Below are 57,671 nucleotides of genomic sequence, written 5' to 3'. Positions count from 1 at the left end.
GCTGGGGCGCGGAGCATGTAAGCGCCTGGATATCAGAGAACAGCGGGTACAGCCTGACATTTGATGTCATGGATCACCGCTTCTCCGCACCGTCCCACGTTTTGCTTGAGAACGTTACGTTTGGCCGGGATGGCCAGCCCGCCACGTTAGTCGCGAAAACGGTGGATATCGGCCTGAGCAGTCGCCAGATAACCGATCCCCTGCACGTCGACGCCATCCTGTTGCAGGACGGCACGCTCAATATCTCCCCGCAGACCGCACCGCTTCCTGTTCAGGCTGACCGCCTGCAATTACAGAACATGGCGCTTAACAGCCCGGGCGGTGAGTGGAACCTGAGCGCTCAGCGCGTTAACGGCGGCGTGGTTCCCTGGCGTCCCGAAGCGGGCAAGGTATTGGGGAATAAGGCACAGATCCAGCTCAGCGCTGGTTCACTCACGCTGAATGATGTTCCCGCGACCAACGTGCTGGTTGAAGGCAGCATTGATAAGGAACAGATAATCTTAAGCAACATTGGCGCAGACATTGCGCGCGGTGCCTTAACCGGCGTGGCGCGACGCAACGCGGACGGCAGTTGGGTGGTGGAAAATCTGCGTCTGAACGACATCCGGCTACAAAGCGATAAATCGCTGACCGACTTTTTTGCCCCGCTCACCGCTATCCCGTCTCTGCAAATTGGCCGTCTTGAAGTGACCGATGCCCGCCTGCAAGGCCCGGACTGGGCAGTAACCGACCTCGATCTCAGTTTGCGCAACCTGACGTTCAGCAAAGATGACTGGCAGACGCAAGAGGGCAAACTGTCGATGAATGCCAGCGAGTTCATCTACGGTTCTCTGCATTTCTTCGATCCCATTCTGAATGCCGAATTCTCACCGCAGGGCATTGCGCTACGCCAGTTCACGACCCGCTGGGAAGGCGGTATGGTCAGAACATCCGGCAACTGGCTGCGTAATGGCAAAGCGCTAATCCTCGACGATGCCGCCATTGCCGGGCTGGAATACACGCTGCCGGAAAACTGGAAGCAACAGTGGATGAAACCTCTGCCAGGCTGGTTAAACAGCCTGACGCTGAAAAAATTCAGCGCCAGTCGCAACCTGGTGATTGATATCGACCCGGCTTTCCCGTGGCAGCTCACCGCGCTGGATGGTTATGGCGCGAATCTGGGACTGGTGCAGAACCATCAATGGGGTATATGGAGCGGGAACGCAACGCTTAACGCGGCAGCCGCGACGTTTAACCGAGTGGACGTGCGTCGCCCCTCCCTGGCGCTGGCGGCAAACAGCAGCACAGTTAACATCAACGAGCTGAGCGCATTTACGGAGAAAGGGCTGTTAGAAGCCACGGCCAGCGTTTCACAACTCCCCCAGCGCCAGACAAAAGTCAGCCTGAACGGACGCGGCGTGCCAATGAACGTATTGCAGCAATGGGGATGGCCTGCGCTGCCCATTTCCGGCGACGGCAACATCCAGCTTACCGCCAGCGGTAATATCCAGGCGGACGCCCCACTGAAGCCAACGGTAAACGGTCAGTTGCACGCGGTAAACGCCGATAAACAGCAGGTGACGCAAATAATGCGGGCAGGCGTTGTGTCAGGAGCGGAAGTCACGCAACCACAGCCTGCGCAATAGTGTGTTTTGCCCGGTGGCGCTACGCGTACCGGGCCTGTGACAGGTTTTCTCACGAAACGTCGCATGGACGTTATGTGTACTCATAATTCCCAAAAGATATGAAAACAGGTAACTCATGGATTTTGTGAAGATTTATATGAAACCGATCATGGTAAGGCGAAAGGCTGATGAAAAAAGTGAGTGGGGGGATGTGGAAACCTTGAGAAAGTAGCTATAATGCGCCCCGCCTCCATGTAGCAATGTGGGCGCGGAAGATCGTCGTCTCCGGTGAGGCGGCTGGACTTCAAATCCAGTTGGGGCCGCCAGCGGTCCCGGGCAGGTTCGACTCCTGTGATCTTCCGCCAAAGTTCCTCACTCTTCCCCTGGGTCTTAAGCCAATTCCCCAAACTCATTCCTTCATTGCGACCTGATCTTTAAACGCCCTCACCCATTATTAAGAAATCGATTATGGCTGTATCGTCCTGACGGCCTGGAGCGAACGGGAGAAAACATTACCTGGTGAACTAAAAGAAGCACAACCGCAGTTAAAAAGGATTAAGGGCGCGCTGATTCCCCTCGTCATATTGTGCGCCGGATGGCGCTTACGCTTATCCGGCCTACAAAATACAAACGGCAACGCATATCGCCTTCACATCGGGGGGAGTTCCAGCCTTTCGCAGCGCGCTTTTACCGCTTCGTGCAGCAGGCGGACTGCCGTCGAAAGCTGTTTGCGGTGCGGGCAGATCATGCTCAGCGGGACTTTCTCTCCCTGATAATCTGGCATCAGGCGCTGCAATCGCCCGTCACGCACATCTTCAGAGACATCAAGCCAGGATTTATACGCCATCCCCTCTCCGGCGATAGCCAGCCGCCGGATAACTTCAGCATCATCGCTCATCATGGTGCCGTTGACCTGTACGCTGCTGACGTCACCGTTGCGGATGAACGTCCAGCGGTCATGCAGGCGTCCGCGCAAGACGAACGTTAACGCATTCAGATTCGCTAAATCATCGGGATGACGTGGATCGCCGTGTTGCGCGACCCAGTCCGGCGAAGCCACCAGCACACGCCGGTTATCGGGGGAGACGGGCAGCGCGATGTAAGAAGCATCTTCCGTATTGCCGTAACGGAACGCGACATCAACCGGATCTTTAAATACATCGGCGACCTGATCGGAGAAAAACACCCGCAGGCGCAACGCAGGGTGGCGATGGCGAAACGACTGGAATACCGGGAGCAGTAAATTGCGCCCAAGATCGGAGGGCACGGCGATTTGCAGCGTACCGGAGATCTCATCTTCCGGCGTCTGAATTTTTTGCAGCCCGGCGTGCATCACCTCAAGCATCTGCCTGGCGTAAGGCAACCAGACCTCGCCTTCCGGCGTCAGCCGTAAGCTGCGGGTCGAGCGTGCGAACAGGCGAATGTTTAACGTAGACTCCAGCCGTTTGATGGCGGAACTGACCTGGGCAGGCTGTACCCCGGCTTCCCGCGCCGCATCGCTAAAACTGTTTAGCGCCGCCGCGCGAACAAACAACGTGAGATCTTCAAGCCGGAACATTTTCACTCCCCGAATATAAGTCCTGTCATCGTGAGGCTATTTTTCCCGTTCTGCTGGCGGTTTACCATCGAATTATACAAACGATAAACCTGTTCCCACACCGGAGACGTTATGAAAGCCATCGCAATTACCCGCGCCGCGCCAGAAGGCAGCAATATTGAGTTTTTACAGGACATTGACCTCCCTGTTCCGGTCGCCGCCGGACATGACCTGCTGGTTGAGGTGAAAGCCATCTCCGTTAACCCGGTCGATACCAAAGTACGCGCGGGTTTTAACGCAGGGACCCCGCGCGTGCTGGGCTGGGATGCCACAGGCGTAGTGAAATCAGTCGGCGAGGCGGTGACATTGTTCGCACCGGGGGATGAAGTCTGGTATGCCGGCGCGTTGGGCCGTCCGGGAAGCAACAGCGAGTTCCAGCTTGTTGATGAGCGCATCGTCGCGTTGAAACCCAAAACGCTGGATAATGCCGCCGCAGCAGCGCTGCCGCTAACCTCGATCACCGCATGGGAAATGTTGTTTGACCGCCTCGGCATTGAAGAAGGCGGCAACGAAGGGGATACGTTGCTGATTGTCGGCGCCGCAGGCGGCGTGGGCTCCATCCTGACGCAGCTGGCCCGCAAACTCACCCGACTGACGGTAATCGGCACCGCGTCGCGCCCGGAAAGCCAGAAATGGGTACGCGAAGCCGGTGCGCATCATGTCATCGACCATAGCAAACCGCTAACGGAAGAGCTGGCGCGGATCGGCATCAACACGGTGACGCACGTCGCCAGCCTGACCCACACTGATAAGCATTACCCGCAGCTCATCGAAGCCCTGGCGCCGCAGGGTAAGCTGGCGCTGATAGACGATCCGGCAACGCTCGATGCACGACCGCTGAAAACAAAGAGTATTTCGCTGCACTGGGAGTTTATGTTTACCCGCTCAATGTTTGAAACCGACGATATGCTCGCCCAGCATCAGCTACTGACCCGCGTGGCGCAGCTTATTGATGCTAAGGTGATTCACACCACGCTGGGCGAACATTACGGAGCCATCAACGCGGCGAATATTCAGAAAGCGCACGCACAGCTTGAAACGGGCCGCTCCGTCGGCAAGATTGTGCTGGAAGGCTTCTGATAAGCCCCCCAGGGACGAGAAAGTCGCCCCTGCTTTTTTATACGCCTCGTAAAACTATATGAACGGGTTGTCTCTTCCGGGACGAAATCGCTATGCTTGCCGCATCGCCCCTCTACCGCTAACGCCCATGATCAAAACGCTGCACATCGAAAACTACCGCTCGATTCGCCATCAGTCTCTGGAACTGGAACAGCTCAATATCGTCTTCGGCCCTAACGGCACCGGAAAGTCGAATATCTATAAGGCGATTCACCTGATGCACAGTGCGGCACAGGGGCAGTTCTCACAGGCGCTGGCGAACGAAGGCGGCATTCTGAAGGTATTCTGGGCCGGGAAAACGCGCAGCGACCAGTTGCGGCGCATGACTCTGGCGGTAGAAACAGAAACCTATGAATACGAGTTACAGGTAGGGTTTGTCGAGAAGCTCCCCTACCCGTCGCAGTTCGATCTCGACCCGGTCATCAAAGAGGAGTCTGTCTGGTTGAGCGGACACGCTCGCCGCCCCTCCTCACAGTTGATGAAACGTAAAAACCAGGTCGTATTCCTCAATAATATCCATCACGAGAAAGTCACCCACAGCGGCACGCTGTATGAGAACGAGTCGGTATTCGGCCAGTTGGGAGAGCCACACCTCTACCCGGAGGTGTCGCAGATGCGAGAAATGCTGCGCAACTGGCGCTTTTATCATGAGTTTTCAGTCTCGTCTGGTTCTGCGATTCGTGTTCCGCAGGTGGGATTCCGCTCACCGGTTCTGGCCAGCGACGGAGCAAACCTGGCGGCAGCGTTCCAGACAATCGTCGAGATTGGCGATGAACTGCTGCTGATGCGGATTCTCGATCGGGCATTTCCCGGTTGCGTGTTCTACAGCGATAACAGCGGCGGCCGCTTTCGCCTGATGATGAAACGCGAAGGGTTGACCCGTCCGCTGGAACCTGCGGAGTTCTCGGATGGCACGCTACGTTTCCTGTGCCTGGCCGTAGCGCTGTTAAGCCCGCGACCGCCAGCTTTTATCGCGCTCAACGAACCGGAAAACAGCCTGCATCCGCAGATGTTGCCCGCCCTCGCCCAACTGATCGCCGAAGCCAGCCGCCATTCGCAAATCTGGCTCACCAGTCATTCGCCTGAACTGGCCAATCTGATCGAGAAACATGCCGCGTTTTCGCTGTATCAACTGGCGATGGAGGACGGTGAAACACAGCTTACCCGACTGTCGTAAAAGTGGGCGATGCTAACGCCCGTCTCGTTTGTGCCGCCATCTCTGCTATGATGCCTGCACATAAAAAAGACAAAACACCATGTTGAGGAAAAAATGGGGTCCACCAGAAGAGGGATGCTGAACGTCCTGATTGCCGCCGTATTATGGGGAAGTTCAGGGGTTTGCGCGCAGTACATTATGGAACAAAGCCAGATGTCGTCGCAGTTTCTGACCATGACGCGTCTGATATTCGCCGGGTTAATTCTGCTGATGCTCTCGTTTGTTCACGGCGACAAAGTATTTTCCATTTTCAAAAACCGCCAGGACGCCCTAAGCCTGCTGTTCTTTTCCATCATGGGGGCGCTTACCGTACAGCTCACCTTCCTGCTCACCATTGAGAAATCCAATGCCGCCACCGCAACGGTGCTGCAATTTTTATCGCCGACGATTATCGTGGCGTGGTTCTCGCTGGTACGGAAAGCGCGCCCCGGCATTCTGGTGCTGACGGCCATTCTCACCTCTCTTATTGGCACCTTTTTGCTGGTAACACACGGTAATCCGACATCGCTGTCTATCTCGCCTGCCGCGCTATTCTGGGGGATTGCCTCCGCGTTTGCCGCAGCGTTTTATACGACCTGGCCCTCTACGCTGATCGCGCGTTACGGCACGCTTCCTGTCGTTGGCTGGAGCATGTTGATCGGCGGCGTGATATTGCTGCCCTTCTATGCCGGGCAGGGAACGGATTTTGTGGTCAGCGGCAGCCTGATTCTGGCGTTTTTCTATCTGGTGGTCATCGGCACATCGCTGACTTTCAGCCTGTATCTGAAAGGGGCGCAAATGATTGGCGGGCCGAAAGCGAGCATTCTGAGCTGCGCGGAACCGCTAAGCAGCGCGTTGTTATCGCTGCTGTTGCTGGGCATCAGCTTCACCCTGCCGGACTGGCTTGGTACATTGCTGATCCTCTCGTCGGTGGTGCTGATTTCAATGGATTCCCGCCGTCGCGCCCGGGCGGCATAAGGCAAAAGAGTGGACTCCAATAATCTGGTCCACTCTTTTATCGCTTATAATGTCGCGTTAATGTTTATTAGCCTTTTGTATAATCTGCAATTTTTCTGGTCGATAAGCTTACGCGTCAGCGCCCAGCGCTCCCGATAAACCAGTTTATCGCTCACATTTAATTCCAGTGCGATTTCTTTAACCGACATGCCTTGTAAGAGATGAAACACAATTTGCTGCTCACGCAGCGTGAACAAGAAACTACTTGAACGGCATTTTCTATTGCCATTAATTACCGCATTACAATGCACCATGAAAGCATCCATGCGCTCCCTGACCACCGTAAGGCCATGCAGTCCGGCGACCGAAAGAAAAGAGGTATGGTCAGGGTTATACATATCGACAAAAAAGAGTATATGATTAAAACGCATTCGCTTTATCTCTTCCCCTTTTGCCGAGAGGGTAATATCGTGTTCGAGCGTGCGACTGCGTTGTTTATACGTCGCATCAAACCGCAATGAAAACGGAATAAAATTACTGTACTTATCGATCAGGTGAAAGGGTATATCTTCATTAAGCCCCATTTTCAATCCTGATTCATGCAGGGCATCTTCAAAAAGTGTATGAATGGCAATACCATCATAAATATTTTTTGTCAGGTAAATAAATTTAAAACGTAAGGATGAAGGGTTAAAATTAAGCATAACGTTATCCTTCGCATTAGTAGTTATAGGTATTGACCACGCCATAATCATCAATCCATGAGAGTGTTTTGACTGTGCCCTCCCCTTTTGTGTTTTTGGGTAAAACAACCGTTTTAGTTGACAATGGTGCCCAAAGACCATCATCAGGTAATTGCTTTATTTCTGTACCGTCATTCAACGTAAGATCCATTAATGTTACGTACAAAGGTGAGTTATTATTTACTAACAGGCAGCGTTTTCCTCCACAATCAGATAAAGAGATGTGTAATTCTTTTATACTTTCCTCAAGGGTGATTGCTGCCAGTGCAGTGGGCCGCCAGAATAACTTCACCCGAGTACGAAAAGCGACCTGTAGCGCGCTCTTCTCCGCTTTACTATCAGCCACAGGAGGGACTTCCAGCGTGTTCAGCCAGAATAAAGATTCTCTGTCAGCAGGTAATGTATGCTGGTCGCCAGTAAACTGTATCCGCACCGCCCGGGATGTTTTTCCTTCAAGCCGAAAAATCGGAGGTAAAATGATAAACGGTGTTTTAATCTCCTCGGGACGATCAAAAATATTGTCTTTTTCAGTCCACAACTGCAATAAAACGGGTTTCAGCCCTTCATTGTAAATAGTAAATGATGTTTCGCGCGCCTTTTCATTAATTATCACTCGCGTGTAATTAATATACGTTGCCGACATAGCCGATGACGGCAATAAAAGTAAAATCAGGAAGTGGTTCAGAACATATTTTAGCCGTTTCGCCATGCCCCCTCCTCTATTTATAGACAAGGGTGAATGTCACTGCACCTCTGACATCGCCAGAAGAGACATTTGCCGCAGTCTGATATAAACCGGCACGCAGTGGCACGGTATAATTCGCATTGTCCTGAGCCGGATCATAATCCGTCAGGAGATATGCCGTATTAAACGACAGAGGGATATTCTGATCGTCCAACAACTGGATACCCACGCCGCTCGCCGTTGAGGTGCTCGCCAGCGCAAAAACACCGTTGGCGTTATCAATAATGGCCGTGGTCGGCGTAAACAAATAGCTGATGCTCGATAACCCTGCCGGGCATTTTGTAAAGTTCAGATTAAAATCAGTACGCGCAGCGGTATAACCTATGCCACTAAAATCAGTTCGGCTAACAGCCGGTAAATTAACCGTGACATCCGACGTCGTACAGGTTCCCCCGGTGGTGGATATGATCAGCCCTCCCGCCAGAAAATCAGCGATCATATAGGTGCCGCTGCCAACAGACGTACTGCCCCCGTATGTCTGGTAGTGTCGCATATACATCGGGTCAAAGACGGAAGTGCTGCCTGCGGTTAACGATGTCGAGGTTTTTACAAAACGGATTTGGACATCCACGCCGAGATTCCATGAACTTCCATCGCCTGTCACCGTAAATAACTGCGAAGGCGTCTGCTGCCCTCCGCTCGCAATAGTAAGAGGATACCAGTCGCTGGTTTGCCCTTTTACCGTATAGCGCCAGCGAGCGATATACCCCAGCCCGGTTTTTACCGTCGTGTTATAGACAGTATACGTTTGCCCATCGACCTGGGTAGTTCCCCAAACGGTGTAGGGGGGATACCCCTGTACCGCCATCGGGATGGCGTAGCTTTGATAATTGGTACGATGAGAGCAGGTCCATGCCGTCGGGTTGTAAGAGGTCGCCCAGGTCCCCAGCAAATCACCGACGGCAGCATCTTTACCCACCTGTACGGTCGTAGAGTCAAAGTACTGGTAGTAGCCATTGGTACGCTCACAGTTCACCCACGTCCCGTCCGCTCGCGCCACGCCGCACATCGCCGCCAGTGCCAGAAAAGAGAGGGCAACGCCCGTTACGATAGTTTTCATCTTTCACTCCTTAATTACTGGCATACCGCATCAGCCCGACGTAAGTCGGCGACATCTGCGCTTTTCTGCTCTGATAAGCGGTAACTGAACTGGCACTCCTGACCCGATCCACTTCCCCATTTCACGCGCAATTTGCCCGCCAGATTCTTAACGCGCGCAAAACTTTGCCCGCCCTGGGCGATGTAACCGACAGTATTGCCGCGCTCATCGACCACATCGGCGCCAAAAGGCAGCACATCACCGGCATGGCGGAGAGTGAAAAGCACGGAATACCCTGTATCCGTGGCGTATTTCATCAACACCACGGCGCCTGCGGTAGGGACGCTGTTCTGGCTGGTGACGTCCAGGGAGATATCATTCGATAACCCCCGGGGATCGAGCTCAATCGTGTTCTGGCGATAGGGTGAGAGGTAAGGCACTGCGGCATTACCATTGCGGTTAAGGCTAAGGCTGCTGTTGTTTGCCACCTTTGCGCCGCCCGCATGTTCCGCTTCAATGACCGCCATGGTGTCCCCCATGATCGGCGTCAGCACAACGCCATTTTGCCAGGCGACAACACCGCCAGAGAGGTTCATGCCGTATTGCTGGTAGCCCTGGCCTGCTGAGAAACTGCCGCCCATGCTGGTCCACGGCGAAGTCCAGTTACCACTGACGCCGCCCGTGGTTTTATTGCTGCTATGGTCGTAGTCATCCTGATTGACGAACGCGCCCCAGTTATACTGACGGTTCTCCCCGGAGGTGCCGGCGATTGAGTTTTGCAGCCCCCGATGCCCGCTTTCCTGAACATAGGTGGTACTGAGATAAGCCGAGCGCGCGCTGTTCCCTAACGGCAGGGAAATCCCTATCGCGATTTTGTTATCCCATTTGTCTTTCACTAAATCGCGGGTACGGCTGGCGTTGAGGTTAAAATTGAACCACTTGAACGCATTGGTGTAACCCAACTGATACTCGGTATCACGCCCGCTTTTGTTCCAGTAATCCTGAGTGCTGGCACTGAGATTAATGCTCCCAAGCGTCTCGGAAATAGTTTGCGTTGCGCTGAGTTGCAGACGATTCTTGCGGTTAATGCTGCTGGAATAAGCCCCTTTATTTGTCCGCTCTAAATCACGCATCAACATCGCATCGTCAATATCGTAATAACCGGAGCTGGAATAGCGATAGCTCGCCAGGGTGATATTGGTATCAACGACGGGCAGAATCCTGGCAAATGAAAAGCGGATGCTCTGGCCTTCACGCTTACTGTTATCCACAAGCGTCGTTCGCGCATGTGTTATGTCAGCAGAAAGCGCGCCAATGAGCGTATTGAGCGCGACGCCACCTGCGACCGATTGATAATCCTCCCCGCCCATCGCACCGGTGTAAGTGGTCAGTAAGTTAGTAAAACCATGACGGAATGTCCCCATCGCAATCTGTGGTTTCTCATTCACGGAGGTATTCCGATAGCGCCCCGCCATCAGCGAATAGCGACTGGTTCCCGGGCGGAGCAGTTCAGCGATGGAAGCATAGGTCACGGTAAAACTGTGCTCACTCCCATCTGCCTCTTTAATCGTTACCAGCAGATCGCCGCCGGTGCCATTGGGGTACAGGTCATCAATACGGAACGCGCCAGGCGGAACCGTCGTTTGATAGATACGCGCGCCGCGCTGACTCACGCTGACGAGTGCGTTGGTGTTTGCAACTCCGGTAATAACTGGCGCATAGCCTCGCTGGGAATCCTCATACATACGATCGTCAGAAGTCAGCATTACGCCCCGAAAACCAACGCTGTCGAAGACCTGGCCATCCGTGGTGGAATCACCCATCACCAGTTTGCTGCGCAGCGGAATAATGCCGCGCTCAAGATAAGTGCTGGTTGAGTCATAATGCCAACCCTGATCGTTGTTCCAGTTGAAAACACCGCGATAGCGTAAGCGCCAGGCATCCCAATTGAGCCCTCCCATCAGGCTCAGATACTGAGATGACATAGAGTCCGTTCCAGACATCTCTGCATGCCATGCGTTGTAATCATATTGCAACGTCGCAGCAGGAATACCGTTATCCCATAATTCAGGATTAACATAGCCGCGAACCTGGCGAAGCAGCCATATCTGAGGCGCCTGCACATTGATGCGCTGTGTCGTCACATCGTAATAAGCTGTTAAATCAGAAGATATATCACCAATACGCACACAACTTTCATTATTCTTTAACGACTGGCGCAGCATTGGATCAATTTTATCAATATCGATTCCCAGCGTTGATATCAGCTTCAGCGTAAAACACGGTTTGGCTACCACGGCATTGCTTTTATCATTTTCGAACTTAACTTCACCACGCCCTCGCCATTTGTCGTTCACATACAGATCGACATTATATTGTCCCTGCGGAACCGGGTTTCCCTGAGAATAGTTGCTAACATCAATCGCTGAGCGTAAAAAATCACTATTAAATTGCACTTCATCATTTTCAGCGAAGGCAACCTGAACAGAAATAAAAGATAAAACAACGAATTGAGCAATGCGGGTTAATCTCAGAGGACAAGAAATAACGTTATGGGCTACTTTGTAATTTTTGCTCATTTGTTGTTTCTCCACCATAATCATTTATTACACTGTAAAAAACTGAAGCACCGCTCAATTGCGTCGATTTTTTATTAGCGAGCGGAAATACTATTTCGCTTTTTGGCTTCACCATACGCTGGGGGAAGTTTTCTACAGCAGCTAATACAGCTGACCCTGTTGTTCGACGAATCTCAACCTTGCTGAAAGTGATGTAATAGGGAGAGTCGTTTACTACTTTTATGTTGTTCCCTTGTTGGTATATTTTTAATTCTTTATAAGACTGTAATGGTGTTGGTTGCAGATTATCCGGGCGATAGAATAATTTTATTCGGGTACGAAATGCCAATTGCATATGCGTTTTGCCCGACGTTGAATCCTGTGCTTTTGGCGGAATTTCCAGCATGTTGAACCAAAACAAGGACTCCCTGTCCTGCGGCAATGACGGGTTCGTCGCCATGATTCGCACAGCTTGCCCTTTCGCCGGATCAATACGAACAACGGGAGGAGCAATGAGGAACGGAACCGTGATCTCCCCAGGCTTTGCATTTGGGTTACCATCATCCATCCATATTTGTAAAAGATAAGGATTATTCCCCCGGTTTTTTAACTGTACCGTTGATTCCTTGTCTTTTGCATTAAATACAATGCGTGTTCCGTTAATCACAACGTCAGCCATAGCATTCAGTGAGAACGCCGAAAATAACAATACCAGCCCGGAAGATAATATCTTTAACATCTCATCACCTCATAATCAGGAGTAAAGGACGCCGCCTTTACTCCTGTCTTTATTACTCGTAAACCATGGTGTAATCGACCTGAGTCGTTACAGAACCCGCAGTAGATGCGCCAGTAGCATAATATTGCGCAAAGTAATTCAGCGTACCGTTTCCAGAAGAGATATCGACAGGGATATCATTCTGGCCATTCGCTACTGAAGCCCCTGCAACAATGGCGTCACGATCGGCGTTTAATAATTGAACCTGCACGTTAGTCGCTGCATCTGCCGCTGCTGAATCAATGTTCAGACGACCGGTTGTGCTATCAACATAAGCGCCAGGTTCGAAGTAGGTGCTGGCGGTATTTAAAGATGTTCCTGAGCAGTTACTCAGCGAGATAGTGAACGGCGTAGCACCTGCCGTTGCGCCTGCTGCGCCGAGCGTAGTAGACGAAACGGTTGGCAGCGTTACCGTTGCATCATTACTGCCACCGTCGACAGAAATAGTACAAGTTGTATCAGTAATTTGTCCGTTAATTGTAATAGTTCCATCCACCGCAAATGCTGAAGCAGTAAATGCTGAAGTGATAACCATTGCTAACGCGGATAACGCATAATTATATTTACGCATAATAAATTCCCCTGGTGTTGTTGATATAAATGAACGACGTATTGAATGTGTTATTAAGGCAAAACAAACCTCACCCCATTATCAAAAATGAGTACTGAATAACACCTTCCGGTTCCATTGACATAATATACGCAAAACTTTCATCCGCAATATTAGGATTTTTCAACCAAAAGAAATCAAATCCAAATGCTTACAGGAAAATAAAGTACCGCATAATATCTGCGCTATTCACCATGCAAAATATATCGATAACCAGGTTTTTATAAGACAGTATCAGTTAAAAAAAGATAAAATTTTATAAATCCAATAAATTGATCCAGATCACTGCGCAACTCAAAACAGTCGAAATTTAAACATATAAAAAACACAATAAAAACCAAATATCAAACAAACAAAAACAAAACGATCACATTTATTGCTGCATTATTAGCCAGAAAACACCACTTTTAGAATTACGAGAATAATCCTGACAATACGACTAAAGTATTTTATATAATTTATTAATAATTAATGAGTTATTACAAACAAATCATTTTTTTAATTTTTTGCAAGAATAATCCTATTTAGATTCTAAACGTAACTATTGTTAAGCTAAGGTTACAATACATACCATTTCCAGGAATTTTACCGGAACGATCTTTTCTTTTAATCACCTACTATTTCTCAGTATAAAAATCTAAAGATTGCTTACCACAACCTTACAAAAAAGGACAATCCACTATTAGAATCGGCTTTTTTGAGCACAAAAAAGAATGGAAGGGGAAAGTTTGTTGAAAACTCCGAACGGGGAAAAAAGAAGAGAAATTTCGCTATTGTCGTTAAGCGGGAAATACCATGCTGCATGTTATCGCCAGAAAAGAGTCTCTGGCGATAAAGTTCATTTAACTTAAAGCGTTACCGATCACCACCCCGGCACCGCGCCACCGTTAAAGATAGTCTCTGCGGCTTTCGCAACTTCCGGCGACTGATAAGACTGTAAAAACGCTTTCACATTTTCAGCATCTTTGTTGTCTTCCCGCGCCACCAGTATGTTCACATACGGCGAGTTTTTATCTTCGATAAAGACGCTGTCATGTACCGGCGAAAGTCCGGTTTGCTGGATGTAGGTGGTGCTAATGATCGCCACATCCACTTTCGCATCGTCCAGTACGCGCGGCAGCTGCGCGCCTTCCAGCTCCATAATATTCAGATGACGTGGGTTGTCGGTGATATCCAGCGCCGTTGGTAACAGACCTTTCCCCTCTTTCAGGGTAATCAACTTCTCTTTTTGCAGCAGCAGGAGCGCACGCCCGAGGTTAGTCGGATCGTTAGGAATGGCGATCGTCGCCCCGTCTTTCAGTTGATCAACCGTTTTAATTTTTTTCGAGTAGCCCGCCATCGGGAAAACAAAGGTGTTGCCTACCGCTACCAGCGTGTAGTTATGGGCTTTGTTATCTTGTTCGAGGAACGGTCGATGCTGGAACACGTTGGCGTCCAGTTCGCCGTGATTGGTCGCATCGTTAGGCAGCAATGAACCGCTGAATCCTACCAGTTCCACATCAAGACCGTACTTCTCTTTGGCGACTTTCTTCGCGACTTCCGCCACATCCTGCTCGGCGCCGTTAATCACGCCGACTTTGATGTGTTTCGCATCGCTGCTTTGCTGATCGCACCCCGCCAGCAATATGCCCGCCAACAGTACCGCCGCCCCTGCCCGTAAATGAGGTATCGTCAATTTCACGTTTTTATCCTTATTAAATAACCATCTGATGGGTAATGAAATGACTATAGCGGGAAGGCCGCTGCGGTTTAAAAAACGAAAAGGCATCAGCAAGAAGAAAAAGGCATATACAAAAGCCCGGTGGCGCGAACGCTTGCCGGGCCTACGTAAACTACGCCATCAAACCAGCGCTTTCACGATCTCCATTAACCTGACGATATCGTCAGGCCGGGTGTTTCCGGTTTGCGGATCGATAATCGAGCTGTAAACATGCGGCATCACGCGCGGCACGCCCGCCTCCAGACAGGTTTGCAAAATAACGCCGAAATTTTCCAGGGAAATGCCGCCGGTCGGTTCGATCAGCGTCATCCCGTTGCGGGCTGCGCTGGTTGCCAGCACATACAGCTCCGGTAACGACGTCTCGCCGCCCATCGGGAAAAACTTCGCCGCGTGCGCCCCCATATCCTGCATCATGCGTACCGCTGCATCGCAGGAAACGCGGGCCGGCGTCCCCTGGCTGCTGCAAACGCCAGTGGAGATAAGCACCTCGCCCGGCGTGCCTGTCGGGCTGACCAGCGCGTTGATATGCGTTTTCTCGCCGCCCGTTGCCGCCAGCGCGCCAGCGGCAAAACCACATCCGGTAAAGGTCTGGTTGACGTGCGCCGGGTGTACCTTTGCAGCAATCATCGCCGCCTTATAGTATTGCGCCGGATCGCCCGCTCCCAGCCCTACGGAGATGCACGGCACCTCTGCCATCCAGCGTTTTACCTCCTGAACACCGTCCTCCACTGAGGCAAACTGTGCGGAGAGGACGCCGATCGCCGCATGGCCTTCGGCAGCATCATAGATTTCCCTGGCATTGGCGATATCTTTCGCCAGTACGTTAATCGCCACACGATTACGATAAAAATTAATCTGCTGCATGGTCGGCAATCTCCTTCAGTCGCGCCACGATTAACGCCATTTCCCCTTCTGCGACCGTTCGCGGGTCGAGGCTGAAAACGCCCTGGTGGAGGTTATAGCGACGGGCATAAATGGCGATATCGCCGCCGCGCAGCTGAGCTTCGACTTCGCGGGCATCCAGCCCCAGTTCACGGGCATTCACCCGAATACGAATACGCCAGATCGCGCGCCCGGCCTCATCCTGCTCGATATCCGCACTCAACCCACGAATCGCTGAAATGGCGTCGGCTACCGGCTGAAGCTGTTCGGCGGTGACTATCGTCTGCCCCTGGTGATAATTCTCCAGCGCATATACCAGCCCGACCATATTCTCCTTACCGATCTTCATCGCTCTGGCGATGCCGTGATGCTGCGCTTTGCAGGCGGCGATCCACGTTCTCTTGCCGGTGATAAATCCAGAGGTTGGCGCATTGAAGGCTTTCGCGCCGCTGTAGACAACCATATCCGCGCCGCTCGCCACCCAGACGTGCAAATCCTCCTCGGCAGCGGCATCAACAATTAACGGCAGGTTGTGAATCTGCGCCACCTGGACGAAGTCCTCAATGCCCAACATCCCCTTCTGCACGCAGTGATGTGATTTCACATACAGCAGGGCAGCGGTGTCATCGGTAATCGCACTCTCCAGTTGCCAGCGCGCGGCCAGGTTGCTCGACCCTACTTCCACTACGCGTCCGCCTCCCAGACGGATCGCGCTGGTGATCGGCGCGCCGTAATCCACATTATGCCCACGCAGCATCACCACTTCATTGGCCATACCGGTACTGTCCGGCATTAGTGTCACCCTGAACGGGTCGCCACGGGTAATGGCGGCGGCAACGGCAATCGCAATTCCCGCCGAGGCGCATGAGGTGACATAACTGTCTTCCGCGCCGGTATAGCGGGAGACCCGCTCACCGGTTTTTTCCACCAGCTTGTCGATCTCGACAAAAGCGGAGGCCGCACGCGCCGTGGCGTGCATCACCTCCGGCGCGACGCTGGAGACGCCAAGAATCGTCATCTTGCCGCAGGCGTTAATCACCTGCTTTAGCCCCAGCTGTTGATAGATATTCTGTGTCATGGCTTACAACACTCCCAGCAGCGAGCAGACCACGCTAAGCGCCACAATCGACAGCAGAATGGTGGTATAACGCGGCCCCTTCTTCACCAGAAAGATATAGATGGCAAACACTGCCGCCAGCGGCAGCAGGCCAGGCGCAATCGAATCGAGGATCTGCTGAACCACCACTTCAGAACCTTTCAGGGCGCTGATTTTCAGCGGGGTGGTGATCTTGACGTAGCTCGCCGACAGCGCCCCCATCATGATCAGCCCCAGCACGTTAGCGCCGTAGATCAGTTCCTTGATTCGCCCCCCTTGCAACAGCCCGACGATGGAATCACGCCCCAGCGTATAGCCTTTGTGAATCAGGCCGTAGCTGATCGCCAGCGTAATGGCCGGATAGAGAATCAGCGGCGCAATACCCCCGAATGCGCTGCCATTGGCGGCGAACGGAATAAAAATCGCAATCAACAGCGGCATCACCGCCGCCCAGACGATGGAATCGCCCATCCCGGCCAGCGGCCCCATCAGGCCGGTTTTAATCCCGGTGATGGAGGCGTCGCTGATCGGTTCGCCACGCGTTTTCTGCTCTTCCATAGCGATGGAGATGCCCTGGATCACCGCGCCAAAGGTCTGTTCTGAGTTAAAGAAGTTCAGATGGCGCTTCAGCGCTTCCACCTGTTCCTCTTTTTGCGGGTAGAGTTTTTTGATGATCGGCGTCATCGAGGCGCAGAAAATCAGGCTCTGTAAACGTTCATAGGAGTTAGAAACCTCCGCGCCCAGCCAGTAGATAAACCACGCCCTGGTGATGTCCGCTTTGGTCAGCGCTCCGGTTTCCCGCGCACGCTCAACCAGTTCATGTTGCATTACGTCGCTGCTCATCATGCTGCTCCTTCATTTTTCGCCAGACCTTTAATCAGGAAGGCCACACAGGTGCCGAAGATTGCCATCGCCATGATGTCGACCTTGAGGTACAGCACCGCGAAGAATCCACCGATAAACCACGGCAGCAGACTCTTTTTGCCGATCACCATAATGGTGATGGCGAAGCCCAGCGCCGGGAGAATCCCGCCCATAATTTCAAAGGAGTGGGTCAGCCAGTGCGGCATCAGCTTGAGGAAGCTTTCTACTACGTTCTGGCCGAAATAGTTGGCGGCGAACACCACCGGGAAACGCAGCGCCAGACCGAGTAACGCCGGGTAAAGGAAAGCGCAGCGCATAATGCCCGCCATGTTTGCCGTTTCCGCGTGTTTGTCGGCCATATGTACCCAGGCGGCGTTCAGCGTACGGCGTAGCTGGTCGAGGAATACGCCGATCACGCCAAACGGAATCGCCAGCGCAATCGCCAGGTTGGGGTCCATTCCGGCTTTAACCGCAATGGGGATCGAGATACAGGCCGCCAGCGCCGGATCTGACGGCACGTTGCCGCCCGGCGTCGAGGTCACGCCCAGATAGACGAGCTGCATACCCGCCCCGATGATCATCGCCGTCTGCATATTCCCGAGCAGCAGCCCCACAAAGACCGCGACAACCACCGGCTGAAGCAGCATGGCGGAGAAGGTGTAGCCAAGGCGTAATCGGGCAAACCAGTAATACAACCCCATCAGGCTTGCAAAGACTAAAGTATCCATAGTGTTATCCCATTATCAGAGGGTTAGAATTTTTTCAGGATATCGTCCAGCGACTGTGGTTTATCTTCCGGGATAGTCTGGAAGAACACCTGAATCCCACGACTTTTCAGGTCGTTAAGAATGCCAACGTCTTTTTCATCGAGCGTAATGTTCTGGAAAACCGCTTTGCGGTTTGGCCCGCCGCCTAAGCCCCCAACCTGAATGGTGGTGACATCAAATCCCTGCTGCACGGCCTGTTGAATGGCCGCCAGAGACGGGAACAACACCAGCACATTGCCGTCACCGAGTTGGTTTTCTTTCCACGATGCCGCAAAGCTCTGGTTGCTGTAGCAATCCACTTTGATGTTTGGCGGCGCGGCCATCAGGTAGATATTTTTCATAAACGGATCGGCGTCCAGTTCGTCACTGACCACGGCAATCCGGTTCGCCTGGGATTGTCCGACCCACTTCGTCACGACCTGCCCATGAATCAGACGGCTGTCGATGCGACATAACACGATGTTTGCCATAATGATTTTCCTTATTGTGATTGTTGTAATTGACGAACATGGGCGACGACATCCAGACAACTGCTGCGCCCGGCTTCCACCAGACCGCTCACGCAGGCGGTAAGCGGGCCGTGTTCGCGCCGATCCAGCGCCTCCAGCAGCAGCGAGGCGTTCAGCCCGGAAACCACCGCCACCGGATAATCCGCACTCAGTCGTGCCGCCACATTGGAGGTCGTGCCGCCAACAAAATCGGTCAGAATAAGTGAGCCTTCCGGCATGGTTTTCACCACGGCTTCGACACGTTGATAAAACTCGCCCAGCGTATCCACGGGCATGAGCGCAATTTCTGTTACGCCTTTAATTTCCCCCATCACCATGCGAAGGCTGTTGCAGAGCTGTTGTCCCCAGCCGCCATGCGTCAGCAGCAGGATCTGGGGCAAGGATTCAGTGGTAGTCAAAATGGCCTCCTGGCTCGATTACATGAGACTGACAATGCCCGATAGCGCCATCCGGCACACATTGCCCGGTGGCGCTATGCTTACCGGGCCTACGAACCGGGCCTACGAATAGCAAACGCCATCCGGCAAAACTCATCAGAGTAAGAGCAAAGGCTGTGCCAGGATTTGTGTCACACGGGGGAGAAGAGAGGTCTGGCGAGGCGCAGCGCCACGCCAGATAAGGGATCAGCTATAGAGTAATTCGTAGATATAAAAATATTCCGCGTCCGATAAACGGATGGCATAAGCCTCTTCAATCGGCAGGAAAGCCGATTTGATGACACTAAACGCGCGGGCATCCAGATCCGGTTTGTTTTCCAGCGCCATCTGTAACGGTTTTCGGTTAATCACGATACGCTCGACCATACAGCAGCAGTGGATCAGGAAGCGCAGTGTCACCTGGCGGCTTGGTTTCAGCGAAAGCGCGGTGGTCAGATGGTTAAGCACCCCTTCCATTTCTTTCAGAATGCGCTGCGGGTTAAGCACTGAAATATGGTTGATGATGCTCTCCATCGTCAGCGCGCTGATAAAGCGCATTGCGCTGCGTTCCATTTCCAGGCGACGTTCAGCGCTGGTGAGATCCGGCGTTAACAGGCTCAACACCAGTTCCGGCCCCTGCTCAGAGAACAATTCCTCCAGCGAAATGAATGGAATATCCGGCAGCCCCGGCTGGAAGGTGCCAACAATACCCGCCAGTCGTTCGCTGGCATGCAGCGACTGCTGGACGCGCTCCAGGCTGCGAACATCGTTGTAATCGAGGATCACCATCCGCGTGTCTTGCGACATCAGCTCGCCAAAACTCTCCTCCAGCACCTTTTTGATTTTTTCCGCCGTGCCCATGCCGGTAATACAGGAGATAACCAGCACTTTGCCGCCGTTTTCCTGCTGTGGCGTACAAAGCTGGCAGGGGATGCTTTTACCCTGCATTAACGCCGCCAGCTGCGGCAGGTCGCTGGTTTCATAGCTTAAATCCAGCCCCACCTCCAGCAGGCTGGTCAGGGTTATATTTGGCATCAGCAGAACGTCAATCTGGAATAATTTGCTGATCGTACTGCCAAAATGTACCAGCGAGCCGATGTCCACCATCAGGATCAGCCGCTGATAACGTCGGGTCTGAATCATCTGGGTCAGTGTTTCCAGCGTGTCATGCACCGACTGCTCAAACGGCATATCGATAGCACTGAACAACTCGCGCTCCAGAACCCGATTCACATACTGCGCCATGCTTGTGGCCGTTGTTGCGCCGTGAGCAATCAGGATCACCCCGCAGTCCGGGCTGGCGTCAATACGCTGACGATAATGACGACACTCTTTGAGGAACAGACACAGCCAGACCACTTCCGTCGCCGGACACTGAATATGCAGCAATTCATTGATTTTTCGGCACAACAATGTGGCGTTGTCGTACTCATCTTTGCAACGATCGAGGATCAGGCTGGAAGAATAAAGCTGCGGAATCAGGCCGCGCTGAACGTAGCCAATCAGCGCCAGAAAATGTTTACGCAGCGGATTTACCAGGTTCTCCGGCAGCGTAAACGTAAGCACCTGCTCCACGCAGCCAATAAGCAGCGTCACGCGTTCCTCAATCTGGTCGCCATAACGCGGCGGATGCGCAATATTGTCGCGACTGTAGAGGCCATATTCAAAAATCGAGCTGAGCTTATTTTTCAGGATCGCCAGCGTTTCCGCCGGAGGCACGTTACTGTTGCGCAGATTGACGTATTCGCGGGTCAGGAAGCTGTAAAAAAGATCGCTCTCTTCAATCTCGGCGCCCGTCGCCAGCGACGTTTTCAAGGCGGGCAACGTGCGCGCGTCAACGTTCAAGCGCTCTTTGCCATCAAACAGCGTGTCCACCAGCAGACGTTGCTCCGGCGTGGCGTTAAACGGCATTTCCGCCAGCCGTTTATCCAGTTGCAGCGTATCGTTATGCTCCGTCATCCCCGACGCCCACGCCTGAGCGCAGAGGAACTGGATATCACTCTTGAGCTGGCCGATGTTGCCTTCCAGCGGCTTATTCAGCAGCCAGAGCAACAGCGTCTTGTCGATACTCACCGTGCGCTCAATTTTGCGACTTTCACGTTGCAGAAAGCCGACAATCAGCTCCACCTGTTCTTCGATTGAACGCTGGCGAATGCCCGGCAGATCGATACAGACCTGAATACGCCGCTGGAAAGTACGCAACAACGCCGAACTTACCGGTTCTGTCGTCGCGCAAATCAGGCGTACCGATATCGAACGCGCCTTGCTGCTTGCCCCCAGCGGACGGTATTCACCTTTATCGAGAATGGAGAACAGCTTTTCCTGCCCTTCATATGGCAGACGGTGTACCTCATCCAGCAGCAGATAGCCGCCGTCCGCCTGCTCCACCAGGCCTGGTTTATTCTCGCTCGCTCCGGTAAACGCTCCCTGTCGATGACCAAACAGGTGCGAAGAGAGCAGTTCCGGGTTATGGGCATATTCCGCACAGTTAAAATAGACCAGCGGCGGCAGGGAGCCAGCGGCGTGCTCGCAGGCAAAGCGGTGCATCAGTTCAGCAAAGAAGGTTTTGCCAACGCCGGAAGGTCCGGTCAGCAACACATGCAACCCGTGGGGGTAAAGCACTGCGGCGCGGCCTTTTTCTACTGCATCGCGCAGGCTGCGATCGTAGCCAATCAGACCGGTAAAGGGATCGTCGATTGTGTGCCCTTCCTGACGCGGCAACAGATCGGTAATCGTACGTACTTCACGTTCGGCGTCATCCAGCTTACGCCCCAGCAGCGTTTCCAGCGCCTGACGGTGCAGGAAAAACACCGGGCGGCCCCGGCTTTTGATCGCCAGACCATCATTGCAGAGTTGATTGAGATCTTTACTGACCGAGTTGCGCGCCAGCCCGAGGTTAAAGCCAATGGCTTCCGCCGTAAATGCCGTCTCCTGCGCCAAATCGGCAAGATTCAGCCCGCGCGTCAGCCGTTCGAGTTCCCCCAGTATTACCTCAATCCGTCTCATCTCTTTACCGCTTAAGAAATAAATGATTGTTCAGAACATACACTATTCTGCTACGCAAGAAAGTGAGAGAGCGGGGAGAATCCGCCTACAACTTACAGACGAGACGGTTTTGCGAAGTAATGCGGACCGCTGAGAGAGTCGTGTTCTGTCTATACTTATGCTTAAACTTTGAATACTGGATGATGACGATGAAACAAACCGCTCTGCTGCTCTTTACCGCCCTTCTCGCGCTGCCAGGCATTGCGTTGGCTAACTCGCCTTATAGCTCGCTTCAGACCGCTAACGAAAAAAGCACCGTCCTGAAAGAGCTACGCAAAATGTGTACACCGCAGGCATCGCTGTCGGATGAGGCATGGGAGAAAATGATCATGTCGAATGAGAGTAATCAACAGCATATCCGCGAAGCCATCGTGGCGATAGAAAGGAACAACCAGAATAACTACTGGGAAGCGCTCGGCAAAGTCGAATGCCCGGATATGTAAAACGTCATGGGTGACCGAATCGTCACCCCTTTTGATGTATTATCGCGTCGTTTGTATGCGAACTTTTACCGTCACCAGCAGCGCCGTCAGCAACATCAGGCTGCCGGAGAGCGCCAGCGGCGACAGCAGACCAAGGTTATCAAGCGCATAGCCGCCAACAGCCGCACCGCAGGTATTGGCAAGCTGGATCACCGCAACCTGAACGGACCCGGCTTTTTCCGCCTGATCGGCAAGCGTACGGGTGATCCACGTTGACCACCCTACCGGCACCAGCGCAAACGACAGCCCCCAGACAATCGCGATCCCTGCCGCCACCACTTTTTCGCTTCCCCACAACGTCAGCACCAGCGCGCTGACGGCCAGAACCAACGGCGCGCCTGCCAGCGCCAGTTTGACCGAGCGTTTAAGAATAAAAGAGGAGAGCGACGTTCCCACAAAACTGGCGATGCCAAAGCTCAGCAGCACCAGCGTCAGGCCATCGACATCAAAGCCCGCCAGATTCATATACACCGGGCGGATGTAGGTAAAGAACGCGAACTGTCCGGCAAAGGACATAAAGATGGCGATCATCCCCGCCATTACGCCGGGACGTTGCAACAGACTGAAGATATTTTGCTTTTGGTGAGACGGTTCGCCAGGCAGCGAAGGTAACGATTTCACTACCCAAATAACACACAGTACGCCCATCACCGCCGCCGCGTTAAAAACATGACGCCAGCCAATAATCCCACCTAAAAAACTGCCCAGCGGCGCGGCGATCACCAGCGCGATGGAGACCGCGCCAAAAATAACCGACAACGCTTTAGGCACGGTACGCGGCGGCACCAGACGCATCGTCAACGAAGCCGACATCGCCCAGAATCCCCCCAACGCCAGCCCCAGGCAGGCACGCCCGGCCAACAGCAGCGTGAAGGAAGTTGCAAACGAGACCAGCAGACAGGAAAGCGTTAATAAAACGGCAAACAGGATCACCACATAGCGACGATCGGTCGCCTGAATAATTTGGGTGATAAACAGGCTGGCAAACATGGCGACAAACGCCGTTACCGTTACCGACTGCCCGGCGACACCTTCAGAGATTCCGAGGTCCTGCGCCATCGGCGTCAGCAGGCTGACGGGCAAAAACTCAACGGTGATCAGGCAGGCAACACAGAACGCCACAGCGAAAACAGCCGACCAGTTTGGCCGGATAATCGTCTCAGCATGGGATTGTTCTTCGATTCTTGCACTCATTTCGTTACCTGCGTCTTTCTCTGCCAGAAAAGCCGTGCAGTGTAACATCTAAAGTGTGACGTATTTAACGTTTTAGCAACTTTCCTTTGTTGCAGGGAAATATGCTTACCCGATCGCATGATGAAAAATGCGCCATGATATTCGCGCGCCTTCGCATTCACAGTGGGAAGAAAAGGACATAGTATAGCACTAAGTGCTATACTTACGGTTACAGGATGTCAACCCGATGCGTGTATTTAAAACCAAATGGTTTGCCAGGGAAGCAAAGTCCCATGCAATCAAAGACGAAGAGTTATGTAAGGTTATTGCAGCAGCAATGCAGGGAAAAGTGGAGGATCTCGGTGGTGGGGTTTACAAAAAACGCCTCAATCAGAATCGCGATCGCGCGATCATCCTCGCAAAAGGCGGTATACATTGGTTTTATACATTTTTATATGCCAAACAGGATATGGCAAACATCGACAACGGTGAATTAGCCGGGTTCCGCGAGTTAGCAAAGCATTATGCTGGTCTCGCTGAAGATAAAATGACGGCATTGATTAAAAGTAAAGAATTGGTGGAGATTTGCCATGACTGCAAAAAATAAATTCAAAAGCCCTGCTTTTGAAGCTATTCACAGCGCAGCTTCTGGATTATTCAGCGTTGATGCCATTCCCCAGGAAACGATGCGCAACTTTGACAAAGCATGCCTCAGTAGCGTGGAGGATCTTCAGCCGCTTGAAATCAAAGCACTACGCGAGAAGCTGAACGTCAGCCAGCCCGTTTTCGCGCGCTATCTGAATACCAGCGTTTCTACAGTGCAAAAATGGGAGAGCGGCGCAAAGCGCCCCGGCGGTATGGCGCTGAAGCTTCTTACCATTGTGCAAAAGCACGGACTAAAAGTGCTGGCCTGATGAATCTCGCTGATAAGCAATTAACACCATTCGTTATATGCAAAATGGCACATACCGTTCTCAATGCAACCAGTGCACGCCATCTTCAGGTTGAAAAAGGGCGTTGTAGCGTATCTGGAAGGCGTTAATCTCTTGCATATCCGGTTCTATTTCGCGCAGAAACCCCAGCGCCAGGCGTACCTGCGCGTCAGTAATTGGCGCGGCCAGACGCGTTTTTTGCAGCTGACGATACCACTGTTGCAGGTTCTGATCGCTGCCATCCACAATCACGATCTGCCAGATTAGCAATATCTGGGCGGCATTTTGCAGATGTGATTCATCAGGACGATGCAGGTACTGTAAAAACGCCTCTCCAGGCGCTTTGCCCATCTGGTCGATCATTGATTCCACCGGCACCACGCTGATGCCCAGACGCTCGCTTAACCGACGAATCGCACGCCGGGCCCCCGAGGTGAGCACCCTGAAGCCAACAATAAACACCACGACCAGCGTGGCCAGCATAATCCAAATCATGCGCACATCCGTTACTCAACAGGACGTCCATCATAACGACAAATTCTCGACAGGCAATGTGGAGCATCACCCTGCGCACAATAAAAAAGCCCGGCGCCAGGCCGGGCAAAACGTTACCAATACACACTTAAGCGACTTTCAGTTGCTGTATTTTTTTCTCACGGCGAATTTTACGTTCTTCCAGCACCGCGACCATCGCCATCAGGCAGATGCAGCTAATGGCAGCAGCATCCAGCGCGGCGAAGGTACCCGCCCAGCCGGTCAGACCAAAGACTGGCGTACCGTCGGCAATCATCCCCAGCCCCAGCTTGGCGAAGCTGTCGCCGATCAGGTAAGCGAAGGTGCCTTTAATGCCGTCCGCCGCGCCGATCGCTTTTTTCGGGACGAAGCCGACTGCCGCCACGCCGATCAGCAACTGCGGGCCAAACACCAGGAAACCGAGCGCGAACAGGGACGCCAGGTAGACGTACTGGTTGCTGGCATGTTGGTAAACGCCGAGGGTGGCGATAATCAGCGCCAGCGCAACGCAGGCCACCAGCGCGCGACGACCGTTCGCCAGATCCGACAGCCAGCCCCACAGCAGCGTGCCGACCAGCGCGCCCACTTCAAACAGGGTAAAGCCCTGAATCGCCACTTCTTTTGAGAGTTTCAGTTCCTGGAATGCGTAAACGGTAGACCACTGGTCGATACCAATACGCACCACGTACAGGAAGATGTTGGAGAAGCACAGCAGCCAGATCACTTTGTTTTTCAGGACGTATTCCACAAAGATCTGCCACTTGGTCATCTCATTTTCTTCGGTCTCTTTGTCCTCTTCGCTGATCTCTTCGCCGAACAACTCTTCCGCCTTACCAAGACCATAAGATTCCGGGGAGTCGCTGCCAAAGCGCAGGCCGATGAAGCCCACAATCAGCGCGATGATCGACGGGAAGATAAACATGCCGATCACATGGCCGTCGAACAGGTAGTTCGCGCCGAACAGCGCCACGCCTGCCGCGCCAGCGCCGCCGAGGTTGTGGGAGATATTCCAGAAGCCGAGGAAGGTGCCGCGCTTACGACGGGGCGTCCATTTGGTGATGGTGGAGTAACTGCACGACCCGCCGGTACTCTGGAAGAAACCGCTCAGCGCGTAGAAGGCGATCATCAGGAACAGGCTAACGGAACCGCTCCCCATGCTGGCGCTGAAGCCCAGCATACAGATAGCGGAAAGAATCAGCATAAACGGCAGGAACTGCTTGGTGTTTTTGCCGTCGGCATAGTAGGAAACCAGCGTTTTGCCTACGCCATAGGTGATCGAGAAGCCCAGACCAATCATCCCCAGTTGCGTCATGCTCAGCCCGTAGGTGGAGATCATGTCGTTCTGGGCGATGTTGAAGTTTTTGCGGATCAGGTACATGGTCAGGTAGCCGATAAAGACCACCAGATAGGACTGCATGAACGGTTTGAACCACATTTTGCGCCGTACATCGAGCGGCAGATCCAGGGTCGGCTTACGCACCTGGTTTAAGAAGTTCAGCATGGGACGGGTATCTCCTGATTTTTTAAGCCTGCTTTATTGCAGGCATTGTAAAAATCAGCCGCCCAACCAGCCTGAGACAGCGTCCAGGCGAAACCGGGAAAATTTCTTAGTTTTGCCCCACTCGGGGTAAAAAGGTGAAGTCCGTCACGTAATGCTGGCCTCGCGCGGCGCCTGCGCGTTCAAAAACGGCAGCAGCAGCAGGGCGGAAATGCCCGCCGCGATGGCAATCACCACAAAGAACCCGGTCCAGTGCCAGGTTTCCATCACCTGCGCCAGCGGCCAGCCGGAGAGCGATGCGCCAAGATAGGCAAACAGACCGACAAAACCGGTTGCCGCCCCCGCCGCCTCTTTGTGCGAACATTCCGCAGCCGCCATGCCGATCAGCATCTGTGGGCCAAAGACAAAAAAGCCGGTGGTGAAGAAGCACGCCGCCTGCATCACGTAACTGGCGAACGGCATCAGCCATAACGAACCGACAGAGAGCAGTATTCCGGCAGCGAAAATCAGGTTCATTGGCCCACGGTTGCCGTTGAACAGTTTATCTGAGCCCCAGCCCGCCACCAGCGCGCCGATAAACCCGCCCAGCTCGAACATCGTGACCGCCGTGTTGGCGGTGACCAGATCGACACCCAGCGTCTCCGACATATACAGGTTGCCCCAGTCGTTGATCGCCGCGCGTACCACGTACACCAACACATAGCACAGCGAGAGCAGCCAGATATAGGGATTCAACAGCACGTATTTGGTCAGGATCTCTTTGCGGGTCAGCCCCGCGCCCTCCTGCTGCTGAGCGATTTCCAGCTCATCATGCCGCCAGTCCCCGACCGCTGGCAAACCGATAGCCTGTGGCCTGTCGCGCAGCCGCCAGCAGAGAAAAATACCGACGATAATCGCCAGCGTTCCGGCAATCATCATCCCGGCGCGCCAGCCGTAATGCAGAGCGGCAGCAGCCATGACGATCGGAATCAGCGCCCCACCGACGTTATGCGCGGTATTCCAGATGGCCCACCACCCGCCACGCTCATTACGCGAGTACCAGGACGTCAGCAGACGGGCGCACACCGGCGCTCCCCAGCCCTGGAAGAAGGCATTCAACGCCCACAGTAATGCAAAGGCCCACAGCGACGTGGAGAAACCGAACAGGATATTCACCACGCCGGTGGCGATCAGCCCAATGCCCATAAAATAACGGGCGTTGGAACGGTCGCTGACGATGCCGGAGACAAACTTCGACAGGCCATAAGTGATGTAAAACAGCGTCGCCAGCAGGCCGATATCACTGCGGGTCAGCACGCCGCTGACGAGGATCTCCGGCACGGCGGCATTAAAACTTTTACGGGTGAAATAGAACAGCGCGTAGCCAAGCCAGATGGTAAGTAAGATCTGTCGCCGCCAGTAGCGGTAACGCGCATCAACTTCGTGTTTATCGGTTATCAACGGCGCATTTGCCGGAGCTTTCAGAAACGTCAGCATCGCCGCTCCTTAAATGTAACGCAGAGGCAACGACACGCTAACGCGCGTGCCGTGCGTACAGGAGATGGCCAGCACGCCGCCAAGCGCCGTCACGCGCTCGCGCATCCCGGTCAGACCAAAGCCTTGCTGGTCGGAATCCGGCGGCAGGCCGCTGCCATCGTCTTCAATCACCAGCATCAGCCGCTCATCCTGCTGCCAGCCCTGTAGCGTAACCGCGCTGGCATTAGCGTGTTTCACAATGTTGTTCAGCCCTTCCTGACAAACGCGAAATAGCGTTACCCGCTGGCTTTCGCTGAGCGCAGACTCGTCTATTCGCCAGTCGATATGGCTGATGATGCCGCGACTTTCCAGCTCCATTTCCCGCATCAGCGAACGGATAGCCTGTTCCAGCGTCAGGTCATCCAACTGGCGTGGACGCAAGCGCCCCAGCAGGCGACGCACCGCGTCATACACGCCCAGCGACAGTTGCTCAATGTGCGCCCCGCTCTGTTTTACGCCGCCATTATCCGCCGCCAGCCGCTGTACAATTCCCGCCTGAGTGCGAATGGCGGTGATGGTCTGACCGATGTCGTCGTGCAGTTCCCGCGCTACGTCGCGCCGCACGCTCTCTTCCGTTTCCAGCAGGCGTTCCGCCAGACGATGGTTGCGCGCCAGCTCATTTTGCAGCGACTGGTTGAGTTCGCGCAGGCGCTGAATCCCCGCGCCAAGCAGCAGCCCGGTCAGGCTTTGCGCCAGCAGAGAAAGCAGTAAATCAACGGGATGATCGTGCCAGGTCTGGCTGGCAATCAGCGCGATGGCGTTCATCAACGTCGCGATCAGCGCCCCTTGCCAGCCATAATGCCAGGCGAGCGCAATAATCGGCAGCGCAAGGCAGAACGGCGTAAAGCGTGACAGCTCAGCCGGTAGACCCAGCTGTAGCCACAGGCTGACGGTGAACAGCAGCAGATACCAGACCAGATGCCGCCCGCGCCAGTTCACCGGCTGCGAGACCAGCGCCGGGCCGAGCGGTAACCAGGTGGTGCTGGTCAGGTAATGCCAGAACACCAGGCAGATGGGCGCCAGCGTCAACCCGCCGGTAAGCGTCAGCAGCAGCGCGTTTAACGTCTCTTCCCCCTGGCCTAACCAGGGCAGAGACTGTAACAATGCCGCCGCCGTCAAGGCCGCGCCCTGTAACAGCAGGGTGCGCCAGTCGCGCTGATGGCGATAGCGGGAGATTAATGCCACAGGCAGCAGCGTCAACAGGCTTCCGATCATCAAAAGCGGTAGATGCGCCAGCGCCACTTCCTGCGCCAGCCACCAGACCAGCAGCCATTCCGCGCCCAGCAATACCGGCCAGTAGCTGCGCGGACACTGCAACATCAGCCCCAGGCGTAAACCGAACGGGAACAGCAGTACCGCCAGCTCCGGGCGCTCAACCAGGTGCAGGCTGATGCTCCACAGGCAAAACCACGCGGCGGAGAAGATAAAAAAGCAGGCAATAACGGTAATTAACCGGGAAAGGATGGTTTTCATCACCAGCCATCAAACATGCGGCGCGCCAGTTCAACATCGTTGCTGACGCCCAGCTTTTCCAGAAGATTGGCGCGATGTACGTGTACCGTTTTTGGCGACAGCCCCAGCTCGGCGGCGATCTCTTTCACCGCCATTCCCTGCGCCAGCTTTTCCGCCACCTGGCGTTCACGTCTGGTCAGCGGGTCCTGCCGTCCGGCCGCCAGTTTAACGGCGATATCCGGCGTCAGGTAACAGCCGCCCGTCGCCACCGTGTGTACCGCGGCAATCAGCTCGTCAGGGCTACAGCGCTTGGAAAGGAAGCCGCGCGCACCGGCGTTCAGCGCCTGTTCCACCAGCGCCGGACTGTCATGTACCGACAGCATTATCGTCGCCATCCCTTTAGGAAGCTGACTTAATAACTCCAGCCCGGAGATATCCGGCATGGAGATATCGCAGATGCAGACCTGCACGCCGCGCCCCGGTAATCCCGCCAGCGCCTCCTGCCCCGAGCCAAACTCGGCCACAACCTGTAAATCAGGTTCCAGCCCCAGCAGCTGCGCAAAGCCGGAGCGGACGATAAGGTGATCGTCAATAAGGGCGATGGTGATCATGGTTCTGTCCTGGTACTTGAAAGTGCCTGATGGCGCTGCGCTTATCAGGCCTACGGGCGGGAGCCGTTGTAGGCCGGCCATCCCACAAAGCGCTTACCTTAACGATAAGCGCATGGCTGTTCAAGCCGTGAGCAGTATTCAATGCGTCTGGCGGGCGTACGACTCCGTTACGGTTCCATACTGTCCAGGTCGCAGATACGCACTTTGTCGCTATCAGAAAAAAGCGCAAAGGAATCCCGAATATCGGGCCGGATCAGGGTGGTTTTGAGCAGTGTGATGTAAACATTCTCTAATTTCATCACATTAAGCTGGCAAGTGCTTGCAAACCCAAAGACATTCACTCTCTGGTAAGCCGAGGATAACTGGCAAATATAATCTTCAGAAATGGCGTTCAGCGTAATTTCCGTCATGCCAAACACCTGCTGGCTGTACTCTCTTGGGTGCCTGAGGTACTGGAGTGAAGGATAGTGCGCTGCGAGCGTCTTTATCTTATGAATCAACGCAATAAGGTTGGAATCATTTTTCACATCAAGGATATCTTTAAATTTCGAGCCCACAAAAACATTGATCTCCCCGGCATAGACAGGCGCACTGCGCTCAGTATGCAAGCGCTGTTTCTCCTCTGAGAGAACATCAATATAAACAATATCGCAGTCTACATTTCTACTTTTGCTTTTATGCTTTACGATAGAGAAATGCAGTTCACTTCTTTTCGCGATATCCCTGATATTATAATGCTGACCAAGCCACATCCGCGTTAACTTACGACCGGGGCCTTTTCGTAGTTTTATTTGTTTATCAAGATAGCCTGCGGAGTTGATACTCAGAATGCCATCATCAAACGTTCTAATCTTAACGTCATCAGACAACATTTTTAGAATGTATTGCACTGAAAGATGGCTGATATTTGCCATATAGACATAATGGATTGTCTTATGAGAAAGAAAGCGATTGATTTTCAGCATGTTAATAAAGCCATAATCCATACTGGCGACTAAGCCAGAAGAGAATTCATTATTAACTGTTTCATATATATAGGACTTTAACTCTACCTTTGTTTTAAGGTAGATGATATGAAAACGCGCGTGTTTATACCTCGCTTTAATCTTAGAAACAATTCTGAGCTGAAGCGGGGAGCAAACAATAAAAAGATGCTCAACGATTTCCATTAGTTATTCGCTCTGAATCACAGCAACCCGGCGCATAATATCATTGCAATATGACATCGTAAAGAAGCGCCCCAGACGCTCAGGCGAGTATTGGTCACTTTGTCCGAAAAGATACTTTCTATACTGCAAATAAGACAGTTCATAAACCGGATAATAAAGACACGTCACGTCCGAAAATATTACTTATAGTTATATAACACTCTCGAATAATTAACCTGAACAAGGGTTTCCCCTTGTTCAGATAGCCATTATTACTCAAAGAAAACCGAGATTTTATTAAACATTGACGGATCGGACTGATTGCGCGCCACTTTCACCACATCTTCCAGTTTATCGATCTGACTAATCATCTGCTCCAGACGCTGATCGTCGTTGACCAGTAGCCAGATGCGGCTCTGGTCGCTGCTCTGGATGGGTAGACACAGAATCCCTTCCACGTTGAAAGCGCGACGGGCGAACAGCCCGCAAACGTGCGTCATGACGCCGGGGTGGTTACGGACGGTGAGTTCCAGGATAACGTTCTCATGTGATTGTTTCTGCATGGTTTATTCCCCCACCATCTCAGTATTGGCCGCACCCGGCGGCACCATCGGATAAACTTTTTCGTCCGCATCAATACGTACATGGATCAGCGCCGGTCCTGGGCGGCTGATGATTTCCCGCAGCGCCGCTTGCGGATCGGCTTCATTATTTAAATCACAGGTTTCCAGACCAAAACCTGCGGCAATCTGCATAAAGTTGATCATCCCCGGATAGGTAGCAGCAAACACGCCCTGCTTGTAGAACAGGCTTTGTTGCTGATGCACCAGCCCCAACGCTTCGTTATTCATCAGGATAATTTTTACATCCAGTTGGTTTTCGCTGGCGGTCGCCATCTCCTGAATATTCATCATCAGGCTGCCGTCGCCGGAGAAGCACAACACTTTCTTGTCCGGGTTCGCCAGCGCCGCGCCAATCGCCGCAGGCAAGCCAAAACCCATCGTCCCCAGCCCGCCGGAAGTCAGCCACTGACGTGGACGGTTGAGCGGATAAGCCTGTGCGGCCCACATCTGGTGCTGGCCTACGTCGGTCGTGATAATCGCGCTGTCATCCACGCAGGCGGCAACGGCATTAATCAGCCCGTAATGGCTGAGCGGATCGCTGGCTTCAGGGATCGCGCACGGGAACTCGCGCTGCAAATCCGCCACCAGTTGATGCCACTCTTCGCGTGGCTGAGCCTCAATGTGCGGAATCAACTGCGCCAGAACGTCATCAACATCAGCCTGAATGGCAACGTGCGGTTGTTTAATTTTACCCAGCTCCGCGCGATCGATATCCACATGGATGATTTTGGCATTCGGGCAGAACTGCTCGGTTTTGCCAATCGCCCGGTCATCAAAACGAGCCCCCAGAACCACCAGCAGATCCGCCTCTTGCAGAATATAGTTTGTGCTGCGCGCGCCATGCATGCCCAGCATTCCCAGAGAAAGCGGATGCGCCTTCGGCAGTATGCCCAGCGCCATCAGAGTCATAGTGGTGGGCAGTCTGGCTTTTTCCGCCAGTTCACGCACACGCGCAGGCGCGTTAATCACGCCGCCGCCAAGATACAGCACCGGGCGCTTCGCGGCGTTGATCATCGCCGCCGCATCACGAATGCTCTCAGCGCTGAATTCCGGCGCCGCCATTTTTTCAGCCGGAGCAGGCAACGCTTCAATGTCAAACACCGCCGTCTGTATATCCTTAGGAATGTCTATCCACACCGGCCCAGGGCGCCCGGACTGGGCAAGACGAAACGCATCGCACATTACCTGTGGCAACTCATTGATATCTCTGACCAGATAGTTATGTTTTGTGATGGGGATAGAGATGCCGTAGGTGTCAACTTCCTGAAACGCATCAGTGCCGATCATCGAGGCCGGAACCTGACCGGTGATGCATACCAACGGAATGGAGTCGAGACGCGCGTCGGCAATGGCGGTGACCAGGTTAGTCGCGCCCGGCCCGCTACAGGCCATACATACCGCGGGTTTACCGTCGGTTCGCGCCATCCCCTGAGCGATAAACCCCGCCCCCTGTTCATGGCGCGCCAGGATGTGGCGAATTTGCGTACTTTGGCTTAAGGCGTCGTAAACGGGGAGAATCGAACCGCCCGGAATGCCAGTGACGATTTTAATGCCCTGACGTTCCAGAAAATGAACGATAAACTCTGCGCCCGTAAAGCGCGTACGCGGGGATGTTGATGTTGTGCCCGAACTTGCCATGCTCCAGTCCTTTTATTCTGGGCCGACTTGCCGGGAAGGTGTCTTAAACGAAAAACCCCGCCCGGTTTGCGCCGGCGGGGTTTTGGAATCGTGTGTTGTTCCAGTCCCTACGGCGCATTGCCGACGACCACCACCACACGCACGACGACCACTGCGGCAGGTTGCGCAGTTTTTAGTAGGGTCGCAGTCAGCATGGAAGGGTTCATTAGGGACCTTGTCTGTTTATGGATTAACAGGTTTTATACAAGCACAGCTTTTCAGGCATGACAACGGAAAATTTTTCATCTGCACAAAAATGCGTCGACGATCACGCTTTGCCAGATGCCGACACAGGCCTGCAAAACAAAAAACCCCGCCGGAGCGAGGTTTTTATCAGCGTTATGCGGTTGGTTGCCGCAAAGCACACTGTGTTATATCAACATCAGAAGTATACGCGTTCCGCGAAGAACACGCAATTTCGGCACGAATTTTGACGCATTTGAGTATGGATCAGAAGTCGCGATCCGTCCACAAAATACTGTTCATTCATACAGTATTTATCTATAATATCACTGTACGCAATGTGTTATAGGGGGCCGCATCGTAACCGGCGCAACAAAGTCCTGGCTGAAACGGGTGGTGCCGTCAGCGCCTTAACCCCCGTGTGAGCACACTGTGTTATGTCAACAAAAGGTGCTGACAACAGGCGGCGGAGAGGTACGTCAGCACCGTGCTCCTTTTACCAGAAGGAGAGCGTATGAGCCTCGTGGATATCGCTATTCTTATCCTGAAACTCATTGTTGCTGCACTGCAACTGCTTGATGCCGTTCTGAAATACCTCCGGTAATTCAGATTCAAGCCGTACCGAAGGGGAGCGGGCAACCGCTCCCCTTTCATCATCTGCCTGGTGCTTGTCCATCGTCGATATGTTACGTTTTTATGACAACCACTGACGATACCTGAACCATGACCCTTTCCATTTTCTGCATTTTACTGTTCGCCGCGCTGCTGCATGCCAGCTGGAACGCCATCGTGAAGGCGGGAAATGACAAACTTTACTCCGCAATCAGCGTCAGTGGTTCCGCAGCGTTGATGGCGCTGGCGTGTCTGCCCTTCGCCCCGCCCCTTCCCGCCGCCAGCATCCCTTTTTTAGCCGCCTCCACCGCCTTACAGGTGGTTTATACCGTGCTGGTCGCCAAAACCTATCAGGTTTCGGATATGAGCCAGACCTATCCCCTGATGCGCGGCACCGCACCGCTGCTGGTGGCGATAATTAGCGTCCTGTTTCTTGGCGATAGCCTTTCCACAATGGCCTGGCTCGGCATCGCGGTAATTTGCCTGGCGATTCTCGGCATGGCCTGTAACGGTCGTGCCCGCTCCCGGCGGGGTATCACGCTGGCGCTGATCAACGCCTGCTTTATCGCTGGCTATACGCTGGTGGACGGTACGGGCGTGCGGGTGTCAGAAACCGCGCTGGGTTATACGCTGTGGACCTTCTTGTTGAACGGCACCTGTCTGCTTGGCTGGGCGATGATTGCCCGGCGGCGGGAAGCCTCGCGCTATCTGGCGCAGCACTGGAAGAAAGGCATTTTTGGCGGTATCGGCACGATGGGTTCCTATGGGCTGGCGCTGTGGGCGATGACTCAGGCGCCGCTGGCCGTGGTGGCCGCACTGCGTGAAACATCCATTCTGTTCGGCGCGCTGATTGCCTGGCTGCTGCTCAATGAGAAAGTCGCCGGGCTACGGTTGGTCGCGGCTGGCGGGATTGCCGCCGGGGCGATATTGCTGCGTTTATCCTGATTGCCGGATGGCGGCTACGCCTTATCCGGCCTACGGGAGCCGCCGGGCACCATCAAACTGCGGTAAAATAATCTCTCGGCAACAATTGTTGCCGCTTTTTGTTTACATATCCTGCCGTTCGGCTCCCACGCTATTCCCGCCGTGAATATGGCCTTCTTTTTTTAGTGTGGTAGATTCCACTCGCATTTATGGGAATGCGTAGCACCTTATTCTTATTTTTTTCTTTTTTTAAAAGTAATCAGCGAAATGAAAAGGCAGAGAAGCGTCAATTTGTTGTTGATGTTGGTATTACTGGTGGCCGTCGGGCAGATGGCGCAAACCATTTATATCCCCGCCATTGCCGATATGGCGCGTGAACTGAACGTTCGTGAAGGGGCAGTACAGAGCGTCATGGCCGCTTACCTGCTCACCTACGGCGTATCACAACTGTTTTACGGCCCGCTTTCCGATCGGGTAGGGCGCCGCCCGGTAATCCTCGTCGGGATGTCCATTTTTATGCTGGCTACGCTGGTCGCGATTACCACCCACAGCCTGACGGTATTGATTGCCGCCAGCGCGTTGCAGGGCATGGGCACCGGCGTCGGCGGCGTGATGGCGCGTACGCTGCCGCGCGATCTGTATGAAGGCACGCAGTTACGCCACGCTAACAGCCTGCTGAATATGGGGATTCTGGTGAGTCCGTTGCTGGCGCCGCTGATTGGCGGACTGCTGGATACCGTCTGGAACTGGCGCGCCTGTTACGTTTTCCTGTTGGTTCTCTGCGCAGGCGTTACCTTCAGTATGGCGCGCTGGATGCCGGAGACGCGCCCCACAGGCGCACCACGTACCCGCCTGATCGCCAGCTATAAAACATTATTCGGCAACGGCGCATTTACCTGTTATCTGCTGATGCTGATTGGTGGACTGGCGGGAATCGCCGTCTTTGAAGCCTGCTCCGGCGTGCTGATGGGAGCGGTGCTGGGTCTGAGCAGCATGGTGGTAAGCATCCTGTTTATTCTGCCAATTCCGGCGGCGTTTTTCGGCGCGTGGTTTGCGGGTCGCCCGAATAAGCGCTTCGCAACGCTGATGTGGCAGTCGGTATTCAGTTGCCTGTTGGCGGGCGTCATGATGTGGGTTCCAGGTCTGTTTGGCGTGATGAACGTCTGGACGCTGCTGATCCCCGCCGCGCTGTTCTTCTTCGGCGCCGGAATGCTGTTCCCACTGGCGACCAGCGGCGCGATGGAACCTTTCCCGTTCCTTGCCGGAACGGCTGGCGCGCTGGTGGGCGGCCTGCAAAACATCGGCTCCGGCGTGCTGGCGTGGCTCTCCGCGATGCTGCCGCAAACCGGGCAGGGTAGCCTCGGCTTTTTGATGACGCTTATGGGGCTGCTGATTTTACTGTGCTGGCTGCCGCTGGCGTCGCGTGTGCCGCATCAGGGGCAGACGATTTAATCGAATGATGGCCCGGTTTCCCGCCGGGCTTTTCACATACCGGCGAGATCATCGTGGTCAGGAGCGGCTCCAGCGCCGGGCGCCACGCCCCTTCTTCCCCGTCATAAAACTGCGTATCCGCGTTAATCGCATACGGAATATTCACCCTTTGCAACTCGCACGCCATAAATCGGGCAAACGCGAGCTGCGAAGCGGAAGGGCTATTTTTGATTGATTCGCCCGGCGCCCAGCCGCCAACCCAACTGACATGGCCGGTTTTTTGCTGCCAGCGCGCGGCGGCGTTAATTCGCGCGCGAATCGCCGCCGTGCCCGACGTCCACGGGTATTTACCGTTATTTTTCAACGGCCCCCACGGAAAGATATGCCACTCCGCCAGCACGTAATTCTGGCTTTGCGGGGGCAGTTTTAGGGCCGACAACGCTTCCGGCGCGGCGCGCAAACGAGGCGCGACAAAAATCATGCGTTGGGGGTCAATCGCGTGAAGGGTGCGGATGGTTTTGTCATATACCCGGTTCAGGGAAGCCTGGCTGTGGTTGAGTTTCTCCGCCGGTTCATAAATCAGGTCAAACCCCAGCAGCGGCGAACGTTGCGCAAAATAGTGCGCGACGGCTACCCACCAGTTGATCACCTCTTGTTCATTGCCGGGACTGGGGTCGTTTTTATACTCATCGGCCTGATAAGCAATGATCGGAATCACGCCATACTGCTCACACGCCTCCACCAGTTTTCGCAGGTGGATGAGTCGCGCTTCCGTCGGCTCTCCCGCGACGCGTATGCGCACATGCTTAAATCCCTTCGCCTGAAAATCACGCACCACCAGAGGATCAAACTCCCGGATACCCCGTTCGGTGCGCGCCCAGTCAACGTCCATCCCCACACCAAGCTGCTGCGCATAGCGCGAAGCGGTCAACGGCGGCTGAGCCGCGCACACCGTGGCGCTGACGAGCAGGAAGAGAGAAGCAAGCGGCTTTAACACGATTGTCCTTAAGCAAATCATCAGGAGTCATATCACGTATTTAGCACGCTTTCTGGCTTTACATGCAATAAATCTTCGCGTGGCAAACGCTACGTCGCCTGCTCCTGCAACCAGCCGATAAACGCCTCGATTTTCGGCCACTGTCTGCCAGGCAGCGTGGTCACATAATAGTGCTGGTGGCATTTCAGCGTCATCTCGCCGAAAGGCGCAATCAGTTCGCCGCTATCAAGACGCTTTTGCACCAGCCGTTTACGCCCCATCGCCACGCCGATATGGTTCATTGCCGCAATAACGGCTAAATCGGAACGATCGAAGCCAATGCCCGACGATGTCGGCAGATTCACGCCAAAATGCTGCGCCCAACTGTGCCATTCATCGGTGCCGGAGTCGTTGCTCCATGCCTGTCGGTCATGCAGGAGCGTACAGTGGCGCAGGTTAACCCGCGCATTCGTTAAGTCATGATGACGGGCATATTCGGGGCTGCACACCGGCAGAATGGCCTCATCCATCAGGAAGTGATGCGTCAGCTGCGCCGAGGGCGCATCATCAAAATAGATCGCTAAATCAATCCCTGCCCGCTGGAGATTCACGTTGTCATTACCGGTCAACATGGTCAGCGAGATGGACGGATAGCGGCGAGTAAAATCTCCCAGCGCAGGCACCAGCCAGCACTGAGCAATCGAAGGCCGCGAGTAGACGGTCAGCGTCCCTGACAACTCCTGATTTTTAATATCGAGGATTTCCTGATTCAGCGTATCCAGCGACGATTTCAACGCCCAGAATACCCGCTTGCCCTCATGGGTGAGTTCCACTTTGCGGTGCGAACGGACAAAGAGCTGAATCCCCAGTTCCTCTTCCAGTTGATTGATTCGATGGCTGACCGCGCTGGGACTTAGCGACAGCTCATCCGCCGCCAGCGCAAAAGACTGATGCCTGGCCGCCACTTCAAAGGTGTACAGCTTTGATAATTGCCAGCCGTTGAGTAAACGGTTTCTGCCGTCGCGTAAGGGTTCCATCGCCGCCTCTGTGACCTCTTTTTGGCTTTGCAGTGTAAAAAAATGCGCCTGGAAAATCAGCGTAAAGATGAATCAAAGTGAACCATATCGCATAAACAGACCATTATTGGATGCAAATCACCCTTTTGATTCAATCTGGTTCATGTGAAGGGCAATTTATATCGTTTGTCAGCAAGTGCCGTTTTTTCGTCCAATACGCCTATGTTAATCACAGGGTAAGGTGAGATATGCACTCTCAAATTTGGGTTGTGAGCACACTGCTGGTAAGCATCGTGCTAATCGTGCTGACCATCGTGAAATTCAGATTCCACCCGTTTCTGGCACTGCTGCTGGCCAGTTTCTTTGTGGGCGCGATGATGGGCATGGGGCCGCTGGAGATGGTCAATGCGATTGAAAGCGGTATTGGCGGCACGTTAGGCTTCCTCGCCGCCGTCATCGGTCTCGGAACCATTCTCGGCAAAATGATGGAAGTGTCCGGCGCGGCAGAACGGATCGGCCTGACGCTCCAGCGTTGCCGCTGGCTTTCCGCTGACGTGATCATGGTGCTGGTGGGGCTGATTTGCGGCATCACGCTGTTTGTGGAAGTGGGTGTGGTGCTGCTCATCCCACTGGCATTTTCGATAGCAAAGAAAACCAACACGTCGCTGCTGAAGCTGGCTATTCCGCTGTGTACCGCGCTAATGGCGGTGCATTGCGTGGTGCCGCCGCATCCGGCTGCGCTGTTTGTGGCGAATAAGCTGGGCGCGGATATCGGTTCCGTTATCGTCTACGGTTTGCTGGTTGGGCTGGTGGCGTCGCTGGTCGGCGGGCCGCTATTCCTGAAGTTCCTCGGCAACCGCCTGCCGTTTAAGCCGGTGCCGACGGAGTTTGCGGATCTCGAAGTGCGCGATGAAAATACGCTGCCTTCTTTACGCGCGACGCTGTTTACCGTCCTGCTGCCGATTGGCCTGATGCTGGTAAAAACCGTTGCCGAACTGAATATGACGCAGGGCGGCACGCTGTATACGCTGCTGGAGTTTATCGGCAACCCGATCACCGCAATGTTTATCGCCGTTTTCGTGGCCTATTACATTCTCGGCCTGCGTCAGCATATCGGTATGGGTACGTTGCTGACCCATACCGAAAACGGCTTTGGCTCGATTGCTAACATCCTGCTGATTATCGGTGCAGGCGGCGCGTTCAACGCTATCCTCAAAAGCAGCGGTCTGGCGGATACGCTGGCGGTGATCCTCTCCAATATGCACATGCACCCGATTCTGCTGGCCTGGCTGGTGGCGCTGATTCTGCACGCCGCAGTGGGTTCCGCAACGGTTGCGATGATGGGCGCGACGGCGATTGTCGCGCCGATGCTGCCGCTCTACCCCAACGTCAGCCCGGAGATCATCGCTATTGCCATCGGTTCCGGCGCGATTGGCTGCACGATCGTGACCGACTCCCTCTTCTGGCTGGTGAAGCAATACTGCGGCGCCACCCTGAATGAAACATTTAAGTACTATACAACCGCGACATTTATCGCGTCGGTTGTTGCTCTGGCGGGCACATTCCTGCTTTCCTTTATCATCTAAGCGCAAAGAGACGTATTATGGAAAACGCTAAAATGACTTCACTCATCGCTCAGTATCCTCTGGTAGAGGATCTGATCGCCCTCAAAGAAACGACCTGGTTTAACCCAGGCACCACCTCTCTTGCGGAAGGTTTACCCTATGTTGGTCTGACAGCGCAGGATGTACAGGATGCGCATGCCCGCCTGGCCCGTTTCGCGCCGTATCTGGCAAAAGCCTTCCCGGAAACCGCCGCAACCGGCGGGATTATTGAATCTGAACTGGCGATCATCCCCGCAATGCAGCAGCGGCTGGAAAAAGAGTACGGACAGAAAATCAGCGGCGAGCTTCTGCTGAAAAAAGACAGTCACTTACCGATTTCCGGTTCGATAAAAGCCCGTGGCGGGATTTATGAAGTGCTGGCCCACGCGGAAAAACTGGCGCTGGAGGCGGGTCTGCTGACGACCGAAGATGACTACAGCGTAATGCTTTCACCGGAGTTCAGGCAGTTCTTCAGCCAGTACAGCATTGCCGTGGGTTCAACCGGTAATCTGGGGCTGTCGATTGGCATTATGAGCGCCTGTATCGGCTTTAAGGTGACGGTGCATATGTCCGCCGACGCCCGCGCCTGGAAGAAAGCCAAACTGCGCAGCCACGGCGTAACGGTAGTGGAATACGAAGAGGATTACGGCGTAGCGGTTGAGCAAGGACGCAAAGCGGCACAGTCCGATCCAAACTGTTTCTTCATTGACGATGAAAACTCCCGCACGCTGTTTTTGGGCTATGCGGTGGCCGGGCAACGCCTGAAGGCTCAGTTTGCGCAGCAGGGGCGCGTGGTGGATGCCGACCATCCGCTGTTTGTCTACCTGCCGTGCGGCGTTGGCGGCGGTCCTGGCGGCGTGGCTTTTGGTCTGAAACTGGCATTTGGCGACAACGTCCACTGCTTCTTCGCCGAACCAACCCACTCTCCGTGCATGTTACTGGGCGTGTATACCGGCCTGCATGATGCCATTTCCGTCCAGGAGATTGGCATCGATAACCTGACGGCGGCAGACGGCCTGGCGGTGGGGCGCGCATCCGGGTTTGTAGGGCGGGCAATGGAACGTCTGCTGGACGGGCTGTACACCCTCGACGATCGGACGATGTACGACATGCTGGGTTGGCTGGCGCAGGAAGAAGGCATTCGCCTGGAGCCGTCCGCACTGGCGGGAATGGCCGGGCCGCAGCGTGTTTGCCGTTCGACGGATTACCAGCAGATGCACGCCTTCAGCGCTGAGCAGCTTAATCACGCCACGCATCTGGTGTGGGCGACCGGCGGCGGTATGGTGCCGGAAGAAGAGATGGCGCAGTACCTGGCGAAAGGGCGCTAAACGTCACTGACCTTAACGCAGCATCGCCATCAGCTCCATCGGTGAGCGATGCTGTTTAATCAGATCCCGCATGACGCGCATATGCGGCGACGTGTAGTTAATAAATGCTTTATACCCGCCGCACAGCACGCTTTTCCCGCTTAAATCCCGATGCTTTGGACAATCACCGTTGCAGAATCGCAATAAGGCGCAGTCCAGGCAATCCGCCCCCAGCGTTGATTTTTTCTGCTGTCCAAATTCACTCGCCTGCGGGCTGGCATTCAGCATATGTAGTGGCGTTTGATGGATATTACCCAGCCGGAACGCCGGGTAGACATAGTGATCGCACTGATAGAGATCGCCGTTTGCTTCCAGGGCGAACGCGTGACCGCAGGTTTCGCTAAGCGCGCACATTTGTGCCGGATGCCCACTCCACACGCCCAGCATCGAATCAAACAGTTGTACAAAAACGCGCCCAATATCTTCCCGAACCCAGAGATCAAACACATCATTGAGAAAATGCCCCCAGTCTTCCGACGTCACGGAATCAGCGGTCAGTTTGCCGCGATCGTCACGTTCAACCAACGGAATGAACTGAAGAAAAGGCGTGCCAAGCTGGCGAAGATAGCGATACATACGCGCAGGCTGCTGGCTGTTCAGCCGATTCACCACCACCAGCAGGTTGAAGTCCACGCGATGGGCAACCAGCCTTGCTATCGCTTCCACCACCTTATGATGCGTTGGTTTTCCACTACGGCTAACGCGATAAGCATCATGTAAATCGGCGGGGCCATCCAGTGAGATACCGACCAGCCAGCCATTATCGCGTAAGAATCGGCACCACTCGTCACTGAGTAAAATGCCGTTAGTCTGGAAGGTATTCTGGATGCATTTCCCCTCTCCATAGCGTTTTTGCAACGCGACCACGCGGTGAAAAAAATCGAGTCCACACAGCGTCGGCTCTCCGCCCTGCCAGGCAAACAGCACATCATCAACCGGCTGCGCGGCAATATGCTGGCAAATAAAAGCCTCTAAGGTCGCGTTATCCATAACGGGTTGAGAGGGTTTATCGATATAAAAACAGTAATGGCAATCAAGATTACAACGTGAGCTGGCCGGTTTAGCCATGACCTGACATCCTGTCATGCAACATCCCTAATAAAGACGATAAGTTGACGAATATGCGTTACAGCAAACAGTATTGCGAGGGACAACACCGCGAGAGAGATCAAAAATTTGTCACGCACGGCGCGAGATTCGGAAAAATCACTGTGTGCCACATCCATCAGGTTACGGCTGCGGGTATAGCGCCAGAGGATGAGCGCGACAATCGCCAGCACGCCAATAGAGACCCAGAACAAAAACCCCGCCTGATGCCAGTTATGTTTCAGCGCCAGCGCCATCAATGCGCCATAACCTAACAGGGTACGAAACCAGGCCAGCGACGTGCGCTCCGGCTGTAGACCGGGATCAACCTGACGGCGGGCTTTGCGGCTATCCGGCATACAGCACCAGCGCCATGACAATCACCGCAACAATCATCAGCATCAGGCTGATTATCATCAGGCTATGGGTGTACGGCAGGTCTTCTTTCAGACGCATCGCTTTTTCGTTGCGTAGCCAGCGCAGATAGCCATAAATCGCCAGGCCGCCCGCAAAGAGACACAGCAGCAGCGCCAGCAGTTCGCGAATCACCGGCGTGGCGAAGTCCGGCGCGAGTTGGTCAAGCCCGACGCCCGCCGCCAGAAACCCCAGCGCGGTGCGAATCCACGCCAGAAAGGTACGCTCATTTGCCAGCGAGAAGCGGTAATCCGGCGCTTCTCCGAGGCGGGAAATCTTCATGACGGCTCCTTTAAATTATTGCCGGATGGCGGCGTAAACGCCTTATCCGGCCTACGGTATTGCGCTTTTGTAGCGCCACCGGGCATAACGCATCAAAACTTCTGTTTTTTCTCTTCTACTTTCACGCCTTGCGTGGGCAAACCGGTATCGTAATCACGTACCACCGGAGAATAACCGTCTTGCGGGCGTGGGCGGAATGCCCCCATCCAGCGCGGCCGGGCATCTTTACACCACGGACGCAGGCTCCACTGATACGTACGGAACGGGTCGCGGATTTTATCCATGTAATCCAGCAGCGCGTCGTGCATCTGACTACGAACACCGGCAAATTCCGGCGCAGCAATCAGATTATGCAGTTCATCCGGGTCATTACACCTGTCGTACAGCTCATCGCTGGTAAACAGGTTCAGCACCAGCTTCCAGTTATCCGTCACCCAGCAGCGCACCGGAATAAAGCCGCCAAAGCTGTCATGCTCGATCTCATAGCGGTTGAACTCCACCATCACCCCGCGCGGCTCTTCAACGGCCAGGATGTTTTCACCCGGAAGAATATCGGGCTTATCAATCCCCGCCAGCGCCATCATCGTAGGCAGCAGGTCAATATGGCTGACCGGCGTATCGATCTGCAGCGGCGCTCCCTGCGGCGGGCGCATAATCAGCGGGATGCGGGTAATGTCATCATACATTGCCGCCCCTTTGCTGATGAGTTTGTGCGCCCCCATCATTTCACCGTGATCGGAGGTATAAATCACCCAGGTATTCTCACGTTGTTCCGGGGTTAACGCATTGATCACCCGCCCAATCTGATCGTCAACAAAGTCATTGCAGGCAAAGTAGAGCGGATGATGATAACAGCCATCATCGCCCACCGGGGACGGCATCGCCTGCGCCCATAGCCGATGGTGCTCAGGTTTATTACTCAGCGAATCCTGCGCCTTCGCGCCCAGGTCATAATAAAAATCCTGATACTTCTCCAGATACTCAACCGGACAGGTAAACGGATGATGCGGCTCATCATAAGAGACCACCATCAGGAACGGTTCGTCATCTCTCGCTGGCTGATGGAGAAAATCAACCGCCCGGTTGCTGATGCGATACGCCCAGGTAAAGGTCTCATCAATATTATTGGTCTGCAAATCCTCAATACTGTTCAGTCCGTTACGCCACAGGCTGATTTCATTCTCCGTCAGTTCAGAAAGGTAGTTCGCGCCGTCATACCAGTAGTCGGCATCCCACTCAGGCGGGCACTCGCCGGTGCCAAAGTAATCGTGCCCGTCGAGGTGCCATTTGCCGATATAGCAGGTGTGATAGCCTGCATCCTTAAAATAACGCCCCATCGTGGAGATGTTCTTCCCTGGCGCGACGTTGTTCGTCCACGGGCCGGACTGATTGGCATAAATACCGGTAAAAAGCCCCGCGCGGGCTGGCGTACACACCGGCGAGCAGGTATACGCGGAGTTAAAGCGAATCCCTTCAGCGGCCAGGCTGTCAATATGCTGCGTGTTCAGCGGCTTACCGCTATAGCAGCCCACCATATTGGTCGCCTGTGTATCGGTCATAATGAACAGAAAATTCGGACGGGTCATGCTTTATCCTTAGCGTCAGAAACATAAACCACAGGCGCGGAATGGCGCGTCTGCCATGAGCTGTAAATCAGGTAAACAACCACCGCAGCGGTGATGGCGTAGCTGAGAATGGTCAGCCACCGGGTCTGATAGCCACCGAACTGCGCCAGACCAGAATAGACGCCAATCATCGCGAACAGGACGCCAACGGCGGCGATCTTCACGTTTTTCCACGGTTTCATGTCGACCGCAAACGCATCATGAAATTTAAACGGCGTTGCACGCGGCTTAATCACGCCAATGAGCAGCATCACCACGACGTTGATACAGAAGGTGCAGGCCAGCACATAGAGGAAATGAAAATCAAATTTCACCAGGTAGTTGATGGTGATGTAACTGACAATACCGAGTCCCATTGCGACCTTCGCAGCCAGCGCCGGAATACGTGGAAAGAAGAAGCCCATAATAACAATGGTCACCAACGGCACGTTATAAATCCCGTTGAGCTGTTTCATCCAACTGTAGAGCCCTTGCGGCGCATAGGCGATCCACGGCGCCACCAGCACGGAGATCACGGCCACAATAAAGCCAAAGCGACGACCAACAGTGACCAGTTTATCGGGGCTGGCCTGTTCATTAATCAGTCGGCGATAGATACCGAGGCTAAACAGGGTCGAAGCACTGTTCAAAAAACCGCAGAATGCGCTGATAATCGCGCCAAACAGCACCGCGCTAAAAAAGCCAATCAGCGGCAGCGGCATCACTTTGTTCACCAGCGCCGGGTAGGCCATGTCTGCTTTTGGTAGATCCTGAAAGAGATGAAAAGCGATAACGCCCGGCAGCACCAGAATCAGCGGGTCCAGCATCTTCAACACCGCCGTAAGCAGCGCCCCTTTTTGCCCTTCCGATAAACTTTTTGATGCCAGCGTACGCTGAACGATCCCCTGGTTGGTGCACCAGTAGAACGTATTGACCAGGATAAGCCCGGTCAACGCCGCGCCAATCGGCACCGGGTCGTTGCTGCCGCCAATCGAGTTCAGCATCTGGCTGTGATCCTGGGTTAAACGCGTAATACCTTCGCTCAGACTGCCTTTCCCCATCGCCATCAGACCAAACAGCGGCACCATCAGGCCGCCAATCACCAGGCCGATACCGTTAATCACATCGGCAATGGCAATCGCCCGCATCCCGCCGACGACAGCATACAGGATGCCGCTAATCCCCAGCACGACAGCCATCAGCCAGATCGCCGTATGTTGTGAAATACCAAAGGTTTCAGTGACATGAAACATGCTGTTAAAGGCAAGCGCGCCGGAATACAGAATGATGGGTAAAAAACAGATTCCCGTCGCAATCAAAAAACAGCAATCAATAATGATGCGGGTAGTTTTGTCATAGCGCTCTTCAATAAAATCCGGGATCGTTGCAATGCCGCGTTGCAGATAGCGTGGCAGAAAGATCAGCGCCAGAAAAATAAGCGGAATTGCGGAGATGACTTCCCATGCCATTACCGACATACCGCTGCGGTAAGCCTGGCCGGTTAATCCCACCAGTTGTTCCGTTGAGAGGTTAGTTAACATCAGCGAGGCGGCAATAACCGGCGCTTTTAACGAACGTCCCGCCAGAAAATATCCCTGCTGCGAACCGGTATCCGCTTTTCGTAACTTCCACCAGGTGATAACCGCCACCAGTAGCGTAAAACCAACAAAGCTCAAAATTTGTAGCGTATTCATCTCATAGCCCTTGTTTTTCATTATGTCCCGGCAGCGGTAGGGTCAACACGAGGTAAAGCGTGCCGGGTCAGGCAGTCAGATTTCTTAATTACAAACATCGCCTCCCTGAAGCATTCACTTTCTGTTATGTTCAGGTTGTGGGCATCATTCTCCGGCGAGAAAATAAAATGAATGGAAACTTGCTAAGTTCGCATGTAAAAAACGAAACTACGTACAATATTCCCCTGCTGATTAATGAAAATGTGATCTCCAGCGGAATTTCATTGATCTCGCTGTGGCATACCTACGCTGACGAAAATTACCGTGTTATATGGCCGCGAGATAAGAAAAAGCCGCTAATTGCCAATTCGTGGGTCGCGGTCTATACCGTACAGGGGTGCGGGAAAATCCTGCTGAAAGACGGCGAGCAAATTACATTAAACGGCAACTGCATTATCTTTTTAAAACCCACTGATATACAGTCTTACCATTGCGAAGGTTTATTGTGGGAGCAATACTGGATGGAGTTTACCCCAACCAGTATTATGGATATTCCTATCCGACAACAAAGCGTTATTTATAACGGTGACGTTTATAATCAGGAACTGGCCGAAGTTTCACAATTAATTACCAGCCCGGAACCGATTAAAAATAATCTCGCCGTCGCGTTTCTCACGAAAATTATTTATCAGTGGATTTGTCTTATTGACTCAAACGGGAAAAAAGACCCACAACGCATACAGGTTGAAAAGTTAATTGCAGCGTTACATGCCAGCCTGCAACGCCGCTGGAGCGTGGCGGATATGGCGGCCACGATCCCCTGTAGCGAAGCCTGGCTGCGTCGTCTGTTTTTACGCTATACCGGGAAAACACCGAAAGAATATTATCTGGACGCCCGACTGGAACTGGCATTATCGCTGTTAAAACAGGAAGGGAATTCGGTGGGTCAGGTAGCGGATATGCTCAACTTCTTTGACTCATTTCATTTCAGCAAAGCATTTAAGCATAAATTTGGCTACGCGCCGTCGGCGGTGTTGAAACATCCTGACCGGCACCCGCTGGATGCCGGTCAACAAGATTAGTGCAGTTCAGGCCAGTATTCTTTGTTGGCTTCAATCAGATCATCAAGAATCGCTTTGGCGACAGACGCGCTCGGCACGGTTTTGGAGAGCGTAATCGCCTGCCACAGACGCTGATAGGAGCGATGCTCCCAGGCATCGACCACCAGTTTCTCGACGGCCACCTGCTGGCTCATCAGCCCTTTCTGGAACTGCGGAATATCGCCAACCGTCAGAGGTTCCGGCCAGTTATGCCCCACCAGGCAAGGGATCTCCACCATCGCTTCATCATCAAAGTTATGAATCGCCCCGTTGTTTGGCACAATCAGCAGCATCCGTTCCTGCGTATTAAAGGCGATTGCCGTTGCCAGATCGACGATATAAGACGCGTGTTCATCAATTTCCAGCTCGCCAGCGGAGGAGTGGCCTGCTTCAATAATCGCGCGGCAGGAGCCAAATACCTGTTTTTCACGGTGATCCATCACCTCATTAGCACGCGTGCGCGCCGGGTTCGAGTGCTGCACCACATAGTCCGGGAACAGATAGTATTTCAGATAGGTATTCGGCATGGTGTCCGGGTCCAGCGCCTGCACATCCTTCGCTTTGGCGAACGTATCATTCCAGCTCGCTTCAGTATGCGGATCGTTAGATGGCGGAACATAACCGTGTTTCGCGACGTATTCCCGCAGTTTCGGCATCAGGTCGTTACCCTGCAAGTCCTCAATCGACGTCCACCAGCCAAAGTGGTTCAGCCCGTAATAACGCACGCGCATTTGCTTACGATCTTGCAGGCCGACAATCTGCGCCATCCGCCCTTCAATGCCGATCGGCATATCACAGATATTGAGGATTTTGGCGTTCGGGCGCAGACGGCGCGTCGCCTCGGCCACTATCGCCGCCGGGTTGGAGTAGTTCAGCATCCACGCGTTTGGGGAGTATTTCTCCATGTAATCCACCAGCTCCAGCACGCCGCCAATAGAACGCATCCCATACGCAATCCCGCCCGGGCCACAGGTTTCCTGGCCTAATACGCCGTGGCGCAGCGGGATTTTTTCGTCTTTTTCCCGCATAGGGTATTTGCCCACGCGGATATGCGCCATCACGAAATCAACATCGGTAAACGCTGCTTCGGGATCGGTGGTGTAACTAAACTCAATCTCCGGCGCCTGCTCTTTAAGGATGATTTTGCACGCTTCGGCAATCACTTCCTGGCGAGCGCCGTCGTTGTCATAGAATTTCAGCGCGCGAAGCGGAAAACGGTCCTGGTTTGCCAGCAACATCAATACGATGCCCGGCGTAAATGTGCTGCCGCCGCCTGCGATAACCACTGAGAATTTTTTCATGATACTGCCTCCGTCATGGGGATTTGTTCGGTCGATAAGGGGGATTTCATTAGCGTTTCAAGCTGGTCACGCACCTGGGGCACATGCAGGCCGACAATCACCTGGATGCCATTGCCACGGCGAACCACGCCGTGCGCGCCCAGCGCTTTAAAGACGTCATCACTCTGGGTCTGCGCCATATCGTGGAGCGCGATACGTAAGCGCGTGGCGCAGTTATTAATGCTTTCGATATTGCCCGCACCGCCCAGCGCCTGAAGGAACCCGGCTGCCTGCCCAAGTTTTGCGTCCGGCGCGGGCGCCGTTGTCTGTCCACGCGCGGCCTTGTAATCCGCTTTGCTGTAGAGTCTGACTTCACTCTCTTCACGACCCGGCGTTTTCAGGTTGAAGCGCAGGATCAGGGTGCGGAAAACCACAAAATAGAGGGCGGTGAATGCCAGCCCGATGCCTATCTGGGTAAACATCATTCCGGCATGGTTGTGGAACATCGGGATCCAGTTTTGCGGTAAGAACTGATCCAGCAGTCCGCCGCCCATATTTCCTCACGCCGCAGATATACATCACCGTCGCCATTGAGGCCGCCAGCACCGCGTGTACGGCAAACAGCAGCGGAGAGATAAACAGGAAAGTGAATTCCAGCGGTTCCGTAATGCCCACCAGTACAGCGGTTAACGTGGCGGGGATCAGCAAACCGGCGACCTTCACCCGGTTTTCTGGCGATGCGGTGTAATAGAGCGCCAGCGCAATCCCGACGGAGCCAAAGATTTTTGAGTTACCGTGTAGGGCAAAACCGCCTTCCGGGAATAACGTCTTCAGCGATTCCGTGCTCTGGCTGAACGCCTGCATATGTTGCGCCCAGTAAACCTGAATGCCACCTTCTACCGCCGCCGGGCCAAAAATGAAGGGGCCATAGACGAAGTGGTGCAGCCCTGTCGGGATCAGAATACGTTCGAGGAAGGTGTAGACCCACACGCCCAGCGCGCCCGCTGAACGCAGGAAAGCCTGTAGGGATTCAATGCCCATCTGCACTTTTGGCCAGCCGAGCAGCGTCAGCCAGGCGCAGGGAATCATCACCAGGAACGCGATAATCACCACAAACGACGTGCCCTGAAAAATACCGAGGAACACGGGCAACGGCTTATCGAAATAGCGGTTGTGCAGCGCGGTGACGATGCCCGAAATCATAATGGCGCCGATAATGCTGGTATCGAGCGTTTTTATTCCGGCCATCATCGTCAGACCGCTGCCTGCCGTCGGGTCTACGCTGAAGTCCACGCCGAAGAAATGCCCCCAGGTCATGCCCATGGCATTAATGAAATAGTTCCATGTCAGGAAGCTGACCAGCACCGCCAGACAAGCTCGGCCTTGCGCCTGTTTAGCCAGGCCAATCGGCAAGCCGACGGCAAAAATCAGCGGCATATTACGGAAAACCGTCCAGCCGCCCTCTTCAATAATATGAACGATTTGCGCGAATAAACTGTTGGGATCGGTCAGCGCTTCGCCAACAAAAAGCGGGTTGCGCAGCATGATGGCGATACCCACGACAATACCGGCGAACGGGAACAGCAGTACCGGGGTAAACATAGCGCCGCCAAAGCGTTGTATTTGACTGAGCATTTTTACATCCTCATATAACAACCAGTAGGGAGAGGCCTTTTTTGTAGTGATTGCTGGCCTGATACGAGAATAGGTAGTTGCGATTCTGAGAACATGACGCGCCGCTTCGATTCGTGATCGCATTCATGGTTTTAATTCAGTCAATGATGTCTACTTTTTACATAAAAGTTAGACATCAAAAGGTTCGTAGCGCGGAAATTAAAGGGAAAAAGAGGTCTGGTAGTGATCTACAAATCGATAGCGGAACGACTAAGAATCCGGCTCAACTCATCTGATTACAACATCGGTAGCCCGTTGCCTGGTGAAAAAAAGCTGGCGGAAGAGTTTACTGTGTCACGAATGACCATCCGCAAAGCCGTCGATATGCTGGTGGGATGGGGACTGGTGGTGCGGCGGCACGGGAGCGGCACATACGTGGCGCGTAAAGACGTTCATCATGAAACCACCAACCTGACCGGACTGGCGGAAGTGCTGCGGCGTCAGGGAAAAGAGGTCACCAGCCAAGTGCTGGTATTTGAAGTGATGCCTGCGCCCCCCGCCATTGCCAGCCAGTTGCGGATTCAGATCAACGAACGTATCTACTTTTCCCGCCGCGTGCGCTATGTGGATGGCAAACCGCTGATGCTGGAGGACAGCTATATGCCCGTCAGGCTGTTCCGTAACCTCTCGCTGATCCACCTGGAAGGGTCGAAATTTGATTATATTGAGAAAGAGTGCGGCATCACCATCAGTGGCAACTATGAAAGCCTGACGCCCGTACTGGCCGATAAACAGCTCTCCGCGCAAATGAACGTCCCCGAGCAAACGCCGCTACTGCGGATCACATCACTTTCTTATAGCGACAGCGGGGAGTTTTTGAATTATTCGGTCATGTTCAGAAATGCCAGCGAATACCAGGTGGACTACCATTTACGGCGCGTCCACCCGGATGCAAACCTGACCTAGCCTAACCCCCAGAAAAGCACCGCCAGCAGTTGTGGGGTGATAATCCGCAAGAACATTACCAGTGGATAAACGGTGGCGTAGGAGAGCGCCGCCGCGCCGCTGGTGGCATGCAGGTTGTTAGCGAACGCCAGTGCAGGCGGATCGGTCATTGACCCCGCCAGCATCCCGCATAGCGTCAGGTAGTTCATTTTGGCAAAGATACGTGCCAGAAGACCGACGGTAATCAGCGGAATGGCAGTAATAAAGATGCCGTAACCAATCCAGCTCAGACCATTACCCTGAGTCAACGTATCAATAAAGTCACCGCCAGATTTCAGCCCGACCACCGCGAGAAACAGCACGATCCCCAGCTCACGCAGCGCCAGGTTGGCGCTTGGCGGCATAAACCAGTACAGCTTGCCAATGCTGCCGATACGTCCCAGAATCAGCGCCATGATCAGCGGCCCGCCCGCCAGTCCCAGCTTTAACGCTACCGGGAATCCAGGGACAAACAACGGAATCGACCCCAACAGCACGCCCAGACCAATACCGATAAACACCGGTAACATCTGCACCTGTTGCAGCTTTTGCTGGGCGTTACCCACAACATTAGCCACCGCATCAATTGAAGAGGGACGGCCAACCAGATTGAGGATGTCACCGAATTGCAGGCTGGCGTCGCTACTGGCCACCAGCTCTACGCCCGCACGGTTCAGACGGGAGATCACCACGTCATAGCGCTCTTTAAAATGGAGGTCGCGAATGCGTTTTCCGAGCACCTTTTCGTTAGTGACCACGACGCGTTCAACGCGCAAATCCGTCCCTCGCGTTGAGAGCGAGGTGTCCACCTCCTGACCAATGACCAGCTGCGCGTTATGCAGATCGGCGGGCTGTCCCACCAGATGCAGCAAGTCGCCCGACTGGATGATCGTTCCCGGTGAAGGCACCATCAGCGTCTCGTCGCGTTTCAGACGCGAACAGATGATTTTATCGCTGTTCAGGATAGGCACATCCTGGATCGCCATATTGTTGAGATTCGGGTTCTCAACACGGATATTCATGGTCTGGATTAACGAGTGTCCATTGCTAAGCGTGTCTTCATGCTGCTTCGCCTCCGCCTCCATGTTGACGCGAAAAATCATCCGCATCAGCCACATGGTGAGCAAAATACCGCAAATCCCGAAAGGATAGGCCATCGCATAGCTCATCCCCATCTGATCCACCGCTTCCATTGGCGTTCCCAGATCGCGCAGAATTTGCTGCCCTGCCCCCAGCGCTGGCGTATTGGTGACCGTGCCGGAGAAAATCCCCAGCACCACCGGTAGCGGGATAGCGAAGATTTTATGCAGAATGGCGGTAACCAGCCCACCGATAATGACAATCAGGATGGCAAAGAGATTAAGGCGCAACCCTGAGACGCGCAGAGAGGCAAAGAACCCCGGCCCCACCTGGATACCAATGGTGTAAACGAAGAGTATCAGGCCGAATTCCTGGATAAAGTGCAGCATGTCACTGCTCAGCGTCATCCCGGCCTGATCGACAAAGTGGCCGACGATAATCCCGCCGAACAGTACGCCGCCAATGCCAAAACCGACACCCCGCACCTTGATATTGCCGATCCACAACCCGACAACCGCCACCAACGCCAGAACGCTGACCGTCAATGCTATATCACTCATCTTCTTTTCCCTGTGAATAACATTTCAATTTACGTGGATTATGACTGAACCGTTCAGGCATATATGCAGCATGGCGCACATTATCACGTTACAACGTCCCTGAGATGCCCGTCGCAAGGGCGTTTCAGGTCTTTTTCTTAATAGAAATCTGAAGTTGCTGAATGCTTTTTTCTGGTAAAGGCAGCGCTTCAGGCATTGTTCCCCCCAGATCCTCGATGGTCTGGCGGACTTTACGCCCGACATTGTAATGCGTTTGGTTGGCCTGCTGCTTCGTATTAACAGAATCCCTACGCAGCTTTTCTTCCGTTTGAGTCGCCCGAAAAAGGTTCGCCGCCAGTTCAGTTGAGCCCATATGGTCGAGTATTTTTTGGTTTTTCTTCAATCCCTTACGTTCATGGATGGCTCGCTGATCCAAACCACCATACAGCCCCTTGTAGCCATGGTTCTGGAAGATAGCAAAGTCAAAAGTGGTCTCGACACCAGCCTGCTGAGCAGTTTCAACCAGATGCTTATTATGTTCTTTCAGTTCATTGCGTAAAAACAGGCGCTTTTCATCTTCGCGCAAGGACTTAAAAGCGGCATCATCGGCCAATTCCTGGCGTCGGGTTTGAATGGCAAAGTACGTTTGCCCTGCCGCAATGACGGGTTTTGAAGGGTCCCCATTCTGAACGACCAGATAGCAGGCGTAGCGGGATAACTTCATATCTTTCAGTTCCCGACACGCACCGGAACCAATCCGTACCATAGCGAGGAGCTCCTCGAAATGGTCGCAGGCTAACTGGCCGCTGGTACGGCATGATTCCACAGCTTTTTTCAGCACGGGTACAAAATGTCGATACTCTGAATATTCAAGAGCCTTAGCCAGTGCGCGCGCTGACCAAAACTCAATACCCTGATCATCAAGCTGTTTCATTACTTCAAATGGTTGATGCTCACTCATAAAAACATTCCTTCGTTAAAGAGCTTTTGTACTGGATATTCTTACAGTAAAACATCTATTACAACAACGTGATTTAGTGTGCTTTCACGCACAAAAATGCCCCGTCATTGCTGGCGGGGCGATTTGCCGGATGGCGGCTACGCCTTATCCGGCCTACAGGTAGTCCTGGATTAGCTATTTAACGCGGGACGTTCGCTAATGGCGATACGCTGCGGAGCGATGGTTTCCGGCTCGTTGCGGGTTAAATCAATGTGCAATAACCCATTGGTGAAGGTCGCGCCGCTGACCTCCATATTTTCTGCCAGAGTAAAACTCAGACTGAATGGCTGTGTCACCAGCCCCTGATGCAACCATTTGGTTTCTTTTTCCGGCTGCGCTGGCGTGCCTTTTACGGTCAGGCGCGTGCCTTCCAGTTGAATATCCAGATCTTCCTGACGGAAACCGGCTAACGCGAGGGTAATGCGGTAGTGGTTGTCATCGCTTTTTTCAATGTTATAGGGCGGGAAGCTCTGGCTTTCGCCGGTGTTTTGCAGGGCGTTGGCCAGTTTGTCAAAACCGATCCATTGACGCAGCAGTGGGGATAAATCGTAATTACGCATGATAATCATCTCCTTCTAAGAAGCGAGTAATACCCGTCATACTTCACGCCGCAGATGCGTTGTCTGCGCTCGCTCACCCCAGTCACGTACTTTTGTACGCTCCCGGGGATTTGCTTGCTTGCCGCCTTCCTGCGACGCAAATTATTTAGGGTATATTATTGCCAGCGAATCCTCAGATTCGCATATGCTCCCTGACGGCGAGCACGGGGATAACAGGCCGCCAACGGCGACCTGACTGAATCAGTTAATTTCGATACGGCGCGGTTTGTTCGCTTCTGGAATCACGCGCTCCAGGTCGATATACAGCAGACCATTCACCAGGTTAGCGCCGCGAACATGAATGTTCTCTGCTAACTGGAATTTGCGTTCAAAGTTACGCTCTGCGATGCCCTGGTAGAGATAGGTACGTTCTTTTTGCTCATCCGCATGAGCGCCTTTTACCACCAGCAGATTATCCTGAGCAGTAATTTCCAGTTCGCTTTCCGCAAAGCCTGCAACGGCAATCGCAATGCGGTAATGGTTTTCATCCACCAGTTCGACGTTATACGGAGGATAACCGCCATTACTCTGGCTCTGGTTGTTTTCTAAAAGGTTAAACAGACGATCAAAACCAATGGCAGAACGGTACAGCGGGGATAAGTCAAAGTTACGCATAATGAATAGCTCCTGAAATCAGCGAGAATAGTGGACCTTCCATCATGGACAGGTCAGGTAGCCAGAACACCCATCAGGCGTGCTCTTTATTTGCCTACACCCTAAAAATGGGTCTGGAAATGAACTTTTCAAGCGCTTGCAGGGGACTTTTTTTGCAGTTTGTTGTCTATCGCATAGACTGGGTGAACAGCACACATTGTTAAAGTGCGATAAGCGCCACAGTGCAACGTGATGGTGATGTTATTTTTCGCGACGGATCGCTATAACTCATCATGCAAACACCGATAATCAACAGATGAATAAATCATGATAAAAAATGTGTTGTTAACGCTGATGATGTGCAGTGGATTGGTTTTACTGGGTGGCTGCTCCAGCGTAATGTCACATACCGGCGGCAAAGAGGGGACCTACCCCGGCACACGCGCCAGCGCCGAAATGATCGGCAGCAGTGATACAAACTGGGGCACCAAATCGCTGGCAATCCTGGATATGCCCTTTACCGCCGTCATGGATACGATACTCTTGCCGTGGGACTTCTTCCGCACAGACAGCTCAGTGAAGTCGCGAGTGGAAAAGAGCGAGGAGAAAACAAAGATGACCAACGCCGTTATCCCCCCGGCAAGAATGCCCGCTCACTGATTTATCGTTCGGTTTCCGTCACCCAAAGCTGGCGGAAACCGTCAACCTCTTCCATCCACGCGATTAACGCTCCATCCGGCGAAAAAACAACGGCGTCCGCTGAAGGCGGGCTGTCATGACTCGCCGTTAAAAAGGCGATTGCTCCGCTCTGCGCGTCGCAGCAGGCAATGCGGTTTTCCAGCACAAACCCCAACCACCGGCCTGACGGGTGCCAGTTGAACGCTGACTGAATATCGGTCGCGTTATGCGTAAGCTGGCGCGGCTCTCCCCCCTGCGCCGGGATCAGCCAGAGCTGAACAATACCGCGATCATCGCGCATCAAAAACGCAATGTCCGTGGCTTGCGGGTTACTCCGCACCCAATGGCGCGGAACGTTTACCAGCCCAGGGAAAGCGCGATCATGCGTAAAGGTCAGACGGCGCTGAACAACGCCCGCAGGCGGCGCTGGCAGCGTTGATTCTGTTCCGGTCAGCGGCATATCGCCTGCCTGTTTCCAGCCTTTTTCATCCTGCGGCAACGCCACCAGAAACAGCTCCGGCACTTTTTCACCCTTCGCCGACAAGGTATCGCCAATAAACGCCAGCGCATAATCGCCCACCCAACCCTCTTCGTAGGCGCGGTTAATGTCATCGCTGCCCGGCCGTGGCGCCGGCGTGGTCTGGCTCACTAACACGCACCAGTGGCTGCCGCTGTACTCCCGAGGATGCTGAACCGCTACCGTAACCGGGCCATACGGCACCGCAACGCCGACGTTACGCAAGTCCAGCGCCGGATCGCGCTCACGCAGTACATGGTCGTTATAGGTGAAGCTGACACGCTCGCCGTTCGGACTGAACACATGCACATGGCTGCCGCCGCGCAACGCGCCGGGCGTATACGGCACGGTGATGTCCATTGCATCCAGATTCGTCACGCGGTTTTGCGCCGCTATCACGCCGCGACGATGGTGGAAATCATAACGCCACGTCTCGTCCGGGTTCTCCGGGCCATGAATGAACACATAGCGATCGTCTTGTGGATGAACAGTCACCACGCCAACGTGCGCGCCCTGCGTAGCGCGATAAATGACCTCAATCTCGCCAGTCCGTACGTTGACGCGCTCAATCGTCTCACCGGTAAACGAGGCGCCTGACGGACGCACATCAAAAACCAGCCACTGGCTGTCCGCCGTCCAGGTGTTG

General features: G+C 53.8%; 53 protein-coding genes, 1 tRNA gene, 1 pseudogene and 1 other annotated feature (2 of these 56 cut by a window edge). Of the genes and pseudogenes, 16 read left to right on the top strand and 39 right to left on the bottom strand.

Annotation, left to right across the window (positions count from 1 at the left end; genetic code table 11):
• Both OGV67_RS00540 and OGV67_RS00535 read left to right on the top strand, forming a co-directional pair.
• On the top strand, window positions 1-1,625 hold the 3' portion of the coding sequence (locus OGV67_RS00540) for an AsmA family protein (RefSeq protein WP_049008087.1). The gene continues 85 nt to the left of window position 1, outside the view; only the last 1,625 of its 1,710 coding nucleotides appear in the window; the start codon falls outside the window, past its left edge; the stop codon is at window positions 1,623-1,625.
• A 249-nt stretch (window positions 1,626-1,874) separates the two neighbouring features.
• Window positions 1,875-1,969 (top strand) — tRNA-Sec (locus tag OGV67_RS00535).
• Window positions 1,970-2,253: 284 nt separating this feature from the next.
• Here OGV67_RS00535 and OGV67_RS00530 read toward each other — a convergent pair.
• Complete coding sequence (locus OGV67_RS00530; RefSeq protein WP_115614299.1) at window positions 2,254-3,162, bottom strand: LysR family transcriptional regulator; 909 nt, start codon at window positions 3,160-3,162, stop codon at window positions 2,254-2,256.
• Window positions 3,163-3,273: 111 nt separating this feature from the next.
• Here OGV67_RS00530 and OGV67_RS00525 point away from each other — a divergent pair, with 111 nt between their 5' ends.
• The 3 genes from OGV67_RS00525 to OGV67_RS00515 all read left to right on the top strand — a co-directional run bounded on the left by OGV67_RS00525 (window position 3,274) and on the right by OGV67_RS00515 (window position 6,493).
• On the top strand, window positions 3,274-4,281 hold the full coding sequence (locus OGV67_RS00525; protein ID WP_286464840.1) for a zinc-binding alcohol dehydrogenase family protein: 1,008 nt from the start codon (window positions 3,274-3,276) through the stop codon (window positions 4,279-4,281).
• A 127-nt stretch (window positions 4,282-4,408) separates the two neighbouring features.
• Window positions 4,409-5,497: an AAA family ATPase gene (locus tag OGV67_RS00520; RefSeq protein ID WP_012135794.1), complete on the top strand. Its 1,089-nt coding sequence runs from the start codon at window positions 4,409-4,411 to the stop codon at window positions 5,495-5,497.
• Window positions 5,498-5,590: 93 nt separating this feature from the next.
• Window positions 5,591-6,493: a carboxylate/amino acid/amine transporter gene (locus tag OGV67_RS00515; protein ID WP_024131066.1), complete on the top strand. Its 903-nt coding sequence runs from the start codon at window positions 5,591-5,593 to the stop codon at window positions 6,491-6,493.
• Between the two features lie 44 nt (window positions 6,494-6,537).
• Here the strand turns inward: OGV67_RS00515 and OGV67_RS00510 are convergent, their stop codons facing one another.
• From OGV67_RS00510 to dagR, 14 genes are all read right to left on the bottom strand, one after another.
• Window positions 6,538-7,176 (bottom strand): helix-turn-helix domain-containing protein, encoded by a 639-nt coding sequence (locus OGV67_RS00510; protein WP_114848124.1) that lies wholly within the window; start codon window positions 7,174-7,176, stop codon window positions 6,538-6,540.
• A gap of 16 nt (window positions 7,177-7,192) precedes the next feature.
• Window positions 7,193-7,924 carry a fimbrial biogenesis chaperone gene (locus tag OGV67_RS00505; protein WP_114848125.1) on the bottom strand — a complete coding sequence of 244 codons (732 nt, stop codon included), beginning with the start codon at window positions 7,922-7,924 and terminating at the stop codon, window positions 7,193-7,195.
• A gap of 10 nt (window positions 7,925-7,934) precedes the next feature.
• On the bottom strand, window positions 7,935-9,020 hold the full coding sequence (locus OGV67_RS00500) for a fimbrial protein (protein WP_286464839.1): 1,086 nt from the start codon (window positions 9,018-9,020) through the stop codon (window positions 7,935-7,937).
• A 14-nt stretch (window positions 9,021-9,034) separates the two neighbouring features.
• Window positions 9,035-11,455, bottom strand: a complete 2,421-nt coding sequence (locus OGV67_RS00495) for a fimbria/pilus outer membrane usher protein (protein ID WP_286464837.1) — start codon at window positions 11,453-11,455, stop codon at window positions 9,035-9,037.
• Window positions 11,456-11,549: 94 nt separating this feature from the next.
• Window positions 11,550-12,296 carry a fimbria/pilus periplasmic chaperone gene (locus OGV67_RS00490; RefSeq protein WP_049008079.1) on the bottom strand — a complete coding sequence of 249 codons (747 nt, stop codon included), beginning with the start codon at window positions 12,294-12,296 and terminating at the stop codon, window positions 11,550-11,552.
• A gap of 52 nt (window positions 12,297-12,348) precedes the next feature.
• Entirely contained in the window at window positions 12,349-12,906 is a 558-nt protein-coding gene (locus OGV67_RS00485) for a fimbrial protein (RefSeq protein WP_012135801.1), read from the bottom strand.
• A gap of 901 nt (window positions 12,907-13,807) precedes the next feature.
• A complete protein-coding gene (nlpA, locus tag OGV67_RS00480) occupies window positions 13,808-14,626 on the bottom strand; it encodes a lipoprotein NlpA (protein ID WP_024131067.1) in 819 nt (272 codons plus the stop codon).
• 159 nt (window positions 14,627-14,785) lie between these two features.
• Window positions 14,786-15,529 (bottom strand): 2-dehydro-3-deoxy-phosphogluconate aldolase, encoded by a 744-nt coding sequence (gene dagF / locus OGV67_RS00475; RefSeq protein ID WP_112001392.1) that lies wholly within the window; start codon window positions 15,527-15,529, stop codon window positions 14,786-14,788.
• Window positions 15,516-16,625 (bottom strand): D-glucosaminate-6-phosphate ammonia lyase, encoded by a 1,110-nt coding sequence (gene dgaE, locus OGV67_RS00470; protein ID WP_115614296.1) that lies wholly within the window; start codon window positions 16,623-16,625, stop codon window positions 15,516-15,518. The genes dagF and dgaE overlap by 14 nt, the downstream gene beginning before the upstream one ends.
• A 3-nt stretch (window positions 16,626-16,628) precedes the next feature.
• Window positions 16,629-17,489 carry a PTS system mannose/fructose/sorbose family transporter subunit IID gene (locus OGV67_RS00465; protein ID WP_012135806.1) on the bottom strand — a complete coding sequence of 287 codons (861 nt, stop codon included), beginning with the start codon at window positions 17,487-17,489 and terminating at the stop codon, window positions 16,629-16,631.
• On the bottom strand, window positions 17,486-18,235 hold the full coding sequence (locus OGV67_RS00460; protein ID WP_012135807.1) for a PTS mannose/fructose/sorbose/N-acetylgalactosamine transporter subunit IIC: 750 nt from the start codon (window positions 18,233-18,235) through the stop codon (window positions 17,486-17,488). Before OGV67_RS00460 ends, OGV67_RS00465 begins: the two co-directional genes overlap by 4 nt.
• A gap of 23 nt (window positions 18,236-18,258) precedes the next feature.
• Window positions 18,259-18,744, bottom strand: coding sequence for a PTS sugar transporter subunit IIB (locus OGV67_RS00455; RefSeq protein ID WP_042323421.1), 486 nt, complete (start codon window positions 18,742-18,744; stop codon window positions 18,259-18,261).
• Between the two features lie 11 nt (window positions 18,745-18,755).
• On the bottom strand, window positions 18,756-19,181 hold the full coding sequence (locus tag OGV67_RS00450; RefSeq protein ID WP_024131069.1) for a PTS sugar transporter subunit IIA: 426 nt from the start codon (window positions 19,179-19,181) through the stop codon (window positions 18,756-18,758).
• A gap of 225 nt (window positions 19,182-19,406) precedes the next feature.
• Window positions 19,407-22,205 (bottom strand): transcriptional regulator DagR, encoded by a 2,799-nt coding sequence (gene dagR / locus OGV67_RS00445; protein WP_286464836.1) that lies wholly within the window; start codon window positions 22,203-22,205, stop codon window positions 19,407-19,409.
• Window positions 22,206-22,393: 188 nt separating this feature from the next.
• Between dagR and OGV67_RS00440 the strand changes: the two genes are divergently transcribed.
• The gene (locus OGV67_RS00440) at window positions 22,394-22,687 is read left to right on the top strand and encodes a YicS family protein (protein ID WP_024131070.1); all 294 of its coding nucleotides are present in this window, start codon (window positions 22,394-22,396) and stop codon (window positions 22,685-22,687) included.
• A gap of 39 nt (window positions 22,688-22,726) precedes the next feature.
• On the opposite strand, the gene nepI is transcribed toward OGV67_RS00440, so the two are convergent.
• Window positions 22,727-23,920, bottom strand: coding sequence for a purine ribonucleoside efflux pump NepI (nepI, locus tag OGV67_RS00435; RefSeq protein WP_024131071.1), 1,194 nt, complete (start codon window positions 23,918-23,920; stop codon window positions 22,727-22,729).
• A gap of 226 nt (window positions 23,921-24,146) precedes the next feature.
• Between nepI and OGV67_RS00430 the strand changes: the two genes are divergently transcribed.
• Both OGV67_RS00430 and OGV67_RS00425 read left to right on the top strand, forming a co-directional pair.
• The gene (locus OGV67_RS00430) at window positions 24,147-24,506 is read left to right on the top strand and encodes a type II toxin-antitoxin system RelE/ParE family toxin (protein ID WP_104867989.1); all 360 of its coding nucleotides are present in this window, start codon (window positions 24,147-24,149) and stop codon (window positions 24,504-24,506) included.
• The gene (locus OGV67_RS00425; RefSeq protein WP_115614294.1) at window positions 24,490-24,813 is read left to right on the top strand and encodes a helix-turn-helix domain-containing protein; all 324 of its coding nucleotides are present in this window, start codon (window positions 24,490-24,492) and stop codon (window positions 24,811-24,813) included. The genes OGV67_RS00430 and OGV67_RS00425 overlap by 17 nt, the downstream gene beginning before the upstream one ends.
• Window positions 24,814-24,873: 60 nt before the next feature.
• Here the strand turns inward: OGV67_RS00425 and OGV67_RS00420 are convergent, their stop codons facing one another.
• The 9 genes from OGV67_RS00420 to ivbL form a co-directional block, all read right to left on the bottom strand.
• Complete coding sequence (locus tag OGV67_RS00420) at window positions 24,874-25,326, bottom strand: DUF1198 domain-containing protein (RefSeq protein WP_012135814.1); 453 nt, start codon at window positions 25,324-25,326, stop codon at window positions 24,874-24,876.
• Window positions 25,327-25,453: 127 nt separating this feature from the next.
• Window positions 25,454-26,845: a hexose-6-phosphate:phosphate antiporter UhpT gene (uhpT, locus tag OGV67_RS00415; protein ID WP_012000765.1), complete on the bottom strand. Its 1,392-nt coding sequence runs from the start codon at window positions 26,843-26,845 to the stop codon at window positions 25,454-25,456.
• A gap of 144 nt (window positions 26,846-26,989) precedes the next feature.
• Window positions 26,990-28,318 carry an MFS transporter gene (locus OGV67_RS00410; protein ID WP_012000766.1) on the bottom strand — a complete coding sequence of 443 codons (1,329 nt, stop codon included), beginning with the start codon at window positions 28,316-28,318 and terminating at the stop codon, window positions 26,990-26,992.
• A 9-nt stretch (window positions 28,319-28,327) separates the two neighbouring features.
• Entirely contained in the window at window positions 28,328-29,830 is a 1,503-nt protein-coding gene (uhpB, locus tag OGV67_RS00405) for a signal transduction histidine-protein kinase/phosphatase UhpB (protein WP_115614293.1), read from the bottom strand.
• A complete protein-coding gene (uhpA, locus tag OGV67_RS00400; RefSeq protein ID WP_024130070.1) occupies window positions 29,830-30,420 on the bottom strand; it encodes a response regulator transcription factor UhpA in 591 nt (196 codons plus the stop codon). Before uhpA ends, uhpB begins: the two co-directional genes overlap by 1 nt.
• Window positions 30,421-30,587: 167 nt before the next feature.
• The gene (locus tag OGV67_RS00395) at window positions 30,588-31,589 is read right to left on the bottom strand and encodes a glycosyltransferase family 52 protein (RefSeq protein WP_110493634.1); all 1,002 of its coding nucleotides are present in this window, start codon (window positions 31,587-31,589) and stop codon (window positions 30,588-30,590) included.
• 251 nt (window positions 31,590-31,840) lie between these two features.
• The gene (ilvN, locus tag OGV67_RS00390; RefSeq protein ID WP_012000771.1) at window positions 31,841-32,131 is read right to left on the bottom strand and encodes an acetolactate synthase small subunit; all 291 of its coding nucleotides are present in this window, start codon (window positions 32,129-32,131) and stop codon (window positions 31,841-31,843) included.
• A gap of 3 nt (window positions 32,132-32,134) precedes the next feature.
• Window positions 32,135-33,829: an acetolactate synthase large subunit gene (gene ilvB, locus OGV67_RS00385; RefSeq protein ID WP_012000772.1), complete on the bottom strand. Its 1,695-nt coding sequence runs from the start codon at window positions 33,827-33,829 to the stop codon at window positions 32,135-32,137.
• A 107-nt stretch (window positions 33,830-33,936) separates the two neighbouring features.
• Entirely contained in the window at window positions 33,937-34,035 is a 99-nt protein-coding gene (gene ivbL / locus OGV67_RS00380) for an ilvB operon leader peptide IvbL (protein WP_047460165.1), read from the bottom strand.
• A 530-nt stretch (window positions 34,036-34,565) separates the two neighbouring features.
• Between ivbL and tisB the strand changes: the two genes are divergently transcribed.
• The 3 genes from tisB to emrD all read left to right on the top strand — a co-directional run bounded on the left by tisB (window position 34,566) and on the right by emrD (window position 37,039).
• Window positions 34,566-34,655, top strand: coding sequence for a type I toxin-antitoxin system toxin TisB (gene tisB, locus OGV67_RS00375; RefSeq protein WP_047460159.1), 90 nt, complete (start codon window positions 34,566-34,568; stop codon window positions 34,653-34,655).
• A gap of 119 nt (window positions 34,656-34,774) precedes the next feature.
• The gene (locus OGV67_RS00370; RefSeq protein ID WP_012000775.1) at window positions 34,775-35,608 is read left to right on the top strand and encodes an EamA family transporter; all 834 of its coding nucleotides are present in this window, start codon (window positions 34,775-34,777) and stop codon (window positions 35,606-35,608) included.
• 246 nt (window positions 35,609-35,854) lie between these two features.
• On the top strand, window positions 35,855-37,039 hold the full coding sequence (emrD, locus tag OGV67_RS00365; protein WP_058668305.1) for a multidrug efflux MFS transporter EmrD: 1,185 nt from the start codon (window positions 35,855-35,857) through the stop codon (window positions 37,037-37,039).
• On the opposite strand, the gene OGV67_RS00360 is transcribed toward emrD, so the two are convergent.
• The gene (locus tag OGV67_RS00360; protein ID WP_181899680.1) at window positions 36,966-38,015 is read right to left on the bottom strand and encodes a cellulase family glycosylhydrolase; all 1,050 of its coding nucleotides are present in this window, start codon (window positions 38,013-38,015) and stop codon (window positions 36,966-36,968) included. The genes emrD and OGV67_RS00360 overlap by 74 nt on opposite strands.
• Before the next feature lie 89 nt (window positions 38,016-38,104).
• Window positions 38,105-39,031: a DNA-binding transcriptional regulator DsdC gene (gene dsdC / locus OGV67_RS00355; protein WP_024130072.1), complete on the bottom strand. Its 927-nt coding sequence runs from the start codon at window positions 39,029-39,031 to the stop codon at window positions 38,105-38,107.
• A 227-nt stretch (window positions 39,032-39,258) separates the two neighbouring features.
• On the opposite strand from dsdC, the gene dsdX reads away from it, so the two are divergent.
• Together dsdX and dsdA are read left to right on the top strand one after the other, a co-directional pair.
• Window positions 39,259-40,596, top strand: coding sequence for a D-serine transporter DsdX (gene dsdX, locus OGV67_RS00350; protein WP_047460149.1), 1,338 nt, complete (start codon window positions 39,259-39,261; stop codon window positions 40,594-40,596).
• 17 nt (window positions 40,597-40,613) lie between these two features.
• Window positions 40,614-41,942 (top strand): D-serine ammonia-lyase, encoded by a 1,329-nt coding sequence (dsdA, locus tag OGV67_RS00345; protein WP_115608682.1) that lies wholly within the window; start codon window positions 40,614-40,616, stop codon window positions 41,940-41,942.
• Between the two features lie 12 nt (window positions 41,943-41,954).
• Here the strand turns inward: dsdA and OGV67_RS00340 are convergent, their stop codons facing one another.
• The 5 genes from OGV67_RS00340 to OGV67_RS00320 form a co-directional block, all read right to left on the bottom strand.
• Window positions 41,955-43,067 (bottom strand): anaerobic sulfatase maturase, encoded by a 1,113-nt coding sequence (locus tag OGV67_RS00340; protein ID WP_181899679.1) that lies wholly within the window; start codon window positions 43,065-43,067, stop codon window positions 41,955-41,957.
• On the bottom strand, window positions 43,064-43,426 hold the full coding sequence (locus tag OGV67_RS00335; RefSeq protein ID WP_012000783.1) for a DUF202 domain-containing protein: 363 nt from the start codon (window positions 43,424-43,426) through the stop codon (window positions 43,064-43,066). The genes OGV67_RS00340 and OGV67_RS00335 overlap by 4 nt, the downstream gene beginning before the upstream one ends.
• Window positions 43,416-43,763 carry a YidH family protein gene (locus OGV67_RS00330; RefSeq protein ID WP_012000784.1) on the bottom strand — a complete coding sequence of 116 codons (348 nt, stop codon included), beginning with the start codon at window positions 43,761-43,763 and terminating at the stop codon, window positions 43,416-43,418. Before OGV67_RS00330 ends, OGV67_RS00335 begins: the two co-directional genes overlap by 11 nt.
• 92 nt (window positions 43,764-43,855) lie before the next feature.
• The gene (locus OGV67_RS00325) at window positions 43,856-45,349 is read right to left on the bottom strand and encodes a sulfatase-like hydrolase/transferase (RefSeq protein WP_115614290.1); all 1,494 of its coding nucleotides are present in this window, start codon (window positions 45,347-45,349) and stop codon (window positions 43,856-43,858) included.
• Window positions 45,346-47,061, bottom strand: a complete 1,716-nt coding sequence (locus tag OGV67_RS00320; protein WP_024130074.1) for a solute:sodium symporter family transporter — start codon at window positions 47,059-47,061, stop codon at window positions 45,346-45,348. The genes OGV67_RS00325 and OGV67_RS00320 overlap by 4 nt, the downstream gene beginning before the upstream one ends.
• Before the next feature lie 167 nt (window positions 47,062-47,228).
• Here OGV67_RS00320 and OGV67_RS00315 point away from each other — a divergent pair, with 167 nt between their 5' ends.
• The gene (locus OGV67_RS00315; protein ID WP_115614289.1) at window positions 47,229-48,122 is read left to right on the top strand and encodes a helix-turn-helix transcriptional regulator; all 894 of its coding nucleotides are present in this window, start codon (window positions 47,229-47,231) and stop codon (window positions 48,120-48,122) included.
• On the opposite strand, the gene OGV67_RS00310 is transcribed toward OGV67_RS00315, so the two are convergent.
• Window positions 48,119-49,441, bottom strand: coding sequence for a 6-phospho-alpha-glucosidase (locus OGV67_RS00310; protein WP_286464835.1), 1,323 nt, complete (start codon window positions 49,439-49,441; stop codon window positions 48,119-48,121). The two genes, OGV67_RS00315 and OGV67_RS00310, sit on opposite strands and share 4 nt — an antisense overlap.
• Window positions 49,438-51,055, bottom strand: a pseudogene (locus OGV67_RS00305) (alpha-glucoside-specific PTS transporter subunit IIBC). The gene OGV67_RS00310 and the pseudogene OGV67_RS00305 overlap by 4 nt, the downstream one beginning before the upstream one ends.
• 222 nt (window positions 51,056-51,277) lie before the next feature.
• Between OGV67_RS00305 and OGV67_RS00300 the strand changes: the two are divergent.
• On the top strand, window positions 51,278-52,000 hold the full coding sequence (locus OGV67_RS00300) for a GntR family transcriptional regulator (protein WP_286464834.1): 723 nt from the start codon (window positions 51,278-51,280) through the stop codon (window positions 51,998-52,000).
• On the opposite strand, the gene OGV67_RS00295 is transcribed toward OGV67_RS00300, so the two are convergent.
• The 4 genes from OGV67_RS00295 to ibpA form a co-directional block, all read right to left on the bottom strand.
• A complete protein-coding gene (locus tag OGV67_RS00295; RefSeq protein ID WP_286464832.1) occupies window positions 51,997-53,658 on the bottom strand; it encodes a putative transporter in 1,662 nt (553 codons plus the stop codon). The two genes, OGV67_RS00300 and OGV67_RS00295, sit on opposite strands and share 4 nt — an antisense overlap.
• Before the next feature lie 124 nt (window positions 53,659-53,782).
• Window positions 53,783-54,598 carry a DNA damage-inducible protein D gene (gene dinD, locus OGV67_RS00290; protein WP_115614286.1) on the bottom strand — a complete coding sequence of 272 codons (816 nt, stop codon included), beginning with the start codon at window positions 54,596-54,598 and terminating at the stop codon, window positions 53,783-53,785.
• Window positions 54,599-54,768: 170 nt separating this feature from the next.
• On the bottom strand, window positions 54,769-55,197 hold the full coding sequence (ibpB, locus tag OGV67_RS00285) for a small heat shock chaperone IbpB (protein ID WP_047460126.1): 429 nt from the start codon (window positions 55,195-55,197) through the stop codon (window positions 54,769-54,771).
• A gap of 240 nt (window positions 55,198-55,437) precedes the next feature.
• Window positions 55,438-55,851 (bottom strand): small heat shock chaperone IbpA, encoded by a 414-nt coding sequence (ibpA, locus tag OGV67_RS00280; protein WP_006687722.1) that lies wholly within the window; start codon window positions 55,849-55,851, stop codon window positions 55,438-55,440.
• Window positions 55,845-55,917: a sequence feature (ROSE (Repression Of Heat Shock gene Expression) occurs in the 5'-region of heat shock genes and acts as an RNA thermometer to modulate expression.), on the bottom strand. Its footprint overlaps the gene before it by 7 nt.
• A 240-nt stretch (window positions 55,918-56,157) precedes the next feature.
• Between ibpA and OGV67_RS00275 the strand changes: the two genes are divergently transcribed.
• Window positions 56,158-56,490 (top strand): YceK/YidQ family lipoprotein, encoded by a 333-nt coding sequence (locus tag OGV67_RS00275; protein WP_012000796.1) that lies wholly within the window; start codon window positions 56,158-56,160, stop codon window positions 56,488-56,490.
• A gap of 1 nt (window position 56,491) precedes the next feature.
• Here the strand turns inward: OGV67_RS00275 and OGV67_RS00270 are convergent, their stop codons facing one another.
• Window positions 56,492-57,671, bottom strand: partial view of a YidR family protein gene (locus tag OGV67_RS00270; RefSeq protein WP_115614285.1) — the 3' portion only. The gene runs 47 nt beyond the window's last position; only the last 1,180 of its 1,227 coding nucleotides appear in the window; its start codon lies off the right edge, out of view; it ends in the stop codon at window positions 56,492-56,494.

Origin of the sequence: Citrobacter sp. CK188, from assembly GCF_030333525.1 — a bacterium.
GTDB classification, from domain to species: domain Bacteria; phylum Pseudomonadota; class Gammaproteobacteria; order Enterobacterales; family Enterobacteriaceae; genus Citrobacter_B; species Citrobacter_B koseri.
The sequence above is the reverse complement of the archived record's forward strand: the minus strand, read 5'-3'. Positions and strand labels throughout refer to the sequence as shown.

Coding starts and splice junctions, on each gene's coding strand:
- ibpB (WP_047460126.1), bottom strand. CDS start 55,197: ATGCGTAATTACGATTTATCCCCACTGCTGCGTCAATGGATCGGTTTT.
- ilvB (WP_012000772.1), bottom strand. CDS start 33,829: ATGGCAAGTTCGGGCACAACATCAACATCCCCGCGTACGCGCTTTACG.
- uhpA (WP_024130070.1), bottom strand. CDS start 30,420: ATGATCACCATCGCCCTTATTGACGATCACCTTATCGTCCGCTCCGGC.
- OGV67_RS00340 (WP_181899679.1), bottom strand. CDS start 43,067: ATGACAGGATGTCAGGTCATGGCTAAACCGGCCAGCTCACGTTGTAAT.
- dinD (WP_115614286.1), bottom strand. CDS start 54,598: ATGAGTGAGCATCAACCATTTGAAGTAATGAAACAGCTTGATGATCAG.
- OGV67_RS00520 (WP_012135794.1), top strand. CDS start 4,409: ATGATCAAAACGCTGCACATCGAAAACTACCGCTCGATTCGCCATCAG.
- OGV67_RS00505 (WP_114848125.1), bottom strand. CDS start 7,924: ATGGCGAAACGGCTAAAATATGTTCTGAACCACTTCCTGATTTTACTT.
- OGV67_RS00315 (WP_115614289.1), top strand. CDS start 47,229: ATGAATGGAAACTTGCTAAGTTCGCATGTAAAAAACGAAACTACGTAC.
- OGV67_RS00465 (WP_012135806.1), bottom strand. CDS start 17,489: ATGATGAGCAGCGACGTAATGCAACATGAACTGGTTGAGCGTGCGCGG.
- ibpA (WP_006687722.1), bottom strand. CDS start 55,851: ATGCGTAACTTTGACTTATCCCCGCTGTACCGTTCTGCCATTGGTTTT.
- dsdA (WP_115608682.1), top strand. CDS start 40,614: ATGGAAAACGCTAAAATGACTTCACTCATCGCTCAGTATCCTCTGGTA.
- OGV67_RS00275 (WP_012000796.1), top strand. CDS start 56,158: ATGATAAAAAATGTGTTGTTAACGCTGATGATGTGCAGTGGATTGGTT.
- uhpT (WP_012000765.1), bottom strand. CDS start 26,845: ATGCTGAACTTCTTAAACCAGGTGCGTAAGCCGACCCTGGATCTGCCG.
- OGV67_RS00425 (WP_115614294.1), top strand. CDS start 24,490: ATGACTGCAAAAAATAAATTCAAAAGCCCTGCTTTTGAAGCTATTCAC.
- dagF (WP_112001392.1), bottom strand. CDS start 15,529: ATGCAGCAGATTAATTTTTATCGTAATCGTGTGGCGATTAACGTACTG.
- OGV67_RS00460 (WP_012135807.1), bottom strand. CDS start 18,235: ATGGATACTTTAGTCTTTGCAAGCCTGATGGGGTTGTATTACTGGTTT.
- OGV67_RS00320 (WP_024130074.1), bottom strand. CDS start 47,061: ATGAATACGCTACAAATTTTGAGCTTTGTTGGTTTTACGCTACTGGTG.
- dsdX (WP_047460149.1), top strand. CDS start 39,259: ATGCACTCTCAAATTTGGGTTGTGAGCACACTGCTGGTAAGCATCGTG.
- OGV67_RS00485 (WP_012135801.1), bottom strand. CDS start 12,906: ATGCGTAAATATAATTATGCGTTATCCGCGTTAGCAATGGTTATCACT.
- OGV67_RS00490 (WP_049008079.1), bottom strand. CDS start 12,296: ATGTTAAAGATATTATCTTCCGGGCTGGTATTGTTATTTTCGGCGTTC.
- dsdC (WP_024130072.1), bottom strand. CDS start 39,031: ATGGAACCCTTACGCGACGGCAGAAACCGTTTACTCAACGGCTGGCAA.
- OGV67_RS00370 (WP_012000775.1), top strand. CDS start 34,775: ATGACCCTTTCCATTTTCTGCATTTTACTGTTCGCCGCGCTGCTGCAT.
- emrD (WP_058668305.1), top strand. CDS start 35,855: ATGAAAAGGCAGAGAAGCGTCAATTTGTTGTTGATGTTGGTATTACTG.
- OGV67_RS00500 (WP_286464839.1), bottom strand. CDS start 9,020: ATGAAAACTATCGTAACGGGCGTTGCCCTCTCTTTTCTGGCACTGGCG.
- OGV67_RS00430 (WP_104867989.1), top strand. CDS start 24,147: ATGCGTGTATTTAAAACCAAATGGTTTGCCAGGGAAGCAAAGTCCCAT.
- tisB (WP_047460159.1), top strand. CDS start 34,566: ATGAGCCTCGTGGATATCGCTATTCTTATCCTGAAACTCATTGTTGCT.
- ilvN (WP_012000771.1), bottom strand. CDS start 32,131: ATGCAGAAACAATCACATGAGAACGTTATCCTGGAACTCACCGTCCGT.
- OGV67_RS00455 (WP_042323421.1), bottom strand. CDS start 18,744: ATGGCAAACATCGTGTTATGTCGCATCGACAGCCGTCTGATTCATGGG.
- OGV67_RS00440 (WP_024131070.1), top strand. CDS start 22,394: ATGAAACAAACCGCTCTGCTGCTCTTTACCGCCCTTCTCGCGCTGCCA.
- dgaE (WP_115614296.1), bottom strand. CDS start 16,625: ATGACACAGAATATCTATCAACAGCTGGGGCTAAAGCAGGTGATTAAC.
- OGV67_RS00530 (WP_115614299.1), bottom strand. CDS start 3,162: ATGTTCCGGCTTGAAGATCTCACGTTGTTTGTTCGCGCGGCGGCGCTA.
- OGV67_RS00410 (WP_012000766.1), bottom strand. CDS start 28,318: ATGCTGACGTTTCTGAAAGCTCCGGCAAATGCGCCGTTGATAACCGAT.
- OGV67_RS00295 (WP_286464832.1), bottom strand. CDS start 53,658: ATGAGTGATATAGCATTGACGGTCAGCGTTCTGGCGTTGGTGGCGGTT.
- dagR (WP_286464836.1), bottom strand. CDS start 22,205: ATGAGACGGATTGAGGTAATACTGGGGGAACTCGAACGGCTGACGCGC.
- OGV67_RS00310 (WP_286464835.1), bottom strand. CDS start 49,441: ATGAAAAAATTCTCAGTGGTTATCGCAGGCGGCGGCAGCACATTTACG.
- OGV67_RS00510 (WP_114848124.1), bottom strand. CDS start 7,176: ATGCTTAATTTTAACCCTTCATCCTTACGTTTTAAATTTATTTACCTG.
- OGV67_RS00395 (WP_110493634.1), bottom strand. CDS start 31,589: ATGGAAATCGTTGAGCATCTTTTTATTGTTTGCTCCCCGCTTCAGCTC.
- OGV67_RS00525 (WP_286464840.1), top strand. CDS start 3,274: ATGAAAGCCATCGCAATTACCCGCGCCGCGCCAGAAGGCAGCAATATT.
- OGV67_RS00515 (WP_024131066.1), top strand. CDS start 5,591: ATGGGGTCCACCAGAAGAGGGATGCTGAACGTCCTGATTGCCGCCGTA.
- ivbL (WP_047460165.1), bottom strand. CDS start 34,035: ATGAACCCTTCCATGCTGACTGCGACCCTACTAAAAACTGCGCAACCT.
- OGV67_RS00420 (WP_012135814.1), bottom strand. CDS start 25,326: ATGATTTGGATTATGCTGGCCACGCTGGTCGTGGTGTTTATTGTTGGC.
- nepI (WP_024131071.1), bottom strand. CDS start 23,920: ATGAGTGCAAGAATCGAAGAACAATCCCATGCTGAGACGATTATCCGG.
- uhpB (WP_115614293.1), bottom strand. CDS start 29,830: ATGAAAACCATCCTTTCCCGGTTAATTACCGTTATTGCCTGCTTTTTT.
- OGV67_RS00330 (WP_012000784.1), bottom strand. CDS start 43,763: ATGAAGATTTCCCGCCTCGGAGAAGCGCCGGATTACCGCTTCTCGCTG.
- OGV67_RS00325 (WP_115614290.1), bottom strand. CDS start 45,349: ATGACCCGTCCGAATTTTCTGTTCATTATGACCGATACACAGGCGACC.
- OGV67_RS00335 (WP_012000783.1), bottom strand. CDS start 43,426: ATGCCGGATAGCCGCAAAGCCCGCCGTCAGGTTGATCCCGGTCTACAG.